Annotated in this window: 58 protein-coding genes and 4 pseudogenes; 32 read left to right on the top strand and 30 right to left on the bottom strand. The window is 59.1% G+C overall.

Going from position 1 to position 55,007, the window contains the following annotated elements:
- Positions 1-30 precede the first annotated feature (30 nt).
- The 7 genes and pseudogenes from ACGYKA_RS17110 to repA form a co-directional block, all read right to left on the bottom strand.
- A complete protein-coding gene (locus ACGYKA_RS17110) occupies positions 31-342 on the bottom strand; it encodes a type II toxin-antitoxin system RelE/ParE family toxin (RefSeq protein WP_394439264.1) in 312 nt (103 codons plus the stop codon).
- Positions 320-574 carry a type II toxin-antitoxin system ParD family antitoxin gene (locus ACGYKA_RS17105; protein WP_108693687.1) on the bottom strand — a complete coding sequence of 85 codons (255 nt, stop codon included), beginning with the start codon at positions 572-574 and terminating at the stop codon, positions 320-322. The genes ACGYKA_RS17110 and ACGYKA_RS17105 overlap by 23 nt, the downstream gene beginning before the upstream one ends.
- 349 nt (positions 575-923) lie before the next feature.
- On the bottom strand, positions 924-1,244 hold the full coding sequence (locus tag ACGYKA_RS17100) for a hypothetical protein (RefSeq protein ID WP_281985309.1): 321 nt from the start codon (positions 1,242-1,244) through the stop codon (positions 924-926).
- A 98-nt stretch (positions 1,245-1,342) separates the two neighbouring features.
- Positions 1,343-3,519 (bottom strand): annotated as a pseudogene (locus ACGYKA_RS17095) (ParB/RepB/Spo0J family partition protein).
- Between the two features lie 169 nt (positions 3,520-3,688).
- A complete protein-coding gene (gene repC / locus ACGYKA_RS17090) occupies positions 3,689-4,900 on the bottom strand; it encodes a plasmid replication protein RepC (protein ID WP_394439347.1) in 1,212 nt (403 codons plus the stop codon).
- 213 nt (positions 4,901-5,113) lie between these two features.
- Entirely contained in the window at positions 5,114-6,046 is a 933-nt protein-coding gene (gene repB, locus ACGYKA_RS17085) for a plasmid partitioning protein RepB (RefSeq protein WP_394439262.1), read from the bottom strand.
- The gene (repA, locus tag ACGYKA_RS17080; RefSeq protein WP_009503867.1) at positions 6,030-7,223 is read right to left on the bottom strand and encodes a plasmid partitioning protein RepA; all 1,194 of its coding nucleotides are present in this window, start codon (positions 7,221-7,223) and stop codon (positions 6,030-6,032) included. Before repA ends, repB begins: the two co-directional genes overlap by 17 nt.
- 208 nt (positions 7,224-7,431) lie before the next feature.
- Between repA and ACGYKA_RS17075 the strand changes: the two genes are divergently transcribed.
- Complete coding sequence (locus ACGYKA_RS17075) at positions 7,432-7,659, top strand: AbrB/MazE/SpoVT family DNA-binding domain-containing protein (RefSeq protein ID WP_281985305.1); 228 nt, start codon at positions 7,432-7,434, stop codon at positions 7,657-7,659.
- Positions 7,649-8,044, top strand: coding sequence for a PIN domain-containing protein (locus tag ACGYKA_RS17070; protein WP_047998273.1), 396 nt, complete (start codon positions 7,649-7,651; stop codon positions 8,042-8,044). The genes ACGYKA_RS17075 and ACGYKA_RS17070 overlap by 11 nt, the downstream gene beginning before the upstream one ends.
- 78 nt (positions 8,045-8,122) lie before the next feature.
- On the opposite strand, the gene ACGYKA_RS17065 is transcribed toward ACGYKA_RS17070, so the two are convergent.
- Entirely contained in the window at positions 8,123-9,007 is an 885-nt protein-coding gene (locus ACGYKA_RS17065; RefSeq protein WP_394439259.1) for a recombinase family protein, read from the bottom strand.
- A 226-nt stretch (positions 9,008-9,233) separates the two neighbouring features.
- On the opposite strand from ACGYKA_RS17065, the gene ACGYKA_RS17060 reads away from it, so the two are divergent.
- The 3 genes from ACGYKA_RS17060 (at position 9,234) to ACGYKA_RS17050 (ending at position 11,591) form a co-directional block, all read left to right on the top strand.
- The gene (locus ACGYKA_RS17060) at positions 9,234-10,301 is read left to right on the top strand and encodes a hypothetical protein (RefSeq protein ID WP_065324511.1); all 1,068 of its coding nucleotides are present in this window, start codon (positions 9,234-9,236) and stop codon (positions 10,299-10,301) included.
- A 297-nt stretch (positions 10,302-10,598) separates the two neighbouring features.
- Positions 10,599-11,378, top strand: coding sequence for an arsenic resistance protein (locus ACGYKA_RS17055; RefSeq protein WP_227512167.1), 780 nt, complete (start codon positions 10,599-10,601; stop codon positions 11,376-11,378).
- Positions 11,379-11,432: 54 nt separating this feature from the next.
- Positions 11,433-11,591: a hypothetical protein gene (locus tag ACGYKA_RS17050; protein WP_231886353.1), complete on the top strand. Its 159-nt coding sequence runs from the start codon at positions 11,433-11,435 to the stop codon at positions 11,589-11,591.
- Positions 11,592-11,660: 69 nt separating this feature from the next.
- On the opposite strand, the gene ACGYKA_RS17045 is transcribed toward ACGYKA_RS17050, so the two are convergent.
- Positions 11,661-12,062, bottom strand: coding sequence for a helix-turn-helix domain-containing protein (locus ACGYKA_RS17045; RefSeq protein WP_037953553.1), 402 nt, complete (start codon positions 12,060-12,062; stop codon positions 11,661-11,663).
- Between the two features lie 96 nt (positions 12,063-12,158).
- Between ACGYKA_RS17045 and ACGYKA_RS17040 the strand changes: the two genes are divergently transcribed.
- From ACGYKA_RS17040 to ACGYKA_RS17015, 6 genes are all read left to right on the top strand, one after another.
- A complete protein-coding gene (locus tag ACGYKA_RS17040; RefSeq protein ID WP_009824452.1) occupies positions 12,159-12,566 on the top strand; it encodes a mercuric transporter MerT family protein in 408 nt (135 codons plus the stop codon).
- Positions 12,567-12,578: 12 nt separating this feature from the next.
- On the top strand, positions 12,579-12,884 hold the full coding sequence (locus tag ACGYKA_RS17035; RefSeq protein WP_048535538.1) for a heavy-metal-associated domain-containing protein: 306 nt from the start codon (positions 12,579-12,581) through the stop codon (positions 12,882-12,884).
- Between the two features lie 37 nt (positions 12,885-12,921).
- Positions 12,922-13,362: a mercury resistance system transport protein MerF gene (merF, locus tag ACGYKA_RS17030; RefSeq protein ID WP_081285561.1), complete on the top strand. Its 441-nt coding sequence runs from the start codon at positions 12,922-12,924 to the stop codon at positions 13,360-13,362.
- Positions 13,346-14,695 carry an NAD(P)/FAD-dependent oxidoreductase gene (locus tag ACGYKA_RS17025; protein WP_050672455.1) on the top strand — a complete coding sequence of 450 codons (1,350 nt, stop codon included), beginning with the start codon at positions 13,346-13,348 and terminating at the stop codon, positions 14,693-14,695. Before merF ends, ACGYKA_RS17025 begins: the two co-directional genes overlap by 17 nt.
- Before the next feature lie 58 nt (positions 14,696-14,753).
- A complete protein-coding gene (gene merA / locus ACGYKA_RS17020; RefSeq protein ID WP_050672454.1) occupies positions 14,754-16,205 on the top strand; it encodes a mercury(II) reductase in 1,452 nt (483 codons plus the stop codon).
- A gap of 322 nt (positions 16,206-16,527) precedes the next feature.
- Positions 16,528-17,130, top strand: coding sequence for a hypothetical protein (locus ACGYKA_RS17015; protein WP_227512168.1), 603 nt, complete (start codon positions 16,528-16,530; stop codon positions 17,128-17,130).
- Between the two features lie 43 nt (positions 17,131-17,173).
- On the opposite strand, the gene ACGYKA_RS17010 is transcribed toward ACGYKA_RS17015, so the two are convergent.
- From ACGYKA_RS17010 to ACGYKA_RS16990, 5 genes and pseudogenes are all read right to left on the bottom strand, one after another.
- The gene (locus ACGYKA_RS17010; protein WP_050672453.1) at positions 17,174-18,418 is read right to left on the bottom strand and encodes a sialidase family protein; all 1,245 of its coding nucleotides are present in this window, start codon (positions 18,416-18,418) and stop codon (positions 17,174-17,176) included.
- 169 nt (positions 18,419-18,587) lie between these two features.
- Positions 18,588-19,364: a multicopper oxidase family protein gene (locus tag ACGYKA_RS17005; protein ID WP_306419542.1), complete on the bottom strand. Its 777-nt coding sequence runs from the start codon at positions 19,362-19,364 to the stop codon at positions 18,588-18,590.
- A gap of 89 nt (positions 19,365-19,453) precedes the next feature.
- Positions 19,454-19,567, bottom strand: coding sequence for a multicopper oxidase domain-containing protein (locus tag ACGYKA_RS17000; protein ID WP_233152357.1), 114 nt, complete (start codon positions 19,565-19,567; stop codon positions 19,454-19,456).
- Positions 19,568-19,619: 52 nt separating this feature from the next.
- A pseudogene (locus ACGYKA_RS16995) lies at positions 19,620-19,745 on the bottom strand (multicopper oxidase domain-containing protein); the annotation flags it as partial.
- Positions 19,746-20,000: 255 nt separating this feature from the next.
- Entirely contained in the window at positions 20,001-20,768 is a 768-nt protein-coding gene (locus ACGYKA_RS16990) for a DUF3047 domain-containing protein (protein ID WP_394439256.1), read from the bottom strand.
- A gap of 357 nt (positions 20,769-21,125) precedes the next feature.
- Here ACGYKA_RS16990 and lgt point away from each other — a divergent pair, with 357 nt between their 5' ends.
- Entirely contained in the window at positions 21,126-22,055 is a 930-nt protein-coding gene (lgt, locus tag ACGYKA_RS16985; RefSeq protein WP_050672452.1) for a prolipoprotein diacylglyceryl transferase, read from the top strand.
- Positions 22,056-22,124: 69 nt separating this feature from the next.
- Here lgt and ACGYKA_RS16980 read toward each other — a convergent pair whose 3' ends face one another.
- Positions 22,125-22,508, bottom strand: coding sequence for a hypothetical protein (locus tag ACGYKA_RS16980; RefSeq protein WP_009824461.1), 384 nt, complete (start codon positions 22,506-22,508; stop codon positions 22,125-22,127).
- 137 nt (positions 22,509-22,645) lie between these two features.
- Here ACGYKA_RS16980 and ACGYKA_RS16975 point away from each other — a divergent pair, with 137 nt between their 5' ends.
- Positions 22,646-23,287 (top strand): Crp/Fnr family transcriptional regulator, encoded by a 642-nt coding sequence (locus ACGYKA_RS16975; RefSeq protein WP_108895363.1) that lies wholly within the window; start codon positions 22,646-22,648, stop codon positions 23,285-23,287.
- Positions 23,288-23,404: 117 nt separating this feature from the next.
- Here the strand turns inward: ACGYKA_RS16975 and ACGYKA_RS16970 are convergent, their stop codons facing one another.
- The 8 genes from ACGYKA_RS16970 to ACGYKA_RS16935 form a co-directional block, all read right to left on the bottom strand.
- Positions 23,405-24,268 carry a cation diffusion facilitator family transporter gene (locus ACGYKA_RS16970; protein ID WP_227512169.1) on the bottom strand — a complete coding sequence of 288 codons (864 nt, stop codon included), beginning with the start codon at positions 24,266-24,268 and terminating at the stop codon, positions 23,405-23,407.
- A gap of 85 nt (positions 24,269-24,353) precedes the next feature.
- The gene (locus tag ACGYKA_RS16965) at positions 24,354-26,699 is read right to left on the bottom strand and encodes a heavy metal translocating P-type ATPase (RefSeq protein ID WP_043847221.1); all 2,346 of its coding nucleotides are present in this window, start codon (positions 26,697-26,699) and stop codon (positions 24,354-24,356) included.
- A 121-nt stretch (positions 26,700-26,820) separates the two neighbouring features.
- Positions 26,821-27,378: a ubiquinol-cytochrome c reductase iron-sulfur subunit gene (gene petA / locus ACGYKA_RS16960; protein WP_009824465.1), complete on the bottom strand. Its 558-nt coding sequence runs from the start codon at positions 27,376-27,378 to the stop codon at positions 26,821-26,823.
- Positions 27,379-27,465: 87 nt separating this feature from the next.
- On the bottom strand, positions 27,466-28,140 hold the full coding sequence (locus ACGYKA_RS16955; RefSeq protein WP_043847219.1) for a TVP38/TMEM64 family protein: 675 nt from the start codon (positions 28,138-28,140) through the stop codon (positions 27,466-27,468).
- Entirely contained in the window at positions 28,130-28,273 is a 144-nt protein-coding gene (locus ACGYKA_RS16950; protein ID WP_009824469.1) for a hypothetical protein, read from the bottom strand. The genes ACGYKA_RS16955 and ACGYKA_RS16950 overlap by 11 nt, the downstream gene beginning before the upstream one ends.
- Positions 28,274-28,343: 70 nt before the next feature.
- Positions 28,344-29,795: a multicopper oxidase family protein gene (locus tag ACGYKA_RS16945; protein WP_043847217.1), complete on the bottom strand. Its 1,452-nt coding sequence runs from the start codon at positions 29,793-29,795 to the stop codon at positions 28,344-28,346.
- A gap of 1 nt (position 29,796) precedes the next feature.
- Positions 29,797-30,264 (bottom strand): rhodanese-like domain-containing protein, encoded by a 468-nt coding sequence (locus tag ACGYKA_RS16940; RefSeq protein WP_088664277.1) that lies wholly within the window; start codon positions 30,262-30,264, stop codon positions 29,797-29,799.
- A gap of 39 nt (positions 30,265-30,303) precedes the next feature.
- Positions 30,304-30,849, bottom strand: coding sequence for a calcium-binding protein (locus ACGYKA_RS16935; RefSeq protein WP_043847211.1), 546 nt, complete (start codon positions 30,847-30,849; stop codon positions 30,304-30,306).
- A 196-nt stretch (positions 30,850-31,045) separates the two neighbouring features.
- On the opposite strand from ACGYKA_RS16935, the gene ACGYKA_RS16930 reads away from it, so the two are divergent.
- Genes ACGYKA_RS16930 through ccmI form a run of 4 tightly spaced genes read left to right on the top strand, consistent with a single transcriptional unit; the run spans position 31,046 to position 35,236 of the window.
- Entirely contained in the window at positions 31,046-33,046 is a 2,001-nt protein-coding gene (locus ACGYKA_RS16930) for a heme lyase CcmF/NrfE family subunit (RefSeq protein WP_043847210.1), read from the top strand.
- A 2-nt stretch (positions 33,047-33,048) separates the two neighbouring features.
- Entirely contained in the window at positions 33,049-33,615 is a 567-nt protein-coding gene (locus ACGYKA_RS16925) for a DsbE family thiol:disulfide interchange protein (RefSeq protein WP_009824474.1), read from the top strand.
- A complete protein-coding gene (locus ACGYKA_RS16920; RefSeq protein WP_009824475.1) occupies positions 33,612-34,082 on the top strand; it encodes a cytochrome c-type biogenesis protein in 471 nt (156 codons plus the stop codon). Before ACGYKA_RS16925 ends, ACGYKA_RS16920 begins: the two co-directional genes overlap by 4 nt.
- Complete coding sequence (ccmI, locus tag ACGYKA_RS16915; RefSeq protein WP_043847209.1) at positions 34,079-35,236, top strand: c-type cytochrome biogenesis protein CcmI; 1,158 nt, start codon at positions 34,079-34,081, stop codon at positions 35,234-35,236. Before ACGYKA_RS16920 ends, ccmI begins: the two co-directional genes overlap by 4 nt.
- Positions 35,237-35,516: 280 nt before the next feature.
- Here the strand turns inward: ccmI and ACGYKA_RS16910 are convergent, their stop codons facing one another.
- From ACGYKA_RS16910 to ACGYKA_RS16900, 3 genes are all read right to left on the bottom strand, one after another.
- Positions 35,517-35,828 carry a DUF2933 domain-containing protein gene (locus ACGYKA_RS16910; RefSeq protein WP_037953520.1) on the bottom strand — a complete coding sequence of 104 codons (312 nt, stop codon included), beginning with the start codon at positions 35,826-35,828 and terminating at the stop codon, positions 35,517-35,519.
- A gap of 119 nt (positions 35,829-35,947) precedes the next feature.
- Entirely contained in the window at positions 35,948-36,490 is a 543-nt protein-coding gene (locus ACGYKA_RS16905; RefSeq protein WP_050672448.1) for a hypothetical protein, read from the bottom strand.
- A gap of 97 nt (positions 36,491-36,587) precedes the next feature.
- Positions 36,588-37,034, bottom strand: coding sequence for a DUF411 domain-containing protein (locus tag ACGYKA_RS16900; RefSeq protein WP_043847208.1), 447 nt, complete (start codon positions 37,032-37,034; stop codon positions 36,588-36,590).
- Positions 37,035-37,159: 125 nt separating this feature from the next.
- On the opposite strand from ACGYKA_RS16900, the gene ACGYKA_RS16895 reads away from it, so the two are divergent.
- From ACGYKA_RS16895 to ACGYKA_RS16850, 10 genes are all read left to right on the top strand, one after another.
- Entirely contained in the window at positions 37,160-37,879 is a 720-nt protein-coding gene (locus ACGYKA_RS16895) for a response regulator (protein ID WP_050672447.1), read from the top strand.
- The gene (locus ACGYKA_RS16890) at positions 37,876-39,318 is read left to right on the top strand and encodes an ATP-binding protein (protein WP_050672446.1); all 1,443 of its coding nucleotides are present in this window, start codon (positions 37,876-37,878) and stop codon (positions 39,316-39,318) included. Before ACGYKA_RS16895 ends, ACGYKA_RS16890 begins: the two co-directional genes overlap by 4 nt.
- A gap of 17 nt (positions 39,319-39,335) precedes the next feature.
- Entirely contained in the window at positions 39,336-39,929 is a 594-nt protein-coding gene (locus ACGYKA_RS16885; protein WP_005619183.1) for a L,D-transpeptidase, read from the top strand.
- Between the two features lie 128 nt (positions 39,930-40,057).
- Positions 40,058-40,630: a L,D-transpeptidase gene (locus ACGYKA_RS16880; protein WP_043847205.1), complete on the top strand. Its 573-nt coding sequence runs from the start codon at positions 40,058-40,060 to the stop codon at positions 40,628-40,630.
- The gene (locus ACGYKA_RS16875; RefSeq protein ID WP_005619178.1) at positions 40,630-41,088 is read left to right on the top strand and encodes a cytochrome c; all 459 of its coding nucleotides are present in this window, start codon (positions 40,630-40,632) and stop codon (positions 41,086-41,088) included. Before ACGYKA_RS16880 ends, ACGYKA_RS16875 begins: the two co-directional genes overlap by 1 nt.
- A 5-nt stretch (positions 41,089-41,093) precedes the next feature.
- Complete coding sequence (locus ACGYKA_RS16870; RefSeq protein ID WP_009824484.1) at positions 41,094-41,693, top strand: cytochrome c; 600 nt, start codon at positions 41,094-41,096, stop codon at positions 41,691-41,693.
- A gap of 4 nt (positions 41,694-41,697) precedes the next feature.
- Entirely contained in the window at positions 41,698-42,588 is an 891-nt protein-coding gene (locus ACGYKA_RS16865; RefSeq protein WP_009824485.1) for a cytochrome c, read from the top strand.
- A 16-nt stretch (positions 42,589-42,604) separates the two neighbouring features.
- The gene (locus ACGYKA_RS16860; RefSeq protein ID WP_050686572.1) at positions 42,605-43,993 is read left to right on the top strand and encodes a multicopper oxidase family protein; all 1,389 of its coding nucleotides are present in this window, start codon (positions 42,605-42,607) and stop codon (positions 43,991-43,993) included.
- Positions 43,990-44,484, top strand: coding sequence for a cytochrome c (locus tag ACGYKA_RS16855; protein WP_005619169.1), 495 nt, complete (start codon positions 43,990-43,992; stop codon positions 44,482-44,484). The genes ACGYKA_RS16860 and ACGYKA_RS16855 overlap by 4 nt, the downstream gene beginning before the upstream one ends.
- Complete coding sequence (locus ACGYKA_RS16850; protein WP_050686574.1) at positions 44,484-45,203, top strand: DsbA family protein; 720 nt, start codon at positions 44,484-44,486, stop codon at positions 45,201-45,203. The genes ACGYKA_RS16855 and ACGYKA_RS16850 overlap by 1 nt, the downstream gene beginning before the upstream one ends.
- Before the next feature lie 8 nt (positions 45,204-45,211).
- On the opposite strand, the gene ACGYKA_RS16845 is transcribed toward ACGYKA_RS16850, so the two are convergent.
- The gene (locus ACGYKA_RS16845; protein ID WP_043847225.1) at positions 45,212-45,406 is read right to left on the bottom strand and encodes a heavy-metal-associated domain-containing protein; all 195 of its coding nucleotides are present in this window, start codon (positions 45,404-45,406) and stop codon (positions 45,212-45,214) included.
- 146 nt (positions 45,407-45,552) lie between these two features.
- On the opposite strand from ACGYKA_RS16845, the gene ACGYKA_RS16840 reads away from it, so the two are divergent.
- The 4 genes and pseudogenes from ACGYKA_RS16840 to ACGYKA_RS16825 all read left to right on the top strand — a co-directional run bounded on the left by ACGYKA_RS16840 (position 45,553) and on the right by ACGYKA_RS16825 (position 50,321).
- On the top strand, positions 45,553-48,063 hold the full coding sequence (locus ACGYKA_RS16840) for a heavy metal translocating P-type ATPase (RefSeq protein ID WP_043847201.1): 2,511 nt from the start codon (positions 45,553-45,555) through the stop codon (positions 48,061-48,063).
- A 9-nt stretch (positions 48,064-48,072) separates the two neighbouring features.
- Complete coding sequence (gene cueR / locus ACGYKA_RS16835) at positions 48,073-48,462, top strand: Cu(I)-responsive transcriptional regulator (RefSeq protein ID WP_005619161.1); 390 nt, start codon at positions 48,073-48,075, stop codon at positions 48,460-48,462.
- 119 nt (positions 48,463-48,581) lie between these two features.
- Complete coding sequence (locus tag ACGYKA_RS16830; RefSeq protein WP_050686576.1) at positions 48,582-49,532, top strand: DUF305 domain-containing protein; 951 nt, start codon at positions 48,582-48,584, stop codon at positions 49,530-49,532.
- Positions 49,533-49,600: 68 nt separating this feature from the next.
- Positions 49,601-50,321 (top strand): annotated as a pseudogene (locus ACGYKA_RS16825) (MauE/DoxX family redox-associated membrane protein).
- Between the two features lie 2 nt (positions 50,322-50,323).
- Here the strand turns inward: ACGYKA_RS16825 and ACGYKA_RS16820 are convergent.
- Entirely contained in the window at positions 50,324-52,414 is a 2,091-nt protein-coding gene (locus ACGYKA_RS16820; RefSeq protein WP_081285562.1) for a protein-disulfide reductase DsbD, read from the bottom strand.
- 353 nt (positions 52,415-52,767) lie between these two features.
- On the opposite strand from ACGYKA_RS16820, the gene ACGYKA_RS16815 reads away from it, so the two are divergent.
- Positions 52,768-53,469, top strand: coding sequence for an IS6 family transposase (locus ACGYKA_RS16815; RefSeq protein ID WP_065331824.1), 702 nt, complete (start codon positions 52,768-52,770; stop codon positions 53,467-53,469).
- Between the two features lie 39 nt (positions 53,470-53,508).
- On the opposite strand, the pseudogene ACGYKA_RS16810 reads toward ACGYKA_RS16815, so the two are convergent.
- Both ACGYKA_RS16810 and ACGYKA_RS16805 read right to left on the bottom strand, forming a co-directional pair.
- Positions 53,509-53,895: pseudogene (locus ACGYKA_RS16810) on the bottom strand (hypothetical protein); the annotation flags it as partial.
- Between the two features lie 105 nt (positions 53,896-54,000).
- The gene (locus ACGYKA_RS16805) at positions 54,001-55,002 is read right to left on the bottom strand and encodes an IS30 family transposase (protein ID WP_317388860.1); all 1,002 of its coding nucleotides are present in this window, start codon (positions 55,000-55,002) and stop codon (positions 54,001-54,003) included.
- Positions 55,003-55,007 lie beyond the last annotated feature (5 nt).

Here is a 55,007-nt window from a genome sequence, read left to right as displayed (position 1 = left end):
ACTGTCGGCTTGTGGGACAGAAGGACAGGATCATTCGTTGAGATAAGCCGTCCAATTTTGCCGCGCATGCACAATACGCAACACATCCAGCCAGCTGGCTTCGATCCGATAGATGATGAGATGGGACCCTGAGCGGTACACCCGCACCGGCGGGCGAATTTCGAGCCGTTCGCGCGCGATTTCCGGGTGTCGGAGCAGCAAGGACATATCACTGGCAATCGTGCGGATGTAGGTTTCAGCCTGGCCAACAGACCAGAGGCGCAGGGTGTAATCCCAGATCGCGTCCAGATCGCTCAATGCTGCGGGAGACAGTCGGCATTCAGTGACCGTTTGTGTCGGCATTCTGATCTCGCTTGCGGGCAAGAAATGCTTCGAAATCCAGGTGCCTTGCGGGACCACTGGCAATGCCCTCATCGACGAGCTGCTGCAGCTCCGCAATGGCGCGGTGGCGGTCCTGATCCCGCCGAATCAGATCGCGAACGTAGTCACTGGCGTTGCTATAGCGCCCATCCTTGGTTTGCGCCTCGACCCAGGTCTTCATCGGGTCGGGCAATGAGACATTCATGGTGGCCATGGTCTTGATCTCCTTTCTCATGAGGATGGCATAGATTGCCAAAGACTGTCAATGAGAGCGCCAGCGCCACCAGACTGGACCTAACCGTTTACTGCGCTCCCGAACCCGGCGGGTCGTTCCGACGGGTCCAACCCCTGGAGCCGGTTGTCTCGCTGATGCTTTTGCCGCAAGCCTCCCGACCAAGCTCTTGGTTGGATACGTCCTTCCTTAGGAATGGTTCCTTTGGCGCCCCACGACATGGCGGGACAAGGTCGTGATGGATAAGAGGCCCGCGCTTGGGCGGACCCCTCGGTTACAGGCGGCCAAGTCCGCGCCCCCTACCCTTTCGCTAGTTTCATCGCCGACAATTTCAAGCCACGCGTTGCTGCCCGGGCTTCGGCTCCTCCGCTACGTCGAAGGCGAGGGCGCTGTCAGTGGAATGGCTGCGCATGATGGTGACGAGGATCACCCCGTCCGAGGAGAAGTTGCCCTCATGCAGCGTGAACGACGCGGGTGCCGTCCAGGTCGCGTAAGGCCGGGGTGGTTCCTTTTTTACAAGGCGGCCGACACCGTGCGAGCGCTCCCAGGCCGCCAGCTTCTTGGTGAAGCGTGCCGGTGGCTTGGGACTGCCGTCGGTGTAGCGAATGCGCGCCCCGAAGGGGGCTGTGTCGATGATGGTTCTTGCAGACATGATTCCCCATTCCGAATGCGAATATTCGAAATCATCTTATTGATATTGTTAAATTATAGGGTGATTGGGGGCGGAATCTCTGCCCCCGCTGGATCACGTTATTCCGCGGCCAGCATCGACGCGCTTTCAGCAGGCAAGTCATCCGTCAGGAATGCAGGAAGGTCAGCTTCACTGACACTGTCAGCCGCTTCGGCATCCGCCCCCTGGCCTTCGGCACGGTCCTCACCGTCCAGCGCCACGAGATCGTTCCGGCGCAGGACCTCGGGCAACCAGCCGCTGCCCTTCAGCAAGCGCTCGGCTTCACTAGCCATCTCGCCTTTTTTCAGGTGATCGAGGAGCTGGGCAGTCCCCTCCCCTTTCGCCTCGCGCACCGCCTCGAGGATGCGGGCCTTGGGCACGCGGTTGAGATAGGTGTCGACCGTCGGCTCCCAGCCCGCCTCGACCATGTCGAGATCTGTGGCACGCGCCACGAGATCGGCATGCGCCATCCGCCGGGTCAGACCGCCTGCGGAGATGCCTGCACCGTATGGGTTCACCTTCTCATGCAGCGCGTTGACGCCGTAGCTGAGGCAATGCGCCAGCAAGGCGAACCGACTGCCCTGATCGAGGACCGTCAGATAGTCCCAGAGCGCTGCATCATCGCCAAGCGGCAGATCGGCTTCCCATTCCGCATGACGCTCGTCGACCAGCTTCGCCACCACGCTGTCTTTCAGATCGGGCGCTTGCGCTGACATATAGACCTGACGCACGGATGCCTCGAGACAGCTGCCCGAAGCAGATGAGGTGCGGAAGGTGTCCGTCACCAGCTTCAGCAGCAGCAGCGTCAACGCCACATCCGGCGAGCGCCCGATCGCTTCACGCAGCGCCAGCGTCCGGTGGGCCGTCAACTCCATGACCAACCGCTCGGGCAGTGGCTTCAGCGCTCCGTCATCCTCATCCTCCGGCAGGTCGCCACCAATCGGCTGGCCACCCGACATGATGACGGTTCCGCCATGAGCGGCACTGACATGGCCATCGGTGAGATCACGATCATCCCCCTGCCCCGCCACCGCAAAATCGGTACCATCCTGGACCGCGGTCTCGTCAACGGGCTCATCCTCTGGACGCACATACCCGCGATAGACTGCCAGAGCGCCGTAGCGGTCGAGCGTGACGAACGCTCTAGCCCGCCCGATCTCCTCCGCGTCGAAGATCAACGGCCGGGTTTCGATCTTTTCCATCTCAGCTTCCAACACGCCAAGCCGCGCGTCGATCTCGTCGGGGATTTCATCCTGACCCGCGTATTCCTCTTCCAGCGCCCGGTACTCGGCGAGCAGCTTGGCATGAGCCGCAGCTTCGTCATCCGTCATCGGTGCCGGATCGCCGTACAGGGGCCGCAGGCCGTGGCTGTAGCCGTAGGGCAGGTCGAGTGCGACCTCGATCCACTTCCAGCCCTCAACGGCAACCGTCTCAGCCTCGGCCTGGAGTTTTTCCGTCACCAGCCGATCGAGCAGGGCAGGGTCCTCGAGCCAGCCACCGTCATCGCCTTGGAAGAGGTCATGCAGCATCGTGCCGCCCGCTGCTTCGTAGGCCTCAACACCCACAAAGACCGCGCGCCGGTCAGACGCCCGGACCGAGGTCTCGGTCAGCATGCGCCGGATTTGGAATGGCTCCTTGTTCCAGGATGAATGGATCACATCCCAGACCTGAACCTGATGCGCGTGATCGGGGTTCACGGTGAAGGCCATGAGCTGTTCCAGCGTCATGCCATCCTCGGCATAGACCTCAAGCAGGGCAGGGGCGACGGAAGCGAGTTTCAGGCGCTGCTTCACGATCTGCGGCGTCACGAAGAAGGCGGCAGCAATCTCTGCGTCGCTCTGGCCCTTGTCCCGCAGCGCCACAAACGCGCGGACTGGTCGAGCGGGTGCAAGGCGACGCGCTGCATGTTCTCTGCAAGGGAATCGTCCTCGGCCAGAATCTCGGAAGCAGCATCGCGGACGATGCAGGGAATGGGCGTAGTCTTTGCCAAACGCTTTTGCTTCACCAGCAAGGACAATGCTTGAAACCGGCGGCCCCCGGCCGGGATCTCGAACTTGCCGGTCTCGGTGCCATCGTCAGCCAAAACGGGCCGCACGCTCAGGCTCTGCAAGAGGCCGCGGCGGGCGATGTCCTCCGCCAACTCATCAACCGACACGCCTGCCTTGATGCGCCGTACGTTGGACTGGCTCAGCACCAGCTTGTCGAAAGGGATATCCCGGGACGGGGACAGGGTGATTTTCTGGACAGGTTTCGTCATTAGATCTTCTCCACAACGGGCACCGGAAGCCACTCTTCCGATCTCACTTCCCGTCACCCTCAAACCAACACTCCTTTCCCTCTCGATGATCGTATGGTTGCCAAGAGGCGACTTAACAGCTGTTAAGTCAGGCCAACCGAGCTCCGACCATGTTGAAACTTAACAGCTGTTAAGCCGCACTTCGCCGACCGATCAATGCCATCACCATCGGCCCGCAGGAAAACTCGCCCGCCGCGGCCTTGGACGTCAACGCCCGCAAGTATCCACCCGGTGATCTGATGTCGGCGAAACGTTCCAGCATAGCCACGACGACGATCGAGGCTTGCTCTGGTCCCATGCAGCGCTGCGCTTCTTCCCAAGCGGAAACACTGATCCCCATGGCCGGCCTTACATGACAAGCCGCATCGAAAAGTTGGTGCCAGTGTCGAATGTCGCCCTGATAGAAAGTCTTGAGCGAGGGACAGCCGGCGATTACCAGGTGGAGTGGGATTTTCGGCACCCGCCTCGTGTCAGGCTCTTCAAGGTCAGCCACGGGCGCACCCGTATCATCATCAGGCGCGTCGCCCGCCGCCTCGCCTTTTTCTAAGGCAGGTTCAAGATCTATAGATTCTTTATTTGAATTATGATGGTGACGCTCAAAATGGGCATCATTGGTGTTCATTTCTTCTGTTTCAGGACCGTCAATGACATTACGCGCCTGGTCAAGAAGGGTCTCCAGTTCAGTCCGAAATGCCGACAGATCCTCAAGCGAAAGCTTGCGGCGAAGAGCGCGGGCTATGAGGGCGGCCGTGTCGCTGAGCTGGTCCCATAGGCCAAGCCCGGGCTGGATCTCCTCGCCGAATTCCGCCAGAGCGGCCATGTCGCGGCGCATAAGGCTCACCACCTCCCTCAGTCGCCGCACACGGTCCTCGGCCTCACGCACTGCCTCTGCGGCCCGTGCAATCTCCTCTGCCCGGCAATAGAGCGGAGAGAGGTCAAAGCCGAAGGCCACCCGATCTTCGCCACGCTTGCGCACATACCGCTTCCCATTGGGGCTATCGCGCCGCGTGAGCAAGCCTGCCTCTACCAACCGTGCGAGGTGACGCCGCATCGTCGAGCAAGGCATCCCGTTCAGCCGCTCGCAGATCGCCTTGTTGGATGGGAAGACGACCATTTCGGTGTTGCCGCCAAGCGCATCGTCCGGAAAAAAGCTGAGAAGTCCCTGAAGAACGGTCAGATCGCGCTCGGAAACCCCAAAGGCCGCCTGTGCCTTGGACAGCTCGCGGAGGAGCTCCCACTTGTTGACGGGCTTGCCGGGAACAGACGCCTCAGGACGCTCGACCACGCGCAGATGGGCGTGCGATATCGGCCGCATAAACGGCGAAATCGGTGTGTAATCCATGATGTCATTCACGAAGGCAAAATTTCCCTGGCCCGCGAATCGCTTTGCGCTTGCGGGAAAGGGGCCAGATCGCTACATTCAGAGGTGCGAAAACTGAAGTTTTGTAGCGGGCTGGTCCCGTGCGAAACCTAAGAAAGGTCTCGTGAAGCTTGCTTCTCGGGGCCTTTTTCTTTTCTGCCTGTCTCGTGCCTCCTTTTTGATTGTTGCTCTTCCTCAGTCTTCCGAACGCTTCCAGCGCTCGTGAAGCTCGGCGATCAGCTGCGGGGCGTTGCCCTCAAGCCAGCTGAGAAAATCGCTCTCCTCGGCCTTCAACTCGAGCTTGAGTTGCTTTCCACGACGTCCGGTCGTGACAGTGGCGGCACCGACCCCCGGAATCATCGTGCCGGGCCGCCCGCGAGGGCGAGACGAGGATGTGGTCTGTTCGGGCTTCCCTGCAGCAGAGAGGACGGCCAAAAATGCATGATCGGATTTCTCGTCAATACCGCCTTGGTGGGATGTCTTGGCCTCACCCGCCAAAGCTGCAAGCAGTTCGCGATCAGCATCCGTAGCCCCCAGCAACTTCTTGAGCTCTTCCCACCTGGGCCGACCAATGCCCGGAGCGGCACCGATGGCGAGGACCAGGTCCTCCCCAACAGTGCGGACCACGCTTAACAGCTGCGACACTCCTGCCTCGGTTAGATTGAGAACCTCGGCGACACCCTTGTTAGTGCGTTCGGATGCGCTCAGATGGTCACCGTCGAGCAAGGCTGCGGCAACAAGCGCTCGTTCGATGAAGCTTAGATCCCGCCGCTCCTGGTTCTCTAACAGCTGATCACGAAGTGCCTGATCGCCCTCCATCTCTGTGACAATGGCGCGGACCTTGATCCCAAGTTCTCTGCAAGCTTCCAGTCGACGGCGGCCATAGATCAGGCTGTAGCGATCACCCTCAAGCGGCCGGACGAGGATTGGTACTCGCTGTCCGTTCTTGGAAATTGACGCCTTGAGGCCCTCAGTCTCGATTTGCAGCCGGTCATCGAGCCGACCTGTGGTTTCGATTTGGTCAGGCTCGATTTCGAAAACGCCGCCGCGCAGCCTGCGCCCCTCAAGAGCGTCGGGCGCGTTGCGCAGGGTCTGCAGTGGCAGTCCCAGTTTAGGCTTTCTTGCCATTGCGTCCCCACGTGTTCTGGATGATCGCCGCGATCTCGTCGTTGACGGCGTTCATGGATTCGATTGCACGATCAAAAGTCTGACGCGTGAAGTCCTTCTTGTCGGCCTCGTAGAGCGTCTGCTTCGTCAGCCCTGCATCAGAGATTGCAGTCGACTCAACCATGTGGTTGGTCAGCACTGACCTGCCGAACAGACCCCGGATGAAAGCAATGACCTCGGTCTGCGGGGCATCACCCACCTTGTAGCGGGTCGGCAGAAAGCGCAGCCAGTCGAAGCGAAGGTTTGCGCCAGCATCCCGGATGACGCCAAGCAGATCAGCGGTCATTCGCAGAAACTGCGACATGGACATCAGGTCGAGCATTTGCGGGTGAACGGTAACAAGCACCCCTGAAGATGCTGAAAGGGCGGACATGGTTAAAAAACCAAGCTGCGGCGGACAGTCGATGACGACGACGTCATAGTCCGCTTCGACACTGTCGAGCGCGTCGCGCACACGGGCAAAGAATGCGCGGGCGCCGCCACGCTGAATGGCTGCCGGCGTCTCATGTTCGAATTCCATGAGCTCGAGGTTCCCGGGAATCAGGTCAAGACCACGGATGTAGGTCTTGCGGATCACGTCCGAGATCGGGACCGGTTCATCGTAACGAACCGCATCATACAGCGTGCCACCCTCCATCAGGTCCAGCTCAGGCTGGATGCCATGCAGCGCGGAAAGGGATGCCTGGGGGTCCAGATCGATCGCAAGGACACGATATCCCTTGAGAGCCAAGCGCTGTGCAAGGTGAGCGGATGTTGTCGTTTTCCCGGACCCGCCTTTGAAGTTCACAACAGAAACAATCTGAAGCTCGTCACCGGCACGACGCCCCGGAACGTAGGTTCCAGGCTTCTTCGCGTTTGCCTCAAGGGCGTGGCGAATCTCCCAGATATCATCGAGGGTATATCGCCGGTGGCTGCCCGCAGTGGTTTCGACGTCAGCGATCTTTCCTTCTCGATGAAGCTTGCGAAGGTAGGTATGATCGACGCCAAGCAACTCGGCCGCCTCGCCGCTGGTCAGGCTGCGCATGACTTTTTTGGCGTCGGGAGGGAAGTGGGCAGCACGTTGCGCATGAAGATTGGACGCAAGAAGCTCTGCGTAGTGCCCGATGGCAATGTCCAGGTCCTGCTCAGCTTCGCTCATCTCTGCCTCGATTCGTGGGCGCGTTTTTTATGTGATCGCGCGTTATTTATCGAGACTATTGCCCGAGCTATCAGATTCGTGCAAGCTCTTTCTAGATTTGGTGTCAGTCGCTGCGTCATGCACAAGAGTAGCTAGGGTTTGGGGCAGGCTTGCCTTCGGAACCCGTCGGATATACATTACAAGAAGTATATCCACATGGGAGGTCACGATGCAGGTCGCAAAATGGGGCAACTCGCTGGCCGTCCGTTTGCCAGCGGAGCTCGTCCGAGAGCTTGGTCTCAAGGAGGGTGATCAGATCGACCTGGTCAAGGACGACGGTCGGGTCAGAGTCCGTCGCCTTGCTCGTGCGGATGAGGTGCTGACCGGCCTGCGCCGCTTCCGGGGCAAGTTGTCCACAGCAGAACGTCTGAGCCGCGACGACGCGCATGAGCGCTGAATTCGCGGACACGAATGTCGTTCTTTACCTGCTCGACGACGGCCCGAAGGCCGATCGCGCCGAGGTAATCCTGGGGCAGGGGCCCCGGATCAGCGTTCAGGTTCTAAACGAGTCACTGGTGAACTGCCGCCGCAAAGCTGGCCTCAGTTGGGAGGAAGCAGCGGCCTTTCTCGAAGGCGTGCGCGCCTTGTGTCCGGTCGAAGATCTCACCGTGCAGACCCATGACGTCGGCCGCGCTTTGGCGGAACGCTACGGCTTCTCGATCTACGACGCGATGATCGTGGCCAGCGCTTTGGTTGCGGGGTGTACCACGCTGTGGAGCGAGGACATGCAAGATGGCCTGCTGGTCGAAGGCCAGCTTCGCATCGTCAACCCCTTTGCATGAGCGGACAACTTCTGAGTCTGGTGCTGGCCTTAGCCCTGTAATCCTTCCATGTCGTGCATGATTTGCGGGGTTTCTGGGCTACTCAAGCAGCCCCAGCCTCTCAGCCCGCTCCAGTAGCATCTTCACCGAAGAAGGCTGCCAGCTTGTCCGCCCGCGTGGCGTGCGCTCGCGCATTGATTCCAGCCGGGTGCAGATCGCCTGAAGCGTGATGTCGGGGTCCGCGCCCTTGATGCCGGCGACGATGGCAGGCAGGCGATCGTCGGTTTCGCGGCGCCCGGCGCGGGCCAGCACCTCGGTAGGCAGGAAGCCGTCGCGGACATAGGCCTTCACAGCGCGCAAGAGACGGCTTTGAGTCCAGCGACGCGCCTCGGGCAAGGGGCCGTTAATGATGCGTACCACGTCTTCCCAAGCCAAGTCGGGCCGCAGGCGGCGGACGTGGGGCACCCAGTCCTGTGCCGTCTCGTTCAGACGCTCAATGTAGCCGTCCTGTCGGGCCAGCCTCACCTTGCGCAGCGCCGCCGGATCCCGCGCGCGCAGGCCCGGATTGCCGCCAACCCGGCCTTTGGTCCGTGCGCTGGCCAGGCCAGCCTTGGTGCGTTCGCGGATCAGGGCGCGCTCGAACTCGGCCGCGGCGCCGAGGACCTGCAGGGTGAACTTGCCCTGAGGCGAGGACGTATCGATCGGATCGGTCAGCGAGCGGAAGAAGGCTCCCTTCGCCTCGAGCCGCTCGATCACCTCCAGCAGATGCGAGAGGGAGCGCGCGAGGCGGTCGATCCGCACGACGACCAGCGTGTCGCCTTTGACGATGCGTTCCAACACCCGCGCAAGCACCGGTCGCGCACGATTGCCGCCCGAGGCCTGTTCTTCATAGATCTCGGCGCAACCCGCGGATTTCAGGGCCTGCGACTGGGGCAGGGGGGTCTGATCTTCGGTCGATACGCGGGCATAACCGATCAGGGGCATCAAAACAGTCTTTTTGCAGTTTCATACATCGCTACTAAACGACCGTTTGTAAGCGAATGCAAGTGCCGGCTCTGTGGGGCTGTTCAGTCCAAAGCCCTTGGTTCCCTTACGCTGAGCGCGATCAGCGAGCTCTCGCAGACCATTGCGCGCACGTGCTATATAAAGTGTGCAGGCGCACCCTGACAAAACCCTTGGGTAAAATGCAAAAATGCCATATTTTGCACATATGGAGCCTCAAGCATGTATAAAGTATAATATTTTTGATGATCCTCTTGAGGATGCGGAGGAGCTTGAAGAGACTTCTGAGGACGACCTGTGGTTCCTGCCCGGTCCGATGGAAGAGGAGCCGCATTATCTGCCGCCCGGACCTAGGGCCGAAGTGCGTGAGACCGCTGTTCTTGACGATTGGCGACGTGCCGAGGCGGGCCATGCTGCCCGCCTTGCCCGTGTGGCCGGCCGGATCGGGGCGCTAGACGACCGTCTGAAGCGTGGCCCGGAAGGCTGGCGGCACAGGCTTGCGTTGATCGAGGCGGCAGACCTCAGCTGGTTTGCAGGCGACCGAATTGGCCCGGATCGGCTGGCGCTCTGGATATCCATGCGCTTGTCCGGCGTGCAGGACGACACCGCAGCGCTTGCGCGTGTCGGATGGGCGGTGCGGCGTCTTACAGGCGGTCCCGGCCCAGACGTGGACCTGTCCGCCTTCCTCGATCGCCGTGACCCCGAGAACATGGTGGATGAAGCCGAGCCCTTCGCGGATCGCGCGGGCGGGTGGCTTGACCTGATGGCGCAAGCCGCCGACCTGCACCCGATCACGCGTGCCTGCATGGGGTTTCACCTCTGGAGCCTCGCGGGCCTCGGACAGCAGAGCAACCGAATGGAAGCGGCGGTCACGGCGTCGCGCATTGCCGCGCATGAGGGCGAGGGGGCAATATTCGCACCCCTGGCCATGGGTGGGGCGGGGGCGCTGCGCGCCGGCGGCCCCCCGGCTGAACGTTTGGCGCGCGGGCTCGAGAAAATGGAAACGGCCTGCCTGACCGCGATGCGGCACCTCGACGATATCGAGACATGGTCGGCGCTGGCGGAAGCCGAGATGACCCCACTCTCGGGCAAGACGCCGCCAGCCCTGCGCGGAGTGCTGACCGAATGGCCCCTGGTCTCTGCCCCTATGGCCGAGGCCCTGACCGGAGCCAGCCGCGCCGCTGTCCAGCGCAACCTCGCCTGGATGGAAGCGCGGGATCTGGTCCGCGAGCTAACAGGGCAAGGACGGTTCCGAATGTGGCGCGCCACAAACTGATTGTCGAAGCGATCTGTGCGCGCCGATGTTGCGTCTATCCGCAGCACGGCTGAAACGGTGAGGAGCACCGTTTTGCAGATGCTCGAGGTCAAAGAGTTCGGCTGATCGGCTGAGACAATTCGGCTATCGCCACGTCCCCAACTACCATGAAAGCATTGTCGACTGGGTCGTGACCGGTCTGCGGGTATAAACCGGACAGACCATACAACGCTCCAAGCGACGAACGAGCCGTTGTCGCAATGGCATGTCGAGTGATGTCTTCTTGAAAATCGCCTTCGGAAAGAGCAGGGGCAGGACATGAAGCTGCAAAATCTCGAACGCCATCAAGCCTGGATCTACCTCGCTGCCATCCTTTCCGGTCTGGTCTTGGGCTCGCTCGCCCCCGGTATCTCGGGGGTGTTCGAGGCGCTGCTTTGGCCGGTGTTGGGGCTTATGCTTTTCACTACCTTCGCTCAGATGCCGCTAGCGCACCTGCCGCGCGCGACGCGCGACCGGCGTTTCATCGGCACCATGTTGATCGGCAATTTCGTCCTGGTGCCGCTGCTGGTCTGGGGGCTGATCGCGTTCCTGCCTGACGATCCTGCGCTTCGGCTCGGGGTGCTTGTCGTGCTGCTGGTGCCCTGCACCGACTGGTTCATCACATTCACCCATCTCGGTCGCGGCGATGCGGTGCGTGCCGCGTCCGCGACACCGATCCTCCTCGCGGTTCAGTTCGCCAGTCTGCCGCTCTTCCTTTGGCTTTTTCTCGGCGAGGCATTCTTTGAGCTTCTCGCCGCCGACCGCATTGCCGCCGTCTTTGCGGCGCTTGTCCTGCTGCCGCTCACAGCGGCTTTCCTGCTGGAGCGTTGGGCAGAGGCGCGCCCGGAGCGGGCCGCGATCGTAAATCGCCTCGCCTGGCTGCCGGTTCCGCTTCTGGCTGTCGTGGTGTTCCTGATCGCGGCCTCGCAAGTCGACGCGGTACGGGATGCGCTGCCGGTTTTGGCGCAGGTGGCGGGCGCCTACGTCGCCTACCTCGTCGCCGCAGCACTTCTCGGTGCGGCGACCGGGCGGGCGGCCGGATTGTCCACTAGCGGGTGACGAACGGTCATCTTCTCGCTCTGAACCCGCAACTCCTTCGTCGTACTTCCGCTGGTGCTGGTGCTTGGACCGGAGTGGAACGTGGCGGCCGTGGTCATCGTCTTCCAGTCGCTCGTCGAGCTCTTCGGCATGGTCGCCTATCTGTGGATCGTGCCGCGCTATCTGGTCCCCGAACATGCGGCGACCACGCAGGACTCCGCGGGGAACGAATGATCGCAAACAACGGCGCTGGCACCATTGTCCGCTTGGCTGACATGCATGGGCGTCCTCAACTATGGCCCTTCAGGTCACCTCCGTCAGCGCGTCGATCACAGGGCATTCAGGGACATCGTCACCGGTGCATTGCGCCACGGTGGAAGACAGCACGCGTTCGATGCGTTTGAGATCGTCGATCTTGGCGCGGACCGAGGCGAGATGCGAATTTGCCAGACCCTGCACCTCGCCGCAGGTCTGGGCACCGCCATCGACCAAGGCGAGCAGATCGCGGACTTCGTCGAGCGTGAACCCAAGCTCGCGCGCGCGCATGATGAAGCACAAGCGCGCGACATGCCGATCATCGTAGACGCGATAGTTTTTGCTGGAGCGCGGCGGCTCGGGCATAACGCCGATGTTCTCGTAGTAGCGAATGGTCTCGAGATTGCAGCCGGTCAGCCTGGCCAGATCTCCGCGCCTGAGGACCTTCACCGATCTGTGACGATTTTTCACGTTTGACCCTCTTGAGCCTGTACCTGCTACAGACCCTAGATTGAGATCATCACTGAGGCAAGGATGATTCGAACCATGACTGAAACCACATCCGCCGACCGGCAGACGGCAATGGACGAAACAGGGGCTGCCGACAAAAAGGCATGGACGACAACCTGGCTCGGCGCGCTTGGCGCGCTGGCGATGACCTCATGCTGCATCCTGCCGCTGGTGCTGGTCAGCTTCGGCGTTACCGGCGTTTTCATTGCGCAGCTGGGCGTTCTCTACCAGTACAAATGGATCACCTTCGCGCTGAGTGCCGCCTGCATCGGCTATGGATTCTACAAGGCCTACCGTCCGATCCCGACTGAGGCCTGCGCGGATGGCACCTGCGCGCGCCCCATGAACCGGAAACTCATGCGATCCATTCTTTGGATTGCCACCGCCATCGTCACCGTCGCGATGATCTTTCCCTATCTCACCCCATACCTTCTGTCCTACTGAAAGGCCGAACCCATGAAGTCACTCCATCTTGCCCTTGCGGTCGTTGGCACTCTCGCAGCTTCCCCCGCCAGCGCCGCCGAACAGCGCATCAATATCGGGGTAGGCGAACTGACATGCCCGACCTGCTCCTACACGGTGGCGGCGGCCATGCGGGGCGTTCCCTCGGTCGAGATCATCGACTTCATGGAAGGAGAGGAATTCGGCACCGGCACCTACATCGTCGCCTTTGATGACGAGGCCGCCGATCAGGACATGATCGTCGAAGCAATCCGCGCCACCGGCTATTCGGCGGACATCGTCGAGTCCGGCGATTTCTGATCGCATTCACCGACCCGCACTCGGAGCTGGAGACAGCATGACAGACATGAACAATAACAATGAACCCACGACCCTTTTGCGGCGCGGCCTCATCGGCAGCGTATTTGCGGCGATCTGTTGCTTCACGCCGTTCCTGGTGCTGATCGTCGCCGGGGTCGGACTTTCTGCCGTTGTTGGTTGGCTCGACTACGCGCTTTTCCCGATGCTCTTCGCCTCGCTGAGTGCGGTTGCATATGCCCTGTGGCAGCAAGCCGGCAGACCAGGGCACAGTCCGAAAGCCCTTCTCATCGGCTTGGCGGTTGTTCTTTCGGCTCTGCTGTTCTGGCTGGAGTTCCGCTTTGCTCTGCGGATCTCGGTTGCCGCCGCTTTGGCGGTGGCGGGATATGCGCTCTGGCTCAGAAAATCAGGCAGTTCAGCAGTGAGCCGGATCAAGAGAAACTGGCACAAGGAAAGGAACAGGTATGACCAAGACCTATGACCTCATCGTGATCGGCGGCGGCACCGCTGGAAATGGCGTCGCCCGGATGGCCGCGGATGCAGGCTGGAGCGTCGCCAGCATCGACAGCGAACCCCATGGCGGCACCTGCGCCCTGCGCGGCTGCGACCCCAAGAAAATGCTGGTCGCGGTCACCGAGGGTGTCGAATGGGCCGAAAACATGGAAGGCAAGGGGCTGGAGGCGCAACCTTCGGTCAACTGGCCCGACATGATCGCCTTCAAGCGCAGCTTCACCGAAGCTATGCCACCGCGCATCGAAGCCGGGTTGGAAAAAGCGGGGATCGACGTCTTGCATGGGCTGGCACGGTTCACCGGCCCCAATACGATCGAGTTGAACGGCGAGACCCTGACCGCGAAGCATTTTCATATCGCCACCGGCGCGCGGCCGATGACGCTGAACATCCCGGGCGAAGAGCATCTGACCACCAGCACCGAATTCCTGGAACTGCCTGAGCGACCGAACCGCATCGCCTTTGTCGGCGGCGGCTTCATCGCCATGGAATTCGCCCATATTGTCAAGCGGGCGGGCGCGCGCGAAGTGACAGTGCTGGAGATGATGGACCGCCCCTTGGGTCCTTTCGATCCCGACTTGGTCGCAATGCTGGTTGAGGCAACCGAAGAGCTCGGCGTCGATCTCCGCACCAAGGCGAAGGTGGCGAAGATCGAAAAGCAGGGCGACGAATTCACCGTCACGGTGGAAACTCCCGACGGCACCGAAACGATCACTTGCGATCTGGTGGTGCATGGCACGGGCCGGGTGCCCAATATCGATCGCCTTAACCTTGAGGCCGCCGGCGTCGAATACTCACGCCGTGGCATCAAGGTGAGCGACGCGATGCGCACCACCAATCCGGCGATCTTCGCCGCGGGCGACTGCGCTGCCAGTGGGCCCAAGCTGACCCCGGTGTCCGCCTTCGAAGGGCGTGTGGCAGGCAAGAACCTGCTGGCTGGAGAAGACGAGCGTACCGTGGATTATCCGCCGATCCCGTCGGTAGTCTTCACCCTCCCGATGGTGGCCACCGTGGGCTTGTCGGAAGCGGTGGCCAGGGAACAGGGGCTGAAGTTCGACACCCATTTCGAAAAGACAGGGGACTGGTATTCGTCGCTGCGCGTCGGCGCGAAACATACCGGATTCAAGGTTCTTGTCGAAGAGGGCAGCGGACAGATCCTCGGCGCGCATCTGATCGGGCCGGGCTCCGAGGAGCAGATCAATCTTTTCGCCATGGCCATGGGTGCCGGGCAGACCGCCAACCAGATCAAGGCCATGATTTTCGCCTATCCGAGCTATGCCTCCGACATCGGTTCGATGGTGTGATTCAAAATTATTGATCGGGGCCGTGTCGCGATACCGATCGCAAGCTAAGGAAGAACCAATGGACCAAACTGTAACGAAAGACGATTGCTGCACTGCCAGTGAAACCCGCGATGACAACTACGATCTCATTGTCGTTGGTGCCGGCTCGGCCGGGTTTTCTGCCTCGATCACGGCAGCCGATGCCGGAAAGCGCGTGGCGCTTATCGGGCACGGCACCACCGGCGGCACCTGTGTGAATGTCGGCTGCGTGCCGTCCAAGGCGATGATCCGCGCCGCAGAGGCGGTGCATGGCGGCGCGTCGGCCGCCCGGTTCCCGGGCGTCGAGCCCTGTGATCATGCGGTGGATTGGGGTGCCGTAGTGCAAGGCACCACCGATCTGGTCGAGGAGATGCGGCACAAGAAATATATAGACCTGCTGCCCGCCTATAAAAGCGTTACCTATATCGAGGATGGCCCGGCGCGATTGGTCGAGGGTGGCGTCGCTGTTGGAGGACGGGTGATATCCGCCCCGCGCGTCCTGATCGCCACCGGCTCGCGCCCCCACCTGCCAGCGATCGAGGGGATCGACACAGTGGAGCCCCTCGATTCCACCGATCTATTGACTTTGCCTGACCGGCCCGAAAGCATCTTGGTGCTGGGCGGCGGCTATATCGGCTGCGAGCTGGCGCAAATGGCTTCAAGGCTGGGGGTGAAGGTCACGCTAGTGACCCGCTCGCGCCTCCTGCCGGGCGCCGAACCGGAGGTGGCCCAGGCGCTGACGCAAGCGCTGAAGGCCGAAGACATCGCGGTCGAGACCGGTCTTGCTTACGTCTCGGTCGCGAAAGCTGCGGGCGGCGTCAATCTGATTGTCGAACGGGGTGGCAAGACCGAGGATCTGACCGCCGAACGGCTGGTTGTGACCACCGGCCGGATCGCCAATTCCGAGAACCTTGGATTGGAAGAGCTTGGCATCGAGACCGACGCACGCGGCTCTATCAAGGTCGGTCAGGACATGGCGACCACGCGTGCCGGCGTCTGGGCCGCGGGCGATGTCACTGACCGTGACCAGTTCGTCTACATGGCGGCCTATGGTGCCAAGGTGGCGATCAACAATGCCCTTGGATTGGAGCAGATGCGCTATGACAACGCGGCGATGCCGTGGGTCGTGTTTACCGACCCGCAAGTGGCCGGCGTCGGCCTTTCGGAGGTTGAGGCCAAGGCGGCGGGGCACAAGGTCAAAACCAGTGTGATCACGCTCGACAACGTGCCCCGCGCCGTCGCTGCACGCGATACCCGCGGCGTGATTAAGCTGGTGGCCGACGCGAAGACCGACCGCCTGCTGGGCGGTCAGATCGCAGCACCGGAGGGGTCGGACACGATTCAGACACTGGCAATGGCGCTGATATTCGGCATGACCGCACGGGCGCTCGGAGAGACGATCTTTCCTTATTTGACCACGGTCGAAGGGCTGAAACTCGCCGCACAAACCTTCGACAAGGATGTAGCCAAACTCAGCTGCTGCGCGGGGTGAAAAGACGAGAAATTCCGGCGACACCGACTCATAAGCAGCGCTCATTGTGAACCAGCGCGTACAAAGCCACAAAGTGCTTGTGGCGGTCAGCATTCTCTCGGCATGGAGGCTGACGGCGGTAACGGATAATCACATATTAGAGCCAGCAGTGCACATCCCACGTTCTGTCATTAGGTTGGTTATTGTGGCGGGGTTCATAAACAGACCGATCTCATCAAGATGGAAAGTGATCGGGAGTTGCCGAGAACGTCGCTGGGTCAACAATTGGTCATTACATTAGCCCTGTCTATTTGATCGCCCGCAATACAAAGAAAGAATCGCCATGAATACAGTTGATACTGATTCTCGCACAACAGGTTCACTACCCGCATTCAACGCCCGAACTTTAGGGTTAATGTTCGTCGCAGGTTTCTTTGCGACCGTCGCGTTCGATCTGTTGGGTCAGATCATCAGCCCGGGCTTGGGCTTTTCGCGGTTGTCACCGCACGGGCTAGCGAGGAGCTTACTCGGCAGCCTTGGTCTGCCGAACGGTGATTTCGCAGGATATTTCGTACATTTTTATCTTGTTGGCCTGATTGGCTATCCCGTCGGTTGGTTGTTCGTCTTTAGACCAATTTGGCACCGTATCGCGGGGCAGACGAACTGGTTTTTGCCCTCGGCGATTTATGGGTTCGGCCTGTGGGTGTTGGCCATCGGGGGCACTACTTCTGTCGCAGATCTTCCCTTCTTTCTGAATTTCACCGGCATTGCCTGGGTAGCGCTGGTGGGTCATATGCTCGGGACCGGGATCATGAAAAAGCGTGGCACGCTACAATTTCCGGGCCAGAGACCAGTCACTATGGATGAGAAATCACCGTCATTTGCCGGTAGCTCTATTGCAGGAAATGCAATTCTTGTTGACGGTGATCGTTGGACCCACTCCTGATGTGAGCCAAGCGAAAGAACCATCAGCTTTCGTCCGGAAACCTTCAATAGGAAGCGAAAACCGTGCGTATAGTCGAACTCGGTTCCGGATCATCCGAGTTGCTGGGCTGTGTCCACGACAGGTAAACCCCTTCATTCGTTCGCGCCGTGCGCGGGAAGTTGACCGAACCTGCGCCGTTGTTTCGCGCAATCAGTTGCAGGTCCTTACACTGCTGACCGGTTGTGATCTGGCAAGCAAGGATCACCTCGCTCTCATTTGCCCATTCGACCCACGTCACGAACGCAGTCTGAGGGTCCAGCATGAGAATATCGACCCGACCGGCGGGAATCCCGAGGCTGACTTTCGCCGGATCGCCAAAATTTCTGCCACCATCGGAAGAGAACGCAACCTTGACTTCCGGCTTGTCATTTGCAGCCGTGAACCAGGCCACGGCGGCTGTTTGACCGGCGGTCGCGATGGCGGGGCCATTGACCGGGCAGCCGGAGATTTCCCAGCCGTCATTGTGGACGTTTGTTGGTTCTGACCACATGCCGCCTTGGTGTCTTACGACAGATATATCCCTGATTTCCGCATCTGTTCTGTCGCGGTATGCGACAAGGACGGTGCCATCGTCCAGCGATGCGGCGGACGTCTGGCAGCATGAACAGGTCTGCGCATCGACAAGAACATCATCGGTTCGCGTACCTTCGGGCGTGATCCGGGTTGCGCGCAACTGCATTGCATCCGGGTAGTTGCTGGCTGCGCTGGTGAAAAGCGGCTTGTCATATGCGCGTCCGTCAAGCCAGACAGACATCAAGGAACCGTCTTCGAGCGGCTGGAGCGTGACAAAACCGTGTTGGCTAACCGACCGATCATCATGTGGCGTTATCGGTGCGCTCCATGTCAGGCCCTCATCCGGCGAAAGAGAGATCTTGACGTCATAGGCATAGTCGTTTTTGGAATTTTCCCACAGCCAGTGAGCCGCAAAGGTACCGTCATCAAGCGCAACAACGGACGGAAAATCGGCCCAGTTCACGAAGAGTTCGTCGGACACGGTAACAGTGCGGGCCGCGCTCCATTCTGCGTCTTCAAGGACCGACAATTTTACCGCAAACCCGGCAGGGTGTGGTTCGGTCCAACCCAGCAGGACCCGATCATCCTGCAGTGCGAACAGGGTGGGTTCCTGCGCATTGTTCCCGACCGGTGGGTCTAGGTCGGCGAACTCCAATGGCTCGGCAAGGACCATGCCCGCCGTCATGCCCATGAACAGATGGGCCACAATCACGCCAGAATGGATTTTTGATGGCATTGCGCACCTTTCCGATTATCAGACCAGCGTCATTCACAACCTGAGCATAGGCAAATTTTGGCGAGTGCCATGTAAACTTTTGTATGACGGGCCTGTGCTTGTTGTTAAGAGCGATATCCCGTTGTGGCACAGCTTCGCGTCAACGGTTGGCGCAACCACCGCTCCGACCTCAGCTGACTTGCATCCAGGTCGCCATGCCATCAGCCTGATGGCTCAGCATATGGCAGTGCAGCATCCACGCGCCGGGATTGTCGAGTACGCACACAATCGTCATCGTCTCGCCCGGCGCTACGAGGGTCGTGTCGCGAAGGTGGGTTCGCGCACCATTCTGATCGGTTTCCCAGAAATGGTGGCCATGCAGGTGGATACCGTGCGGAAAAGCAGTGTCGTTCACCATCCGCACCTGCACTGCTTCATCACGTCTTGCCGAAATCAGCGGTTTGTTCGGCAGACCGCTCACGTCGTTGAAGGCCCAGCCCCCGAACCCGCCGTGCGCGCCGTCCCCGGCACCGCCTTGCATGAAGAGATCTGCCGTTTGCGTGATCTCTCCGGGCGCGGGCACGAGGTTCGCGGGGAGGGGAGCTATCGGCGCAGACCGGATTTGTCGCTGACCGTTCAACATAATGCCCCCCAGTTCCTCGCCACCCGAAGGCACGGTTTCTCTTAGGATCACATCACCCGTCACATCTGCGATGATGTCGATGCGCTGCGCCGGTGCGAGTTTTAGATTGCCCAGCGAAACCAGCTCGGGCAGCGGCATCCCGTCATAGGCCACACAAAAGCCCGTCAGCCCGTCGATACGTATCTCGAAAATGCGATCCGGTGTCGGATTGATCAGACGCAACCGGATGTGATCCCCCAGCCGCGCCTGCTCAGACGACAGGAAGGTGGTCATCAAGTTCCCCAGCCTACCTGCTGTTATGAAATCAGCGCGGTCGAATTCCATGTCGAACTGGCCGGTGTCATCAAGCCGAATGTCGAAGAGGATGGCCGTGATGTCCTGATCCACGTCTGGCGGGGCAGGTTCTTCGACGATCAGGGGCCGAACAGTCCGCGGGCGACCTGTTCGTAGGAAAGGTAGTGGGAGTGATACCAGTAGGTTCCGGCATCGGGAACCGGAAACCGGAAACCGGTACTCGTAACCCTCATTCGGGATGATGACATCCTGTGTCAGCACGTTTACGCCGTCCATCGCGTTGGGCAACCGAATGCCATGCCAGTGTACGAGGGTCCCGTCCTCCAGCCCGTTTTCCACCCGCGCCCGCAGAATATCGTTCTGGCGCTGTCTGATTTCGGGGCCGGGACAGGTGCCATTGAATCCAAGCATTGCAATGTCCCGCGACCCGATCCGGGTGAAGGCCGGGCGTCAGGGTGACAGGCACCGAAGCCGCACTCAGGGGCAGGGGGAGCGTGGCTGCGCCAAGCGCAACCATCATCTGAAGACGCTTAAGCATGGGTTTCCGTGTATTCCGTTTCTGGGGCCTGCAACCCACATCCCCCACCGTTGCGGAAGGGCGTCCCGGCGAGATATATTGATACATTGCAGATCGGCGCCCAGGTTTGGCGGAATACCGGAGAGCACCTAACGTATCTGCAGGTCCTGAATGGCCGCAAGGATCTTTCCGTCGGTATCATCGCTGTCGGCTGTCACCGCAAGACCGACCAGAACCTTTGGCATGTCCCCGAACGCACGCACGAAATCGCGATCCAGGTTCACATTCTCGGTGAAGTTGCCGGTTTGCGCCGTTTGCAGAATTTTCGATTTGAGACCCGTCGAGTAGGGGCTGTTCAGCAATGCGCCTTTCGCATGATTGCCACCCCAGACATAAACCAGCGCCCGCGTATTGGGATCACGCAGCAATTTGCGCGCCGTTGTTCGGCCAAGCGTGCTTGCGGTCTGCGGATCGACGAATATGAAGTACAAAGCAAGATTGCGATCATCGCCGCCGCGCCGTGTGAGGTCGGTTCCCTTAACACCCTGCGTGACGGACCATTCCCACATTGCTGCCTTTGCGGTGCCAAGGGCTGCGCTGACCGGACGCCAGAGAACCGAAACCGTGCCATCGGAAATCACGTCCAGCCGCCGACCTTGCAGGCCGTACTCGTTCGAAAAGAGCCGCAAGAGGCCCTGTTCTTTCCAGCTTCCATCGAATGGAATTGTCTTTCCTTGCGCATAGAGGGGCGGGGCCTTTGCAGCTAATGCAACAAAAGCGATGAAAAGTGTCGCTGCGAGGGACCGTATAAACATCTGAACTCCTTTTGCGATGCCGCTGGTCCTGCTTTGATCCCGGTTATCACCATTATGTGCCGTCATGATCCGTTGAATTGTGCCGGGCGCGCGCAACTTCAATGAACATATCCGTGATCATAGATGTGGTTGCGCAATGGTCGTTGCAGGACGCGGGAGCGAATTCAGATCATGGAGCGCGACCTTGATCGGCTGATTTCCCGCGACGGACGGATCCAGTAGGCGGCGGAGCTTCCAACCGTTACAAACAAGTACAAAACTCATGGGATACAAGCGCCTGAACACATGGACGCGGGTGCCGATGTGCGTCATCTCTGGTTCAACGGAACCGACTCCCGCACGCAAGGATGGCACATTCACCACAGCGCTTTGGGCTGGGGACAACAGGGTTGAACGCGCCAACGTCCGTTGCGGGAAACAAAATGTGGCCTTGTGTGAAACAGGCAAAGGTAACAAAGAATGCTGACTTCGATTATCCAATTTCCTGACATCGGAACAGAGATTTTTGCCGTTGATATCGGATCGTTCCGCTTTGCCCTGCGTTGGTATGCGCTGGCCTATATTGTTGGCCTCCTTATCGGCTGGCGCATCTGTGTCGCATTGGTCCGCTCTTCGTCAGTCTGGGGGGCCGGGGCGCCGCCGCTGCAACCCAAGCAACTGGAAGACCTGCTGACATGGATCATTCTGGGCGTGATCGTGGGGGGCAGGCTGGGGTTCGTGCTTTTCTATCAACCTCAGTACTATTTTCAGAACCCCGTCGAAATCTTCATGGTCTGGCAGGGTGGTATGTCATTTCATGGCGGCTTTTTCGGCGTGGTCGTGGCCACCTTGCTTTTTTGCTATCGCAACGGCGCACCCGTTCTATCAACGGCGGATCTGCTCGCTGTTGCAACACCACCGGGTCTTTTCCTCGGTCGGCTGGCCAACTTCACCAATAACGAGCTTTGGGGCCGTCCGACCGATGTGCCCTGGGCGGTGGCATTCCCCGGCGAGGCGGCCCAGTCCTGTGCGGGCGTCGTGGGCCTGTGTGGCCGCCATCCGTCCCAGCTTTATGAGGCTCTTCTGGAGGGTATCCTGCTTGGCTCGGTCCTGATCTTTCTGGCCTGGAAACGCGGTTGGCTGCGCTTTCCCGGAAGCCTTACTGGCCTGTTCCTGGCGGGATACGGAAGCGCAAGGTTCCTTGTCGAGTTCTTCCGGCAGCCTGATATGCAGTTCGTCACGCAGGACAACCCGATTGGACATGCGGTTCATTGGGCGGGCTATGGGCTGACAATGGGCCAACTGCTGTCGTTGCCGATGATTATCCTTGGCGCGGCCCTGATCGTATGGTCCCGCAGGCGTGTGACGGTTAATTCTGCGGATCTGGTGTCGACATCAGATTCTTTGTGAATATCCGAGCGTAGTGTTGGCGAAGTGACCATTGCGGCCTGGGTCCGCATATGAGCCTTGGGCGCGTGCTCAATGATGCGGCTTGCGTCCTTTCGCAATCATCAGATGGTGCTCTTGATGATGTACACCGATTGTCATCAGACCAAAGAAACCAAGGCCCTGTATTTGTTCACCATCGCCACCCACGATCAGTGCGACACCATCCTCCATTTCTTCTGACGCAACACTCCAGCCTGTTTCACCGGCAAGGAACGGTGCATGGGCGGGAACCATTGTGTTGATGGCCGACAGGACACGCGGGCTGCCACGCACTTCGAACCGTGCCCCGTCGGGCCGCAGAATGCGGGTGACCTCTGCCTTTCGTGTCAAAAGGTCCATATCGACCAGATGGTCCCTCAGTTTGTCGATATTGACGGCGCCCCAATCGGTTTCGGGATCGGCCTGGAGCAGCACAACTATTTCGGCCAATGCGGCGAAGGCGGACTGGCCGGTTTCCTGGGGCGTCGGACGCGTGACCCATGGATGAATGCATTTGTTGCGGCGTAACGGGTGTCGCAAGCAAGACAGCGAAGAGAACGGGTATCAGTCGCATGGACCAGCCTTTCCTGAGTGTATTCGGATTCAGCCTAGTACCTGATCGGACCCTGAAATATGATTTGGATCATATGATGCCTGAACCCTATAATCTCATACCGCCCTCCGCCTTGCGTCCGCTGACGAGGGCCGCAGGGGATACGGTCTTTCGTCAGGGCGCGCGGACCTGCGGCCTTTATGTTGTTAAGTGCGGGCGCGTTCATCTTGAGCGTGTCGGCCCGGATGGCGAACGATTTATCATCTACCGTGCCGAGCCCGGGATGAGCCTTGCCGAAGCATCGGTGTTTTCGGATAGATACCACTGCGATGCGGTCGTGGCGGAGGCTGGGGCGTTTGTACAGATCGACAAAGCGGCGGTCTTGTCTGCCTTTGCAGATCCGGATTTTGCACGCGCCTATGCGCGGCAAGCGGCACAGCAGATACAAGCGCAACGTCAGGCGCTTGAGATCGTAGGCATCCGCCGCGCAGAAGAACGGGTCTATGCCGGTATGGTGGCGGGCCTGCTTGAAAGCTCCGTTGTCGATTTTGCCAGCGCGCTGCACCTTTCGCACGAGGCCACCTATCGGGCCTTGCGAAAGCTTGTGAATGATGGCCGGATCGCAAATCCGACCCGGGGAACGTATCATTTGCGCCCCTGAATGGATCAGCCGGACCATGCCCGGTTCGAGATAACAAAAGGTGCGGTAGCAAAGCTTGGCGGGTATTTCGCTTGCCCGATAACAATGAGAATTGCTGCCCGCGACGATGACCTGTTTTCAAAGATCGCCGTTATGCCCTGTCTTACTGCTCGCCGCTGAAAGGTCGATTGCCTCAGCGCCGCTTTCGTCGAAGCACCGTGTTTCGATCTGCAGGGTTGCGAAAAAGAACCCGAAGTCCTTACGCAGCATGTCGTAGGCGGTTTGCAGGACCTCTTCTTGATCTGTGACACGCAGATGCGCGGAGAAGACATGCTTGCCACTTGTCAGCGCCCAGGCATGAATATGGTGAACATCGGAAACCTCGTGCAGTTCTTCAAGGGTACGTTTGATTTCAGGCAGACTCACTTCGGGAGGCGTGCCTTCCATCAAAAGATGCGCCGCTTCTTTCAGCAATCCCCAGCTCGCCCATAGCAGGACAAACCCGAACGCCATGCCAAGCAGCGGGTCGATCAGCAGAAACCCGGTGAATTCGATTGCGAGGGCGGTCACGATGATCAACAGACTGCCAACAAAGGTCTGGATGATATGCCAGAACGCTCCCTTCGTGTTCAGATCTTCCTTGCTTTGCTTCCAGATCAGCGCAAGCGAAATGAACTCCGTAAAGAGCCCCCCGGCAGCCGCAATCAGCATCGGACCCGTTGGAAGATCAATTGGCGCAGACATGCGCATGGCAGCCATCGCGATGACAACAACCGCCATGGCCAGCAAGAAGCCGCCATTCACAAGGGCGCCGATGATTTCGGCGCGCGCCCAGCCAAAGCTCCGCTCTTCATCCGCCGGACGCAACGCCATACGCGCCGCGACAATGGCGACCAGCACACCGCCCACGGCCGAAAAGGTATGGAACGCGTCGGAGATGACCGCGATTGACCCTGTCCATAGGCCAATCGCCAGTTCAATCACAAAATAGATGCCGGTCAACTAGGCTGATATCGCCAGCCCCTTGCCGCCGGACGGCATATGCCCCTGATGTCCGCCTGCCATCATCTATCTCCTTAGTTTGCGACTAAAGCCGTACCCGTCGCAGCCGCAGTGCATTGCTAATGACGGAGACCGAAGACAGGCTCATCGCGGCGGCGGCGATCATCGGCGACAGAAGAAGGCCGAAAAACGGGTAGAGAATACCAGCCGCGATGGGCACACCTGCGGTATTGTAGGCGAAGGCAAAAAACAGGTTCTGCTTGATGTTTCGCACCGTTGCCTTTGCCAATCGGCGCGCACGCACGATGCCGACAAGATCACCACCCAGAAGGGTGATGCCTGCGCTTTCCACGGCAACGTCGGCACCGGTGCCCATCGCAATGCCCACATCAGCCGCCGCCAGGGCAGGGGCATCGTTCACGCCGTCTCCTGCCATGGCGATCCGGGCCCCTTCTTGTCTGAGGGAGTCCACCAATGCCTTCTTGTCTTCGGGCAAGACGCCTGCGTGGACTTCATCAATACCCAGCTTTGCGGCGACGGCTTCGGCGGTTTTCTGATTGTCACCGGTTGCCATTATGACCCTGAGACCGAGGCGATGAAGGTCATCGATGGCGTCTGCCGTGGACTCCTTGATGGGATCGGCAACAGCGACAATGCCGGCAAAAGTGCCATCTATCGCCACAAGCATTGCTGTCTTTCCAGATTCACGAAGGTCGTCCGCAGCAAATTCCGCAATCGAAGCGTCAACGTTGATCTCTGCCATCATGGCGGGATTCCCAAGTGCCACGACCTGGCCATCGACCATGCCTTTCACGCCCTTGCCAGTCACGGCTTCGAATTCCGTTGCGTTCGGAAGCGTCAGCCCCCGTGCCAGCGCACCCTCGACTATTGCTTCGGCCAGCGGATGTTCGGAGCCCCGTTCGAGGGCCGCAGCCATTGTCAGCAGGTCATTTTCAGCCTTGTCCCCCGTGGGCACCACGTCTGTCAGCTTGGGGCGCCCTTCGGTGAGTGTTCCGGTCTTGTCAACGATGACGGTATCGACACGCGCCATGCGTTCCAGTGCTTCGGCGTCTTTGATCAGAACGCCAGCCTGTGCCCCGCGGCCCGCCGCCGTTGTGATCGAAATGGGCGTCGCAAGGCCCAAGGCACAGGGGCAAGCAATGATAAGAACGGATACGGCTGCAGTAACAGCGAAGGCGAGCGCGGGATCGGGCCCTAAGAACAGCCAGACAACGAAGGATATGATCGCAATGACGACAACCGTCGGAACAAAGACGGACGATACCCGGTCCGCCAGACCCTGAATCGGCGCGCGCGACCGCTTTGCACCTGCCACCATGTCCACGATCTGGGACAGGACCGTGTCCGCACCGACCTGTGTGGCCCGGATCGCCAATGTGCCGTTCTTGTTGATCGTGCCGCCTGTGACCCGGTCGCCTTGTGTTTTCTCGACCGGCAACGGCTCTCCGGTGATCATACTTTCGTCGATAGATGAATGCCCTTCGAGGACCTCGGCATCGACGGGTATGCTGTCGCCGGGGCGTACCCGCAACCTGTCACCCTCAACAATGTGTTCGAGAGGTGCGTCATATTCCGTCCCGTCCGGCAGGATCCGCCGCGCCGTTTTTGGTGCGAGATCGAGCAATGCACGGATGGCATCACCCGTCCGTTCGCGGGCGCGCAACTCGAGCACCTGACCGACAAAGATCAGCGCAACGATCACAACCGCAGCTTCGTAATATGTCCCGACGCTTTGGCCGTTTCGATACGCTTCGGGGAAAATGCCGGGCAGGAATGTTGCGGCAAGCGAATAGATATAGGCAGCCCCGACGCCAAGCGCGATCAGGGTCCACATGTTCGGCGATATATTCCTGATCGATTCCCACCCCCTTTTGAAGAAGGGAAGAGCCGCCCAGAGAATGATCGGGGTTGCGAGGACGAATTCGATGTAGACAGCCGTCTGATGTCCGATCCATTCCCGCACAGGTAGGCCGACCAGTTCACCCATCGTCAGGATAACCAGCGGAACGGCGGCTGCCGCGCTGATCCACATGCGTGTTGTGAAATCGGACAACTCTTCTGACGGCTCGTCCGATGGAAGCATCGGTTCAAGCGCCATGCCGCAGATCGGACAGGACCCGGGCTCATCCTTCAGGATTTGCGGATGCATCGGGCAGGTCCATTGCGTACCGGCCTCGCCATGTGCTGGTGTCTTTTGGGCGTTTCCCGACGCATAGTAAAATGGGTCTTTGCCAAACTTGGTTTCGCAGTTTTCCGAGCAGAAATGAAAGACCTCTCCATCATACTCGGCACTGCGCGTGTCTTCGTCTATCTCGACGGTCATGCCGCACACCGGGTCGGTCGCTGTATCTGGGTCTGATGCGGTCGAGGTGCGCGTCATGTCGTGATGATGTTCTTGGTCCGTGGCCATCTTCTAATTCCCGTTTTCAAGACAATTGAACACATAACCCTTCCAGTTACTGGAGGGTCAAGACTCTTCCGACAACGCTGCGTATGAATTTTATGGGCCTTCGCGATGCGCGAAGCTCCTGTCAGCCCAGGGTCAGTATCATGTCTTCCGAAACGGACATCGTGGGAATATGCAGGTTCTCCGGTGCCGGACCCTTTCGAATGCGTCCTGCTGTATCATAATGGGAGCCATGACAGGGACAGAACCAACCACCAAAATCGCCGGCTCCGTCACCAAGTGGTACACATCCCAGATGCGTGCAAACGCCTATCATGACCAAGAAATTCTCATTTCCCGCCACTGCCCTGTTTGCATCGGTGGCCAGGTCATCTCCGGATATGTTGGGATTTCTGGCGACGGTATCAGGAAGGGAAAGCACATCTTCCGAACGGGCCTGCGCGATTTCCGCGTCGGTCCTGTGCCGGATGAACACCGGCTTGCCGAGAAAACTGACAGTCAATTGCGTTCCGGGTTCCACACCGGAGATATCGACGCGGATCTGGGACAGCGCGCGGACATCGGCGGATGGGTTCATCTGATTGAGCAATGGCCAGACCGCAGCCCCTACGGCAACCGCGCCCGTTCCGGCGGTGGCGTAGTACAGAAAATCCCGGCGGAGTTGTGGTGTTTGTGTATCCATAGCGATTCACGGTCGCAGCTTCCTGTGGGGGAAGGTCAATGGTAAAGTAGGCAATCACGGTTTTCATTTTTGCTGACATACTCAGACTTAGGAAGCGTTGGTTGACCGATTTGTTCGCCAGAGCGCTGCGACCAGCAACGGTGCGGCAGTCATCAATCCAAGACCGATGATGATCCACTCAGCAGTGCCGAAATCTCCCGACATGGCCTCTGCTCCGAAATGCGCGAGCAGGAAACTGGCTGGAAGAATGCCTGCTAGAGTTGCGATCAGGAACCGCCAAAGGCGCAGGCGGCTGAGACCGGCAGCGTAGCTCATTGCGTCAAACGAGATGAAGGGCAAGAGGCGAGACGCGAACACCGTCAACATCAACAGATTTTGAGAGCCCAATAACCCGAAACCGGCCTTATCCCCAAGCCAGCGCTCAACGTGGTCGCGCCCGATATAGCGGGCGATGATGAATGCCACGAGTGCACCCAGTTCCGACCCGATGGCGACATAGACAGCTCCGGCAACATGACCATACGCCGCGCCTGCCACCAGTGCGACCGGTGCACTTGGAATGGGGCTTGCCACGATCGAAACCATCATGAGCACGATGATGAGCAACGGTCCCAAAGCGCCGGCCCGCTCTATCCAGACCTCGATAGTCTCGCGGGCTATCGCCGGGCCATATCCCATTGCCCATATGGCTATCAAAAGTACGCCAAGCGCAACCACCAACCATAGCCCAACCCGATGCAGGCGCGGTTTGCTAAGCGGCATGGAGCACCAAAAGAAAGAGAGCTGCGAAGACAATTGGCCTTTGCTCGGGCAAGATGAAATGCATAGGCGCAGAGATGACGATCAACAGCCCGCCGGCGAGGGTCAGCCGCTTGATGTGCAATTCGGTTTTCATCTCAAACCTCTATCGAGGAATAGGATTCCCCTAAAGGTTCCTGTCAGCGGAGGGTAAAGGGATTTCTGCGCTAAGCAACACTGAATTGCCCCATCATGCCGCCGTCTTCGTGTTCCAGAATGTGGCAGTGATACATGTAGGGCGCAGCCGCTGAGGCAGGTTTTTCGAATTTCATCGCAAGCTCCACTTCACCATCCACCAGTACCGTATCCTTCCAACCCCTGTTCTCTGCACGCGGTGCCGTACCGTTTTCCGACAGGACCTGAAACCGGACGCCGTGAACATGGAACGGGTGCATCATCATGGCCCCACGCACAATCCAACGCTCGATGCTGTTGAGTTTGGTGGAAAAATTGAGCGTTCCCGAATCGTATGACGCGCCGTTGATCGAAAATCGGTTACCGGACCGCGAGAACATCATCCCCATGCCCATCGACATATCCAGTGACAGACGTCGGACTGGCGCGTCCTTGACCGCAAGATCAGGCAACTGCCCGTCCAGAGAGCCGGGCAGGGCGTCGATGCGAACCGGAAGGGTTGTGTCGACAGCGAAAGGCAGCACGGTGAATGGACTGCCGGAACCGCCGCCGCCCATCATTCCGCCCATGGCCGAATTAATGATATCGTCGGACTTCAAAACACTGTCCCGCCCGCTTGTGAAATCCACAAGCACTTCTGCGCGCTCTCCTGGTGCAAGGGTCAGGCGGTTCAGCGCAATCGGTCGATCCAGAAATCCGGCATCTGTCGCGATGAGATGAAGCGACCGGCTGTCAGACATGGACAGGCGGTAAACCCGCGCATTCGAGCCGTTGACGACACGGCACCGCACGATCCCCTTCGGAACCGCTGCCGACGCGCCGATTTGACCGTTCACAACCATTGTGTCGCCCTGAAACCCGTTCATGGACTGGTGCATGCCGGGATCGTATTTCAGGCGTCCGCGCCAGTTGAACTGACGGTCCTGCAATACAAGGGTCAGATCATCGACCCCGTAGGCGGATGGCAATCCACGGGCGTCATCCGCGTCATCCGTCACCTGCAGAACACCCGCCAGCCCCAGCATGACCTGCCGTGCCGTCGCGCCGTGAATGTGGCTGTGATACCAGGCCGTTGCCGGGGGCTGGTCAAGGTCCAGCACCGGCTTCCAGGTGTCTCCCGGTGCGATGGCCTGATGTGGTCCGCCATCGAACTCACCGGCAACAACCAACCCGTGCCAATGCGCCGACATCGGCTCGCCAAGCGTGTTGTGCACCTCTGCCCGTGTCTCGACCCCGGCCTGCACCCGGATCGTCGGGCCAAGGTATCCCTGGTTGTAGCCGAACGTTTCGCTGGCGGCACCGTCGTCAAAACGGGTCTCGCCCGTGCGGGCTTCCAGCTGAAAAAGCCGGGATGTCGTCGCATCGAGAAGGGGAGGATACGCGAGCCTCTTGTCCGATGCCGCGAATGCAGCCGATGGCAGGGCAAATGCAGCCCCAAAGCCTGCGGCATGGCCCAACAGTTCTCGACGGTTCAACAGTTTCACTTCAACTCAATTCCTCTGGCAGCGCCGCCAGAGCCATATCGACACTGACGACCGGATAACCGCCCGCGATCCAGCCCGGTCCGGCGGCAGAACCGAGCATGCCTTCGGATACGTCAAGAAAGCCGCTGTAGCCAGCCTGCCGAAGACTTCGCATGACGCGGCCAGACCGCCCGCCTGTCGCACAGATGAGCGCGACAGGCTGCCCTTCGGCCCGTTCCCGGGCGGCAAAAAGCCGCTCGGCGAAACGGTCCTCATGCAGGCTGATGGGCCAGGTACCGTCGGCAACGCCGGTGTCGGTCCATTCCGGTCGCGACCGAACGTCGATCATCCGGATCAGGTCCTGTTGCAGCGCATCTGCTGCCATGTCCGCCGACCAGACCTCGGCGGTCTGGGCGACAGCCGAGAAAGGTGCAACGGAACTGGCCAACATCGCAAGGCTTGCGCCGCGGCGCGTCAGAAAGAAGGCCATAATTTGCCCCCATCAAGCTGAGTGCCGCAGGCTTGACCCTTATTCGCTGTCATGATGACCTTCCATGTCCGTTCCGGTGGAAGTACCGTTCATTTTGCTCATCCGTGTACCGGCATCTTCCATCTCGTCCTGAGAGATCTGGCCGTTACCGTCCGCATCGAGATGCTGAAAGCGATCTACCATGCGCGCGCGCATTGCGTCCATATGCAAGGCTTCGAACTCGTCAAGTGTCAACGCTCCATCGGAATTCGCATCGAACTCCCGCATTTTTTCGGACATCTGCGCGGCCATTTCATGAGGCTGTCCACCGGACATCATTGTCGACATCATGTCCCGATCCATCATTCCCATCATGTTGCCCTGGCCACCCATCATAGCGGCATGCATCTTCATCATTTTTCGCATCATCGGCATCATGTCCCCGCCCATCATGCCCATCTGATTGTCGCCATCGCCCATCGCCATGCCGGACATATTCCCGCTGTCAGGCTTGCTGTCGGCAGCCCCGTCGGATTCCGCAAATGCTGTTTGCGCCATGCCAACCGCGATCACCACGCCAAGCGCAATAATTTCTTGTTTTTTCATTTCTCATTCCTTTCAGACTTACCCTAGATACATTGGCGTTATAGCGCTTTGATTAAAGGCCAAGCGCGGGCCGTTTTGTAATCATTTGTCACAGCATCCTGTTACAAACGGTGACAAAGCAACCACTCACAGTTCGCCGGACGATTTGCTAGACAGACGTCGATCCAGTGAATTCATTGAAGAGGCTGATGATCCTTTGACACCTGAAATCGGTCATTTCGCGCTGGCACTGGCCTTGGCCATGGCGCTTGTTCAAAGTGTGCTGCCCATCCTCGGTGCGGGGCGCGGAAACATCCTGTGGATGCAGTCTGCCAGATGGTCCTCGTTCGGTCAGGTTTTCTTTGTCGGCATCGCGTTTCTGGCGCTGATGCAAGCCTTCGTCACAAGCGACTTCACGGTCAAGAACGTGGTGGAGAATTCCAATTCACTCAAACCGATGCTGTTCAAGGTGGCAGGCACCTGGGGCAGTCACGAAGGATCCCTGTTGCTGTGGACCCTTATCCTGACGGTGTTTGGTGCGGCGGTCGCCCTCTTCGGATCGAACATTCCTCTGTCGCTGAAGGCAAGAACGCTGTCGGTGCAGGCCTGGATCAGTGTCGGTTTCCTGACTTTCATGCTGCTGACGTCCAATCCCTTCGACCGCGTTTTCCCTCCGGCAGACGACGGTCAGGACCTCAACCCATTATTGCAGGATGTCGGTCTCGCCATGCACCCGCCGCTTCTCTACTTCGGGTATGTCGGGTTCTCGATTGTCTTTTCGTTCGCGGTTGCCGCCCTGATCGAAGGGCGGGTGGACGCGGCCTGGGCACGGTGGGTACGTCCGTGGACGCTGGCTGCCTGGATGAGCCTGACCGCAGGCATCGCGCTGGGATCCTGGTGGGCCTATTATGAGCTTGGCTGGGGCGGCTGGTGGTTCTGGGATCCCGTTGAGAACGTCAGTTTCATGCCATGGCTGATGGGCACGGCACTGCTGCATTCCGCAATCGTGACGGAGAAACGGGATGCGTTCAAAAGCTGGACAATCCTTCTGGCGATCCTGACTTTTTCCCTATCGCTCTTGGGCACGTTCATTGTCCGATCGGGCCTGCTGACCTCTGTGCATGCATTCGCGGTCGACCCGGAAAGGGGACTTTATATCCTTGGATTGCTGGCCGTTTCGATCGGCGGTTCCCTTGCTCTGTTTGCCTGGCGCGCGCCGACAATGGAGCCCGGCGGCCTGTTTAAGCCGATCAGCCGGGAAGCGGGGCTATTGGTGAACAACCTGCTGCTGGCCACGGCCACCGGCATTGTGCTGTTCGGCACCTTGTACCCGCTCTTCTACGAAGCCGCGACGGGCGGTGAAAAACTGTCGGTGGGGCCGCCCTTCTTCAATGCGTCCTTTATTCCCGTGATGCTGCCGCTCGTCTTTGCGATGGGGCTGGGGCCTTACCTGTCCTGGAAACGTGCCGATCTGGCGGGCGTTCTGCAGCGGTTGCGTTTCGTGGTCGTTCTGGCCGTGCTCGCGACATTGGTGACCTGGTATCTCGCCGAGGGCGGTCCGGTGTTGGGGTATCTGTCGCTGATGCTTGCATTCTGGCTGTTTTTCTCAACCCTGCGGGAATGGGCGATGCGCATAAAGCTGTTTGAGGCACCGTTCCCGGAATCGGTGCGCCGTGCACGCAACCTGCCCAGATCCTCTCATGGGATGACACTGGCTCATGCGGGGCTCGCGATGGCGATGTTCGGATTTATCGGCTCGACGGTCTGGAAATCCGAGGAAATCATCTTTGTCCGGCCCGGTACAGAGGTCAGCATTGGTGGGTTCGATGTCACCTTTGAGGGGGCCGAACGTGTGCGTGGGCCAAATTACTTCGCGGATCGTGGCACGCTTCGTGTGGCCCGGGAGGGGAACTATGTCACCGATCTCTTCCCGGAGCGGCGTACCTATCCGGTCGCGCAAACCACCACCACAGAGAGCGCCATCAGATCGACAATGGCCGGTGATCTCTATGCGTCCATCGCAAATCCGGCCGCCGAGGACGAGAGCACGCAAGGGGCTTGGACCCTGCGCATCCTGTATGAACCTCTGGTCAACTTTATCTGGATCGGATCGGCGATGCTTGTGCTTGGTGGGGGTCTTTCGCTGTCTGACCGGCGGTTGCGCGTCGGGGCACCCCGTCGCAAGGCGACAGCGCCCGCAGCACTTCCTGCGGAGTAGGCATGGGACGTATACTGGCATTCATTCCGCTGGCAATCGCGGCCATTTTCGGGGGGTTTTTTCTGTGGGGCTTGAACCCGGACCGGGACCCGAACAACATTCCTTCGGTTCTGATCTCGCAGCCGGCACCCGAATTCGATCTGGCCGCTGTCGACGGGTTGGAGACGCCAGGGCTTTCCCGCGCCGATCTGGTCGGGAACCCGCGACCGGTCATCGTGAACGTGTTTGCCTCGTGGTGCGTGCCCTGCCGGGCCGAACACGGGGTTCTGACCCAGATGGTCGAAAAGGACGGGCTGACGTTGTTCGGGATCAATTACAAGGACAAGCCGGAGGATGCGACTAAATGGCTTGCTGAGCTTGGCAATCCCTACGAAAGGATCGGGTCTGATCTGAGCGGCAGAGTGGGGATTGAATGGGGCCTTTCGGGCGTACCTGAAACATTCATTGTCGGCTCTGACGGGACGGTGTTGTTCAGATATGTCGGCCCCGTCGTGGGCGAAACGGCGATTTCCACATTCAGGGAAGCATTGATCCAGGCTGGCGCGTTAGCAAGGGGCCAGAACGGATGAGGTATATCGCATTTGCTTTCCTCCTGCTGCTTCCGGTGACGGCCTTGGCGGTCGAGCCAGACGAGATGTTGCAGGATCCTGTACTGGAGCAACGCGCCCGTGAAATATCACGGGAACTGCGCTGCGTTGTCTGCCAGAATCAGGACATCGACAGCTCCAACGCCGGGGTTGCGCGGGACCTGCGCATACTGGTGCGCGAAAGGCTTGTTGCCGGTGACAGCGACAAGGAGGTCATCGCGTACATCCACGCCCGGTATGGCGATTATGTCCTGATGCGCCCGCCCCTGAATCGCGCCACTCTCGCGCTCTGGATGGCGCCCTTCGTGTTTGCGCTTGTTTCGCTGCTTGTCGGCTGGACCGTCATTTCGAGAAGCCGGCGCAGGGCTGCCGCAACGGGATTTTCCGATGACGAAAAAGCGGAAATTGCGCGTTTCATTGAAGAGAACGCTTCAAAGGACGGTTCATGATCTGGTTGGTTTTCGCCCTGTTATCCGTTGTAGGTCTGCTTTTCATGGGCCTGCCGCTGCGCCATCGGTCGTCGCGGACACCCGTCCCGGCTGACGCCACGGATGCGGTCCTCATGGATCAGTTGGATGAGGTTCGGCGGGATCTTGAGCGCGGTGTCATTTCCGACACCGAGGCCACGGCGGCGGAGCAGGAGATCAAGAGACGGATCCTCGTGCAGTCGCGCCGGTCCGTTCTGTCAGATGGGAAACCGGCGGCAGGGGGCCGCTTGATGGTCGTTCTGAGCGCAGTGTTCGTGCCGGTCTTCGCTTTTGGATATTACTCCGCAATGGGCTCGCCAGAGATCCCAGGTGTCGCCTTTGCCGAACGTGCCACTGAACGGCAGGAAGCGGCGGAAATCGCCGAATTGACAGATCGTCTGTACGTCCGGCTCAGTTCAGACCCCGAAGGCGGGCCTTCGGAAGGCTGGATGCTGCTGGGGCAAACCTATTCGAAAATGGGCCGGTATGCGGATGCAGCCGATGCATATAGAGTTGTCGCACAACGACCGGAGGCCGATTCCGCCGTCTTCTCCATGTTGGCCGAGGTTCTGATCTACGCAGAGCAAGGTGTGGTGACACCTGAAGCGGACACCGCGATTGATCGGGCGTACGAACTGGATCCTTCCAATCCCGGTGCTGCCTTTTTCAAGGCAGTCTCGCTCGAGCAGAAGGGCGATGAGGCTCGGGCTCACGAAACGCTGGTGGCCCGGCTGGACGATGCGGATAGGTTTTTCCCGTGGATGGAAAGCTTTGTTGGCGAAGCCAACCGGATTGGCGCGAAGATCGGCAAGGCTCCGATCTCGCTGGCCGACTATGCCCCGAAGACCAGTGCGTCCGGCCCGACACAGGAAGACATCGAAAACGCGCAGGACATGAGTGTGGAGGAACGACAGGATTTCATCCGCTCGATGGTCGAACGGCTGGCCACGCGGCTGGAAGATGAGCCTGACGATCTTGATGGATGGATGCGGCTTGGCAATGCCTATTCGGTTCTGGGTGATACCGCGCCGGCAATCGCGGCGTTTGAACACGCTGAAATCCTGTTGTCGGAGGTGCCGGGAGATGACCCGCGCCGTCAAGCCGTGCAAAGCGCGTTGGAACGGTTGCGCCCGTAGTGGCGTGGGCGACCGTCGCTGTGCAGGTGAATGTGAGGCAGGATCAAGGTTTGGCGCTTAATCGAAAGCCCATCCGGTCCGGCCGTCGTCACAGACTATTTCGTGGGTAGTACCTTCAGACTGACCGACCAAGCGACATCCTACGGGAAGCATGACGTCGTGTGCCGCATCCCGTGTCACGGAAGGGGGCTCAAGTGGGCAAAGCTTGCCCGAGGCCGACTGGGCACAACCGCCGAGGGCCAGAATACCTGCAATCGGAATTCCGATTGTCAGCCGCGTTCTAGCGGGCGCGTACCAGTTCTCGTTCGGGAGCTTGGCCATCTTCAAATTCTGCATCCACAGTCGCCTCGTTCGCCTGTTCAACTCTTGACCCGTGACACGACTTTCCCATCATCCTGTGCATGACGACATGCGCACCAAGACAAAGTGCGAGCGGCGCAAAAAGGCCGACGTTGCCCCACAGACCCGCGATCGTGCCGCCTGCAATAAAGAATGCGGCGACTGGAAACAACATAACGGCACAACAGGCCATCATACCATACTGCATCAGTTTCGATGAACCGGTGGATTTTTGACTTTGATTGTCAGACATGTAGCTCTCCAGAATATGCTCGTGTTCTTCTGCGACATTCCAGTGAGGCAAGGTCAAGGGTACATTCGGATACAATTTGATCAGATGACAGCCTGCGGGTCGTTGACCAAGTTGGCCCGTCAGGTTGCCAGATCCAACGCATAGGACAGGAATGTGACGAGGGGGATCGGGGTCAGGCTGAACAGCAAGGCCATGCTCATTGTCCTGAACATGGTAGGCTTCGATGCCTCGCCAGAAGGTTCTGTCAGAACCACCAGAAGCGCGATGAAGGTGCCGGGCGCCAGGGCATAGAGATATACGCCCGAGATGTTCCCAAACATGAACGACCGCTCGAGCGTTGGTCCGACCACGCTCAAAGCTGTTGCACGGCTGCCGTTGAACGAGCCGAACAGATCGGCCGACATCACATAGACGGCAATGTGAACCCCAATGAATGCGACACTCCGCAGCAGGCCATCTAAAACCAGGTAAACAATCGGCCGATGCTGGTACTGCTTCAGCGCGACCGATGCGGAAACGAACCCCAAGTAATTCACGAGGAAAACGACCACAAACCCATTGGTAAAGACCTGCCGGAGGAAGCGCGAGAGCGCGGTCCCATTCGTCAGCAGCAGCGTCGCAAAACCAGGCGTTGCGAGGATGTAGACAAGCAGGAACGGCAATATGCTTGCCAAGCTCAGAACGGATACGTTCCAACAAAATCTGCCGAATGGTAAGGTCGGCGAAAAACTTTGTCGGAACGTATCGCGGGCAAACACGTCAGCCGTGGGTTGCGAAGACTTGCGTCGACCCATCCATCAGTACAAGCAGCACATCATAGGGATCACCTTGGGGGCCCATGCCGGGCGAACCCATGGGCATTCCCGGTGCTGTCAGTCCGCGCGCGACAGGTTTTTCGCTCAGCAACCGCCCGATGTCAGCCGCAGGCACGTGACCCTCGACGAAATATCCGCCCACGGACGTAGTGTGACATCCTGCCAGTTCCGGCGCGATGCCGTGTTTCTGCTTCAGAACCTGAAGCGTGTCGTAATCCACGTCCTCGACCGATGCCTTGAAACCGGCAGCGATCATCTCATTTACCCAAGCGCCGCAGCAGCCGCAGGTCGGTGTCTTTGTCACCTGCAACGTGGGTGCGGCGGTTTGCGACAAAGCAGGCCCGGCCAAGGCCAGGCTGAGTGCCGTAAGGCCAAATTCACGTCGGTTCACTTAAAACTCCTCGATGTTCTTCCTTAAATAGTTGCTCGGTATCCCGAAGTCGACTGCCCGCGCTGTTACATTTGGCTACAAACACGGGATGGGCGTCCCTTGGTGAAAATGACTATGTTGGCGGCATGAGCGATCTGCCACGCATCCTTGTCGTCGATGACCATTCAGAGATTCGGAAATCCGTCACCAGTTATCTGGAACGCAACGGCATGCGTGCTTCAGCGGCGGAAAATGCAGTTGAGATGGACGCAAGGCTGGCGGAAGCGCATTTCGATCTGATTGTCCTCGATGTGATGATGCCGGGGGAAGACGGGCTGTCCGCGTGCAGGCGATTGCGCAAGGAAGGGCATATTCCGATCCTGATGCTGACCGCATTGGGTGACGACGAAGACCGCATCGCGGGTCTGGATGGCGGGGCAGACGATTATCTCGCCAAGCCGTTTAATCCCAAGGAACTGGTGGCGCGGATCAACGCGATATTGCGTCGGACGCAGCTGATCCCAAAACCGAATGGTTTTGCGGGGAAAACGTTGAAGTTTGCACACCTAAAGCTGGATTTCGATGGCCGCACACTGATTGACCAAGGCGGTTCGCGTACGCAACTTACATCCGGTGAACTCAAACTCCTGACCCTGTTCCTGCAAAGGCCAAGGACGGTCATTGGCCGCGACGAGCTGCTCAAATTGAGCACCGGCCGGGTCGCCGGTCCATTGGACCGAACCATCGACAATCAGGTGAGCCGGTTGCGCCGGAAGATGGAAGAGGACGTTTTGCGCCCGAAGATCATCGCGACTGTCCGGCATGGGGGGTATAGTCTTTCCTGCGATGTCGAGATTTGCGAATGAAGCTGCTTCCGCGGACGTTGCGTGCACAGATTGCCCTTCTGGTCCTCGGTGTCTTGATCCTCGCGCAAGCTCTGAGTCTTTGGTTTTTCGTTGATGAACGCTCGTTAGCCATTCAGGCCGCCATCGGTGCCGAAGCCGCCGGAAGGGCCGCAAATGTCGCACAGTTGATTGAAGGCGCACCCCCGGAATTGCATGCCCAGATCGTCCGCGCGGCAACGTCTCCGCTCGTACGGTTCGACCTTACAGACGAGCCGTCGGTTGCACACGGACAACACGATGACGGTGGAGCGGTCGAAGCGCGGATACGGGCACTGCTTCAGGAAAGCTACAGCCGGGATATCCGGGTTGAGGTTCATGAAATCGAGGGAGGTCTGCTGCCCCTTCCGAACCTGTCACCGGAAATGGCGCAAATGCACGCCGAAATGATGCAGGGCAGCCTTGCGGCCATCGAGATGGAGCTGTCCATTGCGCTGTCCGGTGGGAATTGGCTCAACATCGAGACGCGGTTCGAACGGCCGCCTCTGCAAAGGTCGCTGGCGTCCAACATATCCTTTGCACTGACTGCGGGACTTCTGCTGGTTGCAAGTTTCTGGTTTCTCCTGTCCCGACTGACCGGACCACTCAACGATCTCGCGACTGCGTCCGAACGTCTGGGTCGCGGCGCCGCCAAGGGCGATCTGCCGGTCGTAGGGCCGAAGGAAGTTCGGGATCTGACCCGATCATTCAACATCATGCAGGATCGCCTGACGCGATTTGTCAGTGACCGGACCCAGATGCTTGCAGCGCTTGCGCATGATCTGCGCTCGCCTTTGACGGCGCTTAGGGTGCGGGCCGAAATGGTGGACGACGAAGACACGCGCACGTCCTTGGTGGCGTCAAGTGAAGAGATGCAACGGATGGTCGATGCGACCCTCGATTTCGCGAAGGGCGTCGGACAGCATGAAGAGGTCCAATCGGTTGATTTGCACGATCTGATCACTGGTATGGGCTTGGACAAGGTTCAGGTGACCAGCCAAGGTCCACTCATCGTATCCGTGAAACCAAGCGCGATGGGGCGCGCGTTGAGAAACCTGATTGAGAACGCGATCCGCTACGGGAGTGAGGCCAGGGTTTCGTGGCAACGCATGGGCAGTGAGGTAGTGGTCGCCATCGACGATCAGGGGCCCGGTATTCCCGACAATCAGCTGGAGGCTGTTTTCGGACCCTATGTCAGGCTCGAGACGTCGCGATCACAGGATACCGGCGGTCATGGCCTGGGGCTGTCGATTGCGCGCAGCATCATCCTTGAGCACGGTGGTTCTATCGAACTGAAAAACCGCACTGATGGGGGTCTGCGCGCTGAAATCACGCTGCCCGTCAAACAAAGCGCCGAGTCAGCCCCGAAAGAGGAAGGCTCGCCACATATGGCGCGGGTTGTTCGTCACCTCAAACCCGACTAGTTTAGTGAGGCAAGTATATGAAACGAAGATATTTCCTGACTTCTGTTGCAGCTCTTTCGGTGAGTGGAAAAACAGCATTCGCGCATAGTGACGCAGAGCACGACCGGCGCGTCGGGCCATCTGTGGTGCCCCCGGAGCAGTTGCCGCGCCAGGTTCCGTTCACCGAGGCAGACAAACCGGGAGAAATACATGTCGATCCGAACCAGTTCGCTTTATTTTGGACTTTGCCGAACAATCGGGCAATCAGGTATACCGTCGGAATTGGCCGGGAGGGGCTCTATGAATCCGGCGAGTTCTATGTCGCGCGCAAGCAAAAGTGGCCGCGGTGGACGCCCACACCCGCCATGATAGCCAGAGATCCTGACCGATATCTTCGTTTTGCGGGCGGTGTGCCCGGTGGGCTGAACAATCCACTCGGTGCCCGCGCCTTGTATCTTTACCAGCCAGGGCGTGGGGACACCTACCTGAGAATTCACGGCACAACGGATCCGAAGACGATTGGTCGACGTGTCTCAAACGGCTGTGCAAGGCTTACCAATAATCAGATCATCGAACTCTATGAGAAGGTCCCGCTCGACACGCGTGTTGTCCTGAAACCCATCGAGGTTTGAGGCAGCAGCGCGAAGACGTGTCCGTTGGCCGGGATACATATCGTTACATAATATCAGGCCCCGGACTGTTCATGAAATGCGACCAGGCGGGTAGTCTAGTGGATAGGCAGACAACAACATGAGGCCATATGATGACCCGCAAGCAAACACGTGTAACGCGTCGAGCATTCACGGCAGGTGCCGCATCGGCAGCTTTCGCGGCCCCGTCCATCCTGCGTGCGCAGGTGGATCAAACCAGTGTCCGAAGGAATATCTCATCGTTTCGTACACACGCTTGGCAAGACCACTTTGACGCTTTGGACAAGGGTATCATCATCGCAGACACCGTTACCCGCGTGATGCAACACTGGACGGCCGATGGCGAAATGCGCATTTATCCGACATCGGTTCCCTTGTCTGACGAGCTGACAAAGCGCGGCTACACGACAGTCACGTTCAAGGACCCCGAACCTGACTGGACCCCTACACCCTCCATGCGCGAACGTGACCCGTCTTTGCCAGCCTATATGCCGCCCGGGCCGGATAACCCGTTGGGCGTCCGTGCCCTGCACCTGAGTTGGACGTACTACAGGATTCACGGCACCCATGATACGCGCAAGATCGGAAGACGCTCTTCAAGCGGGTGTATCGGTCTCTACAACGAGCAAATCATCGAGGTGTTCGAAAGGACACCGGTCGGCACGCAGGTACGATTAATCTGATGTCGAAGTCCGGCATCCTGATTGCGGCGTTTTTTGTCGTCGGTGGCGCGGTTGTGATCTGGCAGCAATTGCAGCCATCGTCTTCGATGCCCGGCCACACAATGACAACGCCTGATCTTTCGCAGACGGAAGAGGGCGCGCCGATTGCAGACGTGGTTGTGCCTGCTGAATTCTCAGCAAATGCCCAATTGGGAAAGCGTGTTTTCGATGGCGCTTGCGCCGCTTGTCACGGTGCGAATGCTGCCGGACAGAATGGCGTGGCACCGCCGCTTGTCCACAAGATCTATGAACCGAGCCATCACGGTGACGCCGCTTTTTTGCTTGCCGCGAAACAAGGTGTCAGAGCGCACCATTGGAAGTTTGGCAATATGCCGCCAGTTGAAGGCGTCACGCCCGGCGATGTGAAGATGGTTGTTGCATATGTGCGGGAACTTCAGCGCGCCAACGGGATCAATTGACAGGAATGACCAACTTGAACATGAAGATATGGATTACTGCCATTGCGATCGGGACGACCGGCGTTGCTGCCTTGGCGCATTCCGGAGCAACCGGCGTGGTGCTGGAGCGGATGCAGGGCATGTCCGCGATGGCCAAAACACTCAAGACGCTATCACCCATGATGCGGGGTCAGGTACCTTATGACGCCGATGTCGTCCGCAGGGAAGCTGGCGCGATGATCGGCCATGCCGGTGAGCAAATGACGCGACTGTTTCCTGAAGGCTCGGGTGGCGGAGTGTCCAAGGCGTTGCCGTCGGTCTGGGAAAACAGCGAAGAGTTCGCGGCCCTTGCGCAAGAGTTGAGAACAGCCGCCGAAGGATTGAAGTTGAGCGCAGGCAATGGGTTGGCCGCAGCACAGGGCAACGGTAGCGAATCAATGATGGGCGGCGCCACTGACGGGATGATGGGTGGCGGGTCCGCGCCTGCAATGGGAGGGGGCATGATGGGATCGGACCTTCCCATGACGACCGAGATGTTTGCGGACATGCCGACCGACCGTGCGTTCGCGATGGTCGCCCAGACCTGTTCGGCCTGCCACCAGAAGTTCCGCAAAGAGGACAAGTGATCAGATGCGGTGGTGGCGTTGGATCATCGGTGCGGGGGTCGTCGGCGGCATCGGCGTTGTCGCGGCAACGATAGCCTGGCCGATCGGTGCGCCAGTCTCGGACCTGACCCTGCAAGGCGATGCCCAGCGGGGGTCGTATCTGGCGCGCGCCAGTGGATGCATTGCGTGCCACACCAACTTTGAAGCTGGCGGGGCGCCATTGGCAGGAGGAGCGCCGCTCCGGACCGATTTCGGGACATTCTATCCGCCAAATCTGACCACCGATGTCGAATTCGGGATTGGCGGCTGGACAGTAGAAGAGTTTGCAAAAGCGGTAAGGCAGGGAATTTCCCCGGACGGAGACCCCTATTATCCCACCTTCACCTACCCGTTTTATGCAAATTACACGGATCAGGACATTGCCGATCTGTGGGCCGCGTTCCAGACCGTGCCAGCCGTGAATGTGCCGACCCCGTCCCATGAGGTGCCTTTTCCGTTCGATCAGCGATGGGGGATGAAACTTTGGCGGGCGGCTTTTCTGACAAAGCCTGACACCGCACCAGAGGCGGACCGAAGCGATGCTTGGAACAGGGGCAAGCTGCTGGTCAACGGGGCGGCACATTGTGCTGCCTGCCACACAACGCGGAACTTTGCAGGCGCACGCATAGTATCGAAGAGGTTTTCCGGCAACGACGCCTTGCCGGGAGGTGGCAAAGCACCTTCGATCCGGACGCGCGATCTTGTGTCCGAAGGCTGGACAACAGACGATATGGCTTATGCATTGCGATCTGGCATCACGCCGTCTGGCGACGTATTTGGTGGATCAATGGCCGAAGTCGTGCGCTATGGCACGGGCTTTCTGAGCGACGCAGACCTGAATGCGATGGCCACCTACCTGCTGGACAACAAATCATAATCTTGGGAACCCACGAATGATCACGCTCAATCGCCGCCAATTTCTGGCAACATCTGCTGCGTTCAGTGGTCTGTCGGCCAGCACTGGATTTGCGGGCACGCCATTCGCGACCCTGACAGCCCAGCAAAGCGACGTGCAGCTGCTGCCCGGCAACTATGGCAAGACATCGCTTTGGTGCTTTGACGGCGGCTCACCCGGTCCGGAGATTCGCGTGGCGCAGGGGGGGCGTGTCCAGCGCAGATTGGTCAACCGGTTTTCTCAGGGAACGTCGACGCATTGGCACGGCATCCGCATCGACAATGCGATGGATGGCGTTTCCGGCCTGACACAGGATGTGGTCCAGCCGGAGGAAACATTCGACTATGACTTTACTGTCCCGGATGCCGGGACCTATTGGTACCATGCCCATAATAGGTCGTTTGAGCAGGTGGGCAGAGGGCTTTACGGTGCACTGATCGTGGAAGAGGCCGAGCCTCTCGACATTGATCGCGAGGAAGTCCTGATCCTGGATGATTGGCTTATTGACCCCGAAACCGCGCAGATCAAAGACGACTTCGGAGCGCCTCATGATCTCAGCCACGCAGGGCGCATCGGCAACCTGCTGACGACCAATGGAACCTTCAATCTGGGCCTGAGTGCACGCAAGAACGAAAGACTGCGCTTGCGGCTGATCAATGCTGCCAATGCGCGCAATTTCCAACTGGGGCTGGAAGGCCTTGACGGTTGGGCGGTTGCTTTGGACGGCATGCCCCTGGCTGCACCCATTAAGGTGACGGAGCCGATGATCCTCGCTCCGGCTCAACGGATCGACCTGATCGTCGATGTGGTCGCGGATGTTGGTGAAACGGCTCATATTCTTCAGTTCGGCCGGGAAGAGGCCTTCAGCCAGGTTACATTCGAGGTCGTTGAGTGGGGCTCGAAAAATCGTCGAGACGCGCCTTTGGCCTTGCCGCCGAACGACCACAGGATGGTCGACTTGAGTGAAGCCACGATGCTCAGCCTGAGTATGGAAGGCGGTGCCATGGGGCGGATGAGGTCCGCTTCCCTTGGGGGCGAACTCAAGCCGATCGGCGAGATCGTCGAGGCCGGGTATTTCTGGTCGTTCAACGGCAAAGTGGACGGGATCAACGGTGATCCCCTTGCGCGGCTGGACCGCGGCCAGAATGTACGATTGAAGATCGTGAACGACACGGCGTTTCCGCACGCGATGCACCTGCATGGCATTCACTTCCACGAGGTCGCCGAAAACGGCACCCTCGGACCGCTGCGTGACACGACCCTTCTTGAACGGGGTCAGACGCGCGAGATTGCCTTTGTGGCGGACAACCCGGGCCAATGGCTGCTACATTGCCACATGCTGTCGCATGCGGCTTCGGGCATGATGACCAAGATCGTCGTTGGATGACCCCGCGATCCGTCTATCTTGCGTTGGGCGTAGTTACCGTTGCGGTGGCTACCATATTCCTGTGGACCCGGTCCGGCGGAACCGACCATACGGCGGAAAACCTCATCAACTCCTCAGCCGATGTGGCCGCGGGCGAAGTCCTCTATGCCGAAAATTGCGCCGCGTGCCATGGCGCAAATCTGGAAGGTGAAGAAAACTGGCGCAGTCCGCGTGATGACGGAAGCCTGCCCGCACCGCCGCATGATGCAAGCGGCCACACTTGGCACCACGCGGACAGCATGCTGTTCGCCTACACCAAGCTGGGGGGCGCCGAGGTTCTCGCGGCGCAAGGCGTTGACTTCAACAGCGGCATGCCCGGTTTCGGCGACCAACTGAGCGACGGGGAAATCTGGGACATCCTCGCATACATCAAGTCAACATGGCCGGAGCGTGAACGCGCCACGCAAGCCGAGCGCACGGCCCAGGATATTGCCTCACAAGGAGACGGATAATGAAAAGATTCTTGGCTACCACCGCACTGTTAATGCTTCCGATCGCTGCGATTGCAGACGGCATGGACGAAGACCGGATCAAGGAACTGGTGCTGGAAGCCATCCGCGAGAATCCGGGCATCGTGTTCGAGGCCGCGCAGTTGTTCGAACAGCAACAGCAGGCGTTGCAGGCGCAAGCCGCAGCGCAGGTTTTCGATACGGAAAAAGCCACGCTTGAAAATGATCCCAATGCGCCCGTTCTGGGCAATCCGGATGGCGATGTCACGGTTGTCGAATTCTTCGACTACAACTGCCCCTATTGCCGCCGGGTTAAACCTGAAATGGAGGCCCTGCTCGCTGCTGATCCCAACGTCAGGGTCGTTTACCGGGAATGGCCCATTCTGGGGGACGGGTCGGTTTTTGCCGCCCGCGCGGCGCTGGCGTCCCGAAACCAGGGCAAATATGAAGAGTTTCATTGGGCCATGATGCAACTGAAGGAACGCGCAGAGGAAGCATCGATTCTCCGCACTGCGGAAGACATCGGCCTCGATGTTGCACAGTTGCGTCGCGACATGAACGGACCGGAAATCGAAGAACACATACAGACTTCCATGCGGCTTGCGCAATCTCTGGGGTTCAGTGGCACACCTTCATTTGTGATCGGCGACAGTCTTGCGCCGGGCCTGATCCAGGCGGACCAGATGATCGAGCTTGTCGATCAGGCACGGGCCGCCGAATAAGGACAATCCTACGCGGCTGAAGCGTCGTAGCCAGCGTCAGCGATGGCTTGCCGCACGGTCGCCTGTTCCAATGTGCTTTGGACAGTGACAAGGCGAAGGTCCAGATCGGCCGTGACAACGGCTGATGGATCCTTTGCCTTGATGCCGCTTTCTATAGCGGATGTGCAGTGTCCACAGCTCATTTTCGGGACGGAAAAAATCATGAAGGCCTCCATTTTTGGTACAACCTCAGACTTGGTCGTTCCATCGGGAGGAAGGTCAAGCAAATATCAAAAAAAATTAGATACTCTCTTGAGCTTCCAGCAACTGGAAGCCCTATATCAGGGTAAGTTCAACCGAGGAGGCCCTCATGACCGACCCCAATACGATACGTCTATCCGTTTCCGGCATGAACTGTGCGTCTTGTGTGGGCAGGGTTGAGAAGGCTTTGAACGAGGTTCCGGGCCTTTCGAACGTCAGTGTCAACCTTGTGAACGAAACGGCTCAATTTCAGATGGATAATCCGGCCACCACGGGCGTGGCGGTCACGGCCCTCTCGAACGCCGGATACCCGGCACGGACGGGGCGCGTAACATTGAACGTAGACGCCATGTCCTGCGCGTCCTGTGTCGGTCGGGTTGAAAAGGCGCTTGTACGGACACCCGGCGTATTGAATGCGGCGGTCAATCTGGCAACCGAAACGGCTGTGGTAGAGTATCTGCCAGATGCCATCACCCCGGAAAAGATTGCCCGGATCAGTACGGAGGCGGGGTACCCGGCCGAGATTGCGCAGAGCGATGCGCACGAGGACCGATCGGACCGCAAGGCAGAAGAAGCCGACGCGCTGGCGCGCCGTGTCATCCTTGCCGCGATCCTGACCGTGCCGGTGTTCGTTCTGGAAATGGGAAAACATACCATACCCGGCTTTGAGGGCCTGATTGAGAGCACAATCGGCATTCAAACGTCATGGCTGATCCAATTCGCGCTTGCCACGGTGGTTCTTTTCGGACCGGGTTGGGGGTTCTTTGCGAAGGGCATTCCGGCGTTGATCAAGCGTGCCCCGGATATGAACAGCCTTGTCGCACTGGGAACCGGGGCGGCGTGGACTTATTCCGTAGTCGCGACCTTCCTGCCTCAGGTGCTGCCTGACGGTGTGCGCGCCGTCTATTTCGAAGCAGCGGCGGTTATTGTCGTTCTGATCTTGTTGGGTCGCTGGCTTGAAGCGCGGGCCAAGGGCAAGACCGGTGCAGCCATTCAGGCCCTTCTTGGTCTGCAGGCAAAGACAGCCAGGGTCCTGCGTGACGGGCAGGCGACCGAGGTTGACATCAAGGAACTGCGGATCGGCGATCAGATCCTCGTGCGTCCCGGTGAAAGGCTGCCTGTCGATGGCGAGGTCACAGAAGGATCAAGCAACGTCGATGAAAGCATGATCACCGGTGAACCCCTCGCCGTGCCAAAGGCTGCTGGCGAACCGGTGACCGGCGGCACGGTGAACGGCACCGGGAGCCTGACCATAACGGCGACGCGAGTCGGGGCGGATACCACGCTGGCGCAGATTATCCGCATGGTCGAAGATGCTCAGGGGGCCAAGCTGCCGATCCAAGGCCTAGTGGATCGCGTGACCATGTGGTTCGTGCCTGCCGTTCTGGTTCTGGCGCTTGCGACTGTGGTTGTCTGGCTGCTGGTCGGTCCCGATCCGGCTCTGACCTTTGCGCTTGTGGCGGGTGTCTCCGTTCTGATCATTGCGTGCCCCTGCGCCATGGGGTTGGCCACGCCCACCTCGATCATGGTGGGGACAGGACGCGCGGCTGAGATGGGGGTGTTCTTCCGCAAGGGAGATGCGCTGCAACATCTGGATGAAGTTGGCGTTGTCGCATTGGACAAGACCGGGACGGTCACGCAAGGGCAACCCAGTTTGACAGACCTCATCACGGCCGACGGCTTTGACCGGGCAGAGACACTCGCCCTCATCGCATCTGTCGAGGCGCAGTCTGAGCACCCGGTGGCAGAGGCCATTGTGCAGTCCGCAAAGAGCGAAGGCCTGTCCTGGCCCGATGCGACGGAATTCCGGTCCGTGACCGGCTACGGTGTCGAGGCGCTTGTCCAGGGCCGCAAGGTTCATGTCGGTGCGGATCGCTTCATGGTGCAGCAGGGCATTGACACCAGCCCGCTGGAAGACCGCGAAAGGGCCTTGGCCGAAAAGGGACGCACCGCGCTTTATGCTGCGGTGGACGGATCCCTGGCGGCCGTGATTGCCGTGGCAGACCCGGTCAAATCCTCCAGCGCCGAAGTGATCGCAGCTCTGCATGATCGAGGGATCAAGGTCGCGATGATCACCGGAGACAAGAAGGCCACGGCAGATGCCATCGCCCGCGAGGTCGGGATCGACCATGTCATTGCAGGGGTGTTGCCGGATGGAAAAGTCGCCGCCCTGGACGAATTGCGGCAAGGGAACAGCAAGATCGCCTTTGTCGGAGACGGCATCAACGACGCGCCAGCGCTGGCCCATGCCGATGTCGGCATCGCCATCGGAACCGGCACGGATGTCGCAATCGAAAGCGCCGACGTGGTGTTGATGTCGGGCGACCTGCGCGGCGTGGTGAATGCCATCGACGTGTCGCGCAAGACCATGCGCAACATACGGCAGAACCTTATCTGGGCCTTTGGCTATAACGTCGCGCTGATCCCTGTGGCGGCGGGCGCGCTTTACCCGGCCTTTGGATTGCTCCTGTCGCCGGTGTTTGCCGCCGGGGCCATGGCGCTGTCCTCCGTGTCGGTTCTGACCAACGCGCTGCGGCTGCGACGGATCAAGGCGACGATGTCGGAACAGGATCCGCCCCACGACGCGGAGACGAAATTCGCAACGCAGCCCGCAGAATAGGAGACAGGTGTGAACATCGGAGAAGTATCAGAACGCGCGGGTTTGCCAGCGAAGACAATCCGCTACTACGAAGACATCGGCCTTGTCCGGCCTTTGCGCAGCGACAACGGCTATCGCGCCTTTCGCGACAGCGACATCCACAAGCTCGCATTTCTCGGTCGCGCCAGGACGTTCGGGTTCTCGATCGAAGACTGCCGCACGCTGCTTGATCTCTATGAAGATGAGACGCGGGAAAGTGCACAGGTCAAGGCTGTCGCTCAAGAGCATCTGGCCGCCGTTGACGAAAAAATCGCCCAGCTCAAGTCGATGCGAGAGACCCTGGCTCACCTCGTTGACGCCTGCCAGGGCGATCACCGCCCCGATTGTCCAATCCTGAAAGATCTGGCCAAAGACCCGTAACGCACGATGCCTGGGCCAGACATTTATGGGGTTTCATGCCGTTTCGATATATCGTCTTGAAACCCTCCAGCGCTGGAATGTTGTTCCTCCACAAATAGAATCCATGATGGAGAGATCAGATGTCTGAAGATGCGATCGGGAAATCTCGTGGCGGGTCCGACACCCGTTCAAGTGAAGGTGCAGCACATTCGGGAGGCCATTCAGGTTCATCCTATGGCCGGTTTCTGGCGATGGTCGGCACATCGACTGCGATCATGTTCGGCCTGATGTACATCAACTCGTACTCCTTCGAACATGTCTACTGGAGCGAAACCCGATTTTACATGACGTTCATCATGGGCGCGACGATGGCGACCGTGATGCTCCTTTTCATGTTGAACATGTACAAGAACAAGGGCGTCAACGCCGCGATCATTCTCGGGTCTGTCGTGATGTTCGCCGGCGCGCTCTGGCTCGTGAGAAGCCAGGAGACCATTCAGGACGAAAGCTGGATGAGCGCGATGATTCCGCACCACTCCATTGCGATCATGACAAGCGAACGGGCCGAGCTGACAGATCCAAGGGTCGAGGCGCTGGCTTCGGAAATTGTGACGGCGCAAAACCGCGAAATTTCCGAAATGCGTTTCCTCATAGATGACATTGAGGCAAATGGCGAAGCCGGTCCTGAATGGCCACTTGGTGAAGCGGACGGTCCGGCTGAAATGGAGGGGCTTCAAGAAGCGATTGCAACCCCGGTGATTGCCGGAATCCGTCCTGCACCGCTCAAAGCCGAAGAAATAACACGCGCACTGGGGTCCGACGGACAATGCCGTTTCATTCGCGCCGTGAACGCCGATCCCATTCTGGTCACGGACGGGGCGGGGAACGGCGTCGCCAAGATATCCGGATCGCTGGTCAACTTCACGTCGCAAGACACAGTGACGTCCGGTGGCGTCCTGTCTGCCGATGGTGGCCAATTCACGCTGGCGCCGGGTGACGCGGACGGTGAAGACGCCACCCTGCTGTTTGAATTGACGGGAGAGACGCCTCTGACTGTCGGATTTACCGGGTATTGGACCTGCAACGGTTAAAGGATTTAAAGGAACGCGTCATGACGAGAGAGGCAAAATCCACCCCGAAGACGGCGGTTTTGTACCGAATGGTGATGGAGGAGCATGTTTGTCCCTATGGGCTGAAAATCGAAGGACCTGCTTGAGCGGGAGGGGTATTCGATTGAGGACCGGCCTCTGAACACCCGCGAGGAAACGGATGCTTTCATGGAAGAACACGGTGTCGAAACGACTCCGCAGACCTTTATCGGCAATGAAAGAATTGGTGGCTATGACGCGCTGAGGGAATTTTTCGGCCAGGACGTAAAGGATGACGACGAGACGACTTATCAACCCGTCATTGCGATATTCGCGGTCGCATTCCTTATGGCGCTTGGTCTCAGTTGGGCGTTTTACGGTTCGATCCTGACGCTGCGGGCATTCGAGTGGTTCATCGCGATCTCGATGAGCTTTCTTGCTGTTCAAAAACTGCAGGACGTCGAGACGTTTTCCACGATGTTTCTGAACTACGATCTGCTTGCCCAGAAATGGGTGCGCTATGGCTATGTCTATCCCTTCGGCGAAGCACTTGCCGGTATTCTCATGGTCGCCGGTGCCTTGGTCTGGATCAGCGCGCCTGTTGCACTGTTCATCGGTACGGTCGGAGCGGCTTCAGTTTTCAAGGCCGTCTACATCGATAAGCGCGAGATCAAGTGCGCCTGCGTGGGCGGCGGTTCAAACGTGCCGCTGGGTTTCGTGTCCCTGACCGAAAACCTGATGATGATATTCATGGGCGTCTGGATGTCGGCGCGTGCGATGGGCCTCTTTTAGGCCTAACCATCCGTTTTCAAAGCGGTCACAGGGTCGCCAAGTGCAGCCCTGCTCAGCGCGTCGAGAACGGCTTCGGACGTCAGAACCTCGGACAGGATGATCCCGTCTGGCGCGTTTGGCCCGTAGACGATGTTGAACGGGATGCCAAACCTGTTGTGGCTTTCCAGATACCGGGAAATGTCAGTGCTGGGCCTAGTCCAGTCTGCCCGCATCGCAACGACATTATCACCCCGCAGTTGGTCGACCACGGGCGCACGGTCCAGCACCAGCGTCTTGTTGGCCTTGCACGTCAGGCACCAGTCTGCGGTCACGTCGACAAAGACGGTTTTTCCCTGCGACACCAGTTTCGGTATCTCGGAGCGATCGAACGCGACCCAGTCCTGGCCCACCGCTCTCGTCTGCGGCGGGATTGTCAGCGCCGTCGGCACCAGAAGGCTGAGAACAGCAACCACCACCAGCGCTGTCGGGCGCGTCAATCTGCCCGGCAAACGTATTGTTGCGAGAAGAATGAAAAGGCTCGTCATAAGCAGCACGGTCATGGCCACCCGGCCACCCGCCACCCCTATCAGTACCCAGAGCAGCCAGATCGCGGTCCCGGCCAGAAGACCGGCAAGCACCCATTTGACGACAACCATCCAACGTCCCGGCCTGGGCAACAACCGGACCAGACCAGGCTTCCCCGCCAGAACCAGATAGGGCAGGGAGAGCCCAAGCCCCAGAGCCGTGAAAACGAGAATGACATCAATCGGGCGCCCGGACAGGGCAAAGGCAACCGCTGTCCCCAAAAACGGGGCCGAGCAGGGCGTGGCCAGCACCGCCGCGAAGGCGCCTGTTGCAAAATCTCCGCCATACCCGTCGCGACCGCTTGATCTGGCCAGCCGTGACTGCAACCCGGAGGGCAATGAAACTTCGAACACCCCGAACAGATTGGCAGAGAACACGGCAAGCACCAGAAACATGACGGTCAGGAAAACAGGGCTTTGGAATTGCAGGCCCCACCCAACGGTGACGCCGACGGATTGCAGAACCAGAATGATTGCGGCGAGGGCCCACATGAACACCAGAACGCCAAGCGCCGACATCAGGAACCCATTCCGGACCTCGTGCGCTGGCTTGTTTCCATGATTGAGAACCGATGTCAGCTTGATGGACAGGACAGGCAGAACACAGGGCATGACATTCAGGATCAGACCGCCAAGAAAGGCAAAGGCCGCAATCGCCAGGATTTGCGTCAGATCCGGCAGGTTCGCCATAACCTCGAATGGTGCACCCGGGATGCGGTCTGACCAAGCGGGCTGCGCTGTCACCGCGCGTGATCCATCGGTCAAAGTCAGTTGCAGGGGCGGCGGATCCTCCCCTTGCGCGAGAAGAGGCAGCTTGGCCCAAAGGGCTGTTCCCGCATCATCGGTTCGGATGTCCGGTTTGCCAAAGGTGAATTCCGGCCCCAGTTCCGGAAAGATATCCGGCTTCACAAAGGCATTCGCACTGCGCGCCGTCACATAAAGCGCATCATCCGCGATCACCGCCGTTTCGACAATGATGTCGCTCTCTTCGGGACCAAGCGGCACCCGCTGGGCATACTCCGAAATCAGGCCCGCCGCCTTCGCGTCAATCCCGGTGCCCGCCGGAATTGTCAGTGCGAGATCGAAATCATGCGGCACACAGACAGTCGAGCACGCCAGCAATGAAACACGCGCCTGCAATGTTGCGGACTGGCCCGCAGTTTCGAGAACTGCCTGAATGGGCAGGACGACACGGGTCTTGTAGCCAAAATTCTCGATGCCGAATGCCGTGAAGCGCTCAGGCGCGGGCCAGAGCATCTGTGCGCTCACCAGATTTTCCGATCCATCCCATGAAATTTCAGGCGGCAGACCCACCTCGCCGGGCGAACGCCAATAGGCTTTCCAGCCCTCGGCCAGCTCGACATCCAGGCCAAGGGAAAGGGTTCTGGAGGTTTCCGCGACCCCATTTTCAACGGAGATGAGCCGGGCCGTGATTGTTGAATTCTCGTAGGTATCGCTCGATGCAGCAAAGCCCATGGAGGCCCAAAGGCAAGCCATGAGAAGGAAGAATAGGCGCAACGTGGTTCGCATCATCTTTTGGCTCGCTTCCACCCTTGTCCCGAGATCGAAATCCGAAGCACCTCTATGGCTGCATCTCCCGGTTGGTCAACTTTACAAACGGATACAATGTCGTTTGTGAAGCCATCCCGCTACGAGAATAACGCGACGAAGTCCGCGTTCGTAGCAGGAAGGCCAATAGAAGCTTTTTTCTTCATTGAACATTTCAATCGCAACCGCGGCCTCCAACCTTCCAGCGCTGGAAATTGAAACCAAATGCGGATGACTTAGTTGAACGCTTAGCAATTGAGAGAAGGAAGAAGAGGTGTTGTCACATTAACGGTCCTGAGGTTGCTGGTTCATTGATCTGGGCGTAGGCGGTGTCGATGCAGACACAAAAGATCAGCTACAAACGCCACCGGTTTCCGCCTCAGATCATCGCTCATATTGTCTGGCTTTACGTCCGGTTCAACTTGAGCCTGCGCGAGGTCGAAGAGCTGATGCTGGAACGTGGCGTCGACGTTTCGTATGAGACAATCCGGCGCTGGAGCGTCAAGTTCGGCCCCCTGATCGCCCACGTTCTACAGCGACGGCAGCCGCGCCCCGGCGATGTCTGGCATCTGGACGAAGTCGTTGTGAAGATCGCGGGTCGGTCATACTGGCTCTGGCGCGCGGTCGACCAACACGGCTTTGTTCTTGAGGAAATTCTCCAATCGAGACGAGACAAGCGCGCCGCAAAGCGGCTTTTGGTCAAGCTGATGAAACGTTGGGGCTTCGTGCCAAAAAGGATCATTACGGACAAGCTGCGCTCCTATGGTGCCGCAAAGCGCGAGGTCGCGCCTGGCCTTGATCATTGGTCACACAAGGGACTCAATAACCGCGCAGAAAACAGCCACTTGCCCTTCCGAAAACGAGAGCGGGTGATGCAAGGCTTCCGATCGCCGGGTGGATTACAACGCTTCGTATCTATGAAGTCTGCAACCCGCAATAGTTTCTCTGTCCCAGCCCGCCGCCGCTCTGCGCTCACCATCCGCTACCATCGGCTCGAAGCATTCGAGGCGTGGAAATCCGCGGCACAGGCCGCTTGATCAACGAACAGCTTGCCAACTTGCAAATTCGGCGAGTTAACGTGACAACACCAGCCGGAGGGCCTGGTCGGCGGGAACGAATTTGTCTCTTGGCAAGGATTGGAGCGGTCGACGGCTGTCGGGCCGGTACAAGGCTTCAAAGATACGGCCAGCGTTGTTTGGTGGCCGATCGCCCTCATAGGAGGCGCCCATGGGACAGCGCCAGATTTGCAGCGGCGGTTCCACTGGCCAAGGCGTGATACGCCTGATGAATTCGGCGCGAGCTCGGGCGCAAGGGACGGAAGCGGGCCAGCCGCCAGACAGACACAAGAGGATCGCGCAGTCGATCGGGTATGTCTGCGCTCGGGCGGACATTGGTAGCGAAAGACCAGTCACGGTGAAAGCGACTGCAACCGAGGGGAGGAGCTTCTTGATCAGATAGTGCATGCTGCGGAACCTCCGTGAGAGGAGTCCAGCATATATACGATAATATACTATCGCAATGTGAGCGATACCTGAACTGCGACTCATGTTGGGATCAGGGTAGGGGCGTCATCGCATTTCCTCCAACATCTTTTCGCGGAAGACCTCAGCTGGCGTTTTCCATCCAAGGCACTTGCGCGGCGTATTGTTGAGGCGATCACAGATCACCTTCATATCGTGATCTGTGCATTGCCGGATATCGCGTTTGCGGGGCAACCACCTTCGAAGGCGTCGGTTAGTGTTCTCGACTGTGCCTTTCTGCCAGGGGCTGGAGGGGTCGCAGAACCACGTCTGGGTTCCGATCTCGGCTTGCAGGTGGGGCCAACTGACAAACTCGGTTCCGCGGTCAAAAGTGATGGACCGACGGGCGACGAGGGGGAGGTCTTTGATGGCGCTCATGATCTTGGCCATGACCGGCTTGGTGCGCTTGTTCGGGTTTTTCAGGATCACAGTGAAGCGGCTGACGCGCTCAACCAGTGAGGTAACGTTGGACTGGCCAAGCTTTTGTTTAAACAGCATCAAATCAGCTTCCCAATGACCGAACTGACGGCGATGAGCGACATCATCGGGTCGGAACAGAATGCTGACATCGCGGTGGAATTTGGGTTCTCTGCGCCTTCTGGTGCGACGTGGTCTGCGGGCGACACGGTGGGTCGGTAGATACCACCACAGGTCTTCGCGCTGACCTTCCTTGGAGTAGATGTAACGATAGATGGTTTCCTGACAGACCCTGAGAGGAGCGCGTTCGTGAATCATACGGTTACTGATCTGCTCTGGTGTCCAGCCGTTCTTGATACGCTCGATCACGCACTTGCGAAGCTCAGGATGTTTGATCAGTTTGCGCTCTCGAGCACGACGTTCCGCTTGCATCAGGTGAGCAGCGGCACCGTAATAGCCATCGCAACCCGGCATGCTTTCGTCCGAAAAATGGTTGCGCTTTAGCTCGCGAAATATCGTTGATCTGCAGCGCTTCAGAACGCGCGCCATCTCATCAACTGGGACCTTAGCGTGTCTCCAGCGTTCTATCTTGCGTCGTTCTGTGATACTCAGTTGGTCGTAAACGGCTCCCATACCGA

Source organism: Sulfitobacter sp. 1A15106, from assembly GCF_043556995.1.
Classification (GTDB): domain Bacteria; phylum Pseudomonadota; class Alphaproteobacteria; order Rhodobacterales; family Rhodobacteraceae; genus Sulfitobacter; species Sulfitobacter faviae.
The sequence above is the reverse complement of the archived record's forward strand: the minus strand, read 5'-3'. Positions and strand labels throughout refer to the sequence as shown.

What these genes read in the sequence shown, in the direction of transcription:
- ACGYKA_RS16870 (WP_009824484.1), top strand. Translation starts at nt 41,094, where the DNA reads ATGACCAACTTGAACATGAAGATATGGATTACTGCCATTGCGATCGGG.
- ACGYKA_RS16920 (WP_009824475.1), top strand. Translation starts at nt 33,612, where the DNA reads ATGAGGTATATCGCATTTGCTTTCCTCCTGCTGCTTCCGGTGACGGCC.
- ACGYKA_RS16805 (WP_317388860.1), bottom strand. Translation starts at nt 55,002, where the DNA reads ATGGGAGCCGTTTACGACCAACTGAGTATCACAGAACGACGCAAGATA.
- ACGYKA_RS16895 (WP_050672447.1), top strand. Translation starts at nt 37,160, where the DNA reads ATGAGCGATCTGCCACGCATCCTTGTCGTCGATGACCATTCAGAGATT.
- lgt (WP_050672452.1), top strand. Translation starts at nt 21,126, where the DNA reads ATGCTGACTTCGATTATCCAATTTCCTGACATCGGAACAGAGATTTTT.
- repA (WP_009503867.1), bottom strand. Translation starts at nt 7,223, where the DNA reads ATGAGCGAAGCTGAGCAGGACCTGGACATTGCCATCGGGCACTACGCA.
- ACGYKA_RS16940 (WP_088664277.1), bottom strand. Translation starts at nt 30,264, where the DNA reads ATGGCCTTCTTTCTGACGCGCCGCGGCGCAAGCCTTGCGATGTTGGCC.
- ACGYKA_RS16865 (WP_009824485.1), top strand. Translation starts at nt 41,698, where the DNA reads ATGCGGTGGTGGCGTTGGATCATCGGTGCGGGGGTCGTCGGCGGCATC.
- ACGYKA_RS16860 (WP_050686572.1), top strand. Translation starts at nt 42,605, where the DNA reads ATGATCACGCTCAATCGCCGCCAATTTCTGGCAACATCTGCTGCGTTC.
- ACGYKA_RS16850 (WP_050686574.1), top strand. Translation starts at nt 44,484, where the DNA reads ATGAAAAGATTCTTGGCTACCACCGCACTGTTAATGCTTCCGATCGCT.
- ACGYKA_RS16845 (WP_043847225.1), bottom strand. Translation starts at nt 45,406, where the DNA reads ATGATTTTTTCCGTCCCGAAAATGAGCTGTGGACACTGCACATCCGCT.
- ACGYKA_RS17055 (WP_227512167.1), top strand. Translation starts at nt 10,599, where the DNA reads ATGAAGCTGCAAAATCTCGAACGCCATCAAGCCTGGATCTACCTCGCT.
- ACGYKA_RS16890 (WP_050672446.1), top strand. Translation starts at nt 37,876, where the DNA reads ATGAAGCTGCTTCCGCGGACGTTGCGTGCACAGATTGCCCTTCTGGTC.
- ACGYKA_RS17065 (WP_394439259.1), bottom strand. Translation starts at nt 9,007, where the DNA reads ATGCCCCTGATCGGTTATGCCCGCGTATCGACCGAAGATCAGACCCCC.
- ACGYKA_RS16830 (WP_050686576.1), top strand. Translation starts at nt 48,582, where the DNA reads ATGTCTGAAGATGCGATCGGGAAATCTCGTGGCGGGTCCGACACCCGT.
- merF (WP_081285561.1), top strand. Translation starts at nt 12,922, where the DNA reads ATGACAGACATGAACAATAACAATGAACCCACGACCCTTTTGCGGCGC.
- ACGYKA_RS17035 (WP_048535538.1), top strand. Translation starts at nt 12,579, where the DNA reads ATGAAGTCACTCCATCTTGCCCTTGCGGTCGTTGGCACTCTCGCAGCT.
- merA (WP_050672454.1), top strand. Translation starts at nt 14,754, where the DNA reads ATGGACCAAACTGTAACGAAAGACGATTGCTGCACTGCCAGTGAAACC.
- ACGYKA_RS17070 (WP_047998273.1), top strand. Translation starts at nt 7,649, where the DNA reads ATGAGCGCTGAATTCGCGGACACGAATGTCGTTCTTTACCTGCTCGAC.
- ACGYKA_RS17060 (WP_065324511.1), top strand. Translation starts at nt 9,234, where the DNA reads ATGGAGCCTCAAGCATGTATAAAGTATAATATTTTTGATGATCCTCTT.
- ACGYKA_RS16885 (WP_005619183.1), top strand. Translation starts at nt 39,336, where the DNA reads ATGAAACGAAGATATTTCCTGACTTCTGTTGCAGCTCTTTCGGTGAGT.
- repB (WP_394439262.1), bottom strand. Translation starts at nt 6,046, where the DNA reads ATGGCAAGAAAGCCTAAACTGGGACTGCCACTGCAGACCCTGCGCAAC.
- ACGYKA_RS17075 (WP_281985305.1), top strand. Translation starts at nt 7,432, where the DNA reads ATGCAGGTCGCAAAATGGGGCAACTCGCTGGCCGTCCGTTTGCCAGCG.
- ACGYKA_RS17010 (WP_050672453.1), bottom strand. Translation starts at nt 18,418, where the DNA reads ATGCCATCAAAAATCCATTCTGGCGTGATTGTGGCCCATCTGTTCATG.
- ACGYKA_RS16880 (WP_043847205.1), top strand. Translation starts at nt 40,058, where the DNA reads ATGATGACCCGCAAGCAAACACGTGTAACGCGTCGAGCATTCACGGCA.
- ACGYKA_RS16910 (WP_037953520.1), bottom strand. Translation starts at nt 35,828, where the DNA reads ATGTCTGACAATCAAAGTCAAAAATCCACCGGTTCATCGAAACTGATG.
- ACGYKA_RS16950 (WP_009824469.1), bottom strand. Translation starts at nt 28,273, where the DNA reads ATGAAAACCGAATTGCACATCAAGCGGCTGACCCTCGCCGGCGGGCTG.
- ACGYKA_RS17110 (WP_394439264.1), bottom strand. Translation starts at nt 342, where the DNA reads ATGCCGACACAAACGGTCACTGAATGCCGACTGTCTCCCGCAGCATTG.
- ACGYKA_RS16955 (WP_043847219.1), bottom strand. Translation starts at nt 28,140, where the DNA reads ATGCCGCTTAGCAAACCGCGCCTGCATCGGGTTGGGCTATGGTTGGTG.
- ACGYKA_RS17040 (WP_009824452.1), top strand. Translation starts at nt 12,159, where the DNA reads ATGACTGAAACCACATCCGCCGACCGGCAGACGGCAATGGACGAAACA.
- ACGYKA_RS17015 (WP_227512168.1), top strand. Translation starts at nt 16,528, where the DNA reads ATGAATACAGTTGATACTGATTCTCGCACAACAGGTTCACTACCCGCA.
- ccmI (WP_043847209.1), top strand. Translation starts at nt 34,079, where the DNA reads ATGATCTGGTTGGTTTTCGCCCTGTTATCCGTTGTAGGTCTGCTTTTC.
- ACGYKA_RS16925 (WP_009824474.1), top strand. Translation starts at nt 33,049, where the DNA reads ATGGGACGTATACTGGCATTCATTCCGCTGGCAATCGCGGCCATTTTC.
- ACGYKA_RS17100 (WP_281985309.1), bottom strand. Translation starts at nt 1,244, where the DNA reads ATGTCTGCAAGAACCATCATCGACACAGCCCCCTTCGGGGCGCGCATT.
- ACGYKA_RS17000 (WP_233152357.1), bottom strand. Translation starts at nt 19,567, where the DNA reads ATGAGGGTTACGAGTACCGGTTTCCGGTTTCCGGTTCCCGATGCCGGA.
- ACGYKA_RS16840 (WP_043847201.1), top strand. Translation starts at nt 45,553, where the DNA reads ATGACCGACCCCAATACGATACGTCTATCCGTTTCCGGCATGAACTGT.
- ACGYKA_RS16815 (WP_065331824.1), top strand. Translation starts at nt 52,768, where the DNA reads ATGCAGACACAAAAGATCAGCTACAAACGCCACCGGTTTCCGCCTCAG.
- ACGYKA_RS17005 (WP_306419542.1), bottom strand. Translation starts at nt 19,364, where the DNA reads ATGGAATTCGACCGCGCTGATTTCATAACAGCAGGTAGGCTGGGGAAC.
- petA (WP_009824465.1), bottom strand. Translation starts at nt 27,378, where the DNA reads ATGGATACACAAACACCACAACTCCGCCGGGATTTTCTGTACTACGCC.
- ACGYKA_RS16855 (WP_005619169.1), top strand. Translation starts at nt 43,990, where the DNA reads ATGACCCCGCGATCCGTCTATCTTGCGTTGGGCGTAGTTACCGTTGCG.
- repC (WP_394439347.1), bottom strand. Translation starts at nt 4,900, where the DNA reads ATGGATTACACACCGATTTCGCCGTTTATGCGGCCGATATCGCACGCC.
- ACGYKA_RS16820 (WP_081285562.1), bottom strand. Translation starts at nt 52,414, where the DNA reads ATGCGAACCACGTTGCGCCTATTCTTCCTTCTCATGGCTTGCCTTTGG.
- ACGYKA_RS16875 (WP_005619178.1), top strand. Translation starts at nt 40,630, where the DNA reads ATGTCGAAGTCCGGCATCCTGATTGCGGCGTTTTTTGTCGTCGGTGGC.
- ACGYKA_RS17025 (WP_050672455.1), top strand. Translation starts at nt 13,346, where the DNA reads ATGACCAAGACCTATGACCTCATCGTGATCGGCGGCGGCACCGCTGGA.
- ACGYKA_RS16975 (WP_108895363.1), top strand. Translation starts at nt 22,646, where the DNA reads ATGGACCAGCCTTTCCTGAGTGTATTCGGATTCAGCCTAGTACCTGAT.
- ACGYKA_RS16935 (WP_043847211.1), bottom strand. Translation starts at nt 30,849, where the DNA reads ATGAAAAAACAAGAAATTATTGCGCTTGGCGTGGTGATCGCGGTTGGC.
- ACGYKA_RS16965 (WP_043847221.1), bottom strand. Translation starts at nt 26,699, where the DNA reads ATGGCCACGGACCAAGAACATCATCACGACATGACGCGCACCTCGACC.
- ACGYKA_RS17105 (WP_108693687.1), bottom strand. Translation starts at nt 574, where the DNA reads ATGGCCACCATGAATGTCTCATTGCCCGACCCGATGAAGACCTGGGTC.